54 protein-coding genes are annotated in these 52,496 nt (G+C 71.4%); 25 read left to right on the forward strand and 29 right to left on the reverse strand.

From position 1 onward, the window contains the following. Positions 1-19: 19 nt before the first annotated feature. A complete protein-coding gene (locus AC1DQF_RS06865; protein WP_477524466.1) occupies positions 20-289 on the reverse strand; it encodes a hypothetical protein in 270 nt (89 codons plus the stop codon). A gap of 141 nt (positions 290-430) precedes the next feature. Between AC1DQF_RS06865 and AC1DQF_RS06870 the strand changes: the two genes are divergently transcribed. After that, a complete protein-coding gene (locus AC1DQF_RS06870) occupies positions 431-1,669 on the forward strand; it encodes an MFS transporter (RefSeq protein WP_477524467.1) in 1,239 nt (412 codons plus the stop codon). 5 nt (positions 1,670-1,674) lie between these two features. On the opposite strand, the gene AC1DQF_RS06875 is transcribed toward AC1DQF_RS06870, so the two are convergent. The 5 genes from AC1DQF_RS06875 to AC1DQF_RS06895 all read right to left on the reverse strand — a co-directional run bounded on the left by AC1DQF_RS06875 (position 1,675) and on the right by AC1DQF_RS06895 (position 5,064). Further along, the gene (locus AC1DQF_RS06875; RefSeq protein WP_477524468.1) at positions 1,675-2,517 is read right to left on the reverse strand and encodes a hypothetical protein; all 843 of its coding nucleotides are present in this window, start codon (positions 2,515-2,517) and stop codon (positions 1,675-1,677) included. A gap of 13 nt (positions 2,518-2,530) precedes the next feature. Beyond that, complete coding sequence (locus tag AC1DQF_RS06880) at positions 2,531-2,854, reverse strand: glutaredoxin domain-containing protein (RefSeq protein WP_477524469.1); 324 nt, start codon at positions 2,852-2,854, stop codon at positions 2,531-2,533. A 63-nt stretch (positions 2,855-2,917) separates the two neighbouring features. Next, the gene (locus AC1DQF_RS06885) at positions 2,918-3,148 is read right to left on the reverse strand and encodes a hypothetical protein (RefSeq protein WP_477524470.1); all 231 of its coding nucleotides are present in this window, start codon (positions 3,146-3,148) and stop codon (positions 2,918-2,920) included. After that, positions 3,145-3,654, reverse strand: a complete 510-nt coding sequence (locus tag AC1DQF_RS06890; protein ID WP_477524471.1) for a GNAT family N-acetyltransferase — start codon at positions 3,652-3,654, stop codon at positions 3,145-3,147. The genes AC1DQF_RS06885 and AC1DQF_RS06890 overlap by 4 nt, the downstream gene beginning before the upstream one ends. A 39-nt stretch (positions 3,655-3,693) precedes the next feature. After that, a complete protein-coding gene (locus AC1DQF_RS06895; RefSeq protein ID WP_477524472.1) occupies positions 3,694-5,064 on the reverse strand; it encodes a wax ester/triacylglycerol synthase family O-acyltransferase in 1,371 nt (456 codons plus the stop codon). Positions 5,065-5,183: 119 nt separating this feature from the next. Between AC1DQF_RS06895 and AC1DQF_RS06900 the strand changes: the two genes are divergently transcribed. Together AC1DQF_RS06900 and AC1DQF_RS06905 are read left to right on the forward strand one after the other, a co-directional pair. Next, the gene (locus tag AC1DQF_RS06900) at positions 5,184-6,419 is read left to right on the forward strand and encodes an aminotransferase class I/II-fold pyridoxal phosphate-dependent enzyme (RefSeq protein WP_477524473.1); all 1,236 of its coding nucleotides are present in this window, start codon (positions 5,184-5,186) and stop codon (positions 6,417-6,419) included. After that, positions 6,416-6,835 (forward strand): Rid family hydrolase, encoded by a 420-nt coding sequence (locus AC1DQF_RS06905; protein ID WP_477524474.1) that lies wholly within the window; start codon positions 6,416-6,418, stop codon positions 6,833-6,835. Before AC1DQF_RS06900 ends, AC1DQF_RS06905 begins: the two co-directional genes overlap by 4 nt. Here AC1DQF_RS06905 and AC1DQF_RS06910 read toward each other — a convergent pair. The 12 genes from AC1DQF_RS06910 to AC1DQF_RS06965 form a co-directional block, all read right to left on the reverse strand. Continuing rightward, complete coding sequence (locus AC1DQF_RS06910; protein ID WP_477524475.1) at positions 6,811-7,470, reverse strand: GntR family transcriptional regulator; 660 nt, start codon at positions 7,468-7,470, stop codon at positions 6,811-6,813. The genes AC1DQF_RS06905 and AC1DQF_RS06910 overlap by 25 nt on opposite strands. After that, positions 7,467-8,330 carry a DUF4438 family protein gene (locus AC1DQF_RS06915; RefSeq protein ID WP_477524476.1) on the reverse strand — a complete coding sequence of 288 codons (864 nt, stop codon included), beginning with the start codon at positions 8,328-8,330 and terminating at the stop codon, positions 7,467-7,469. The genes AC1DQF_RS06910 and AC1DQF_RS06915 overlap by 4 nt, the downstream gene beginning before the upstream one ends. Continuing rightward, positions 8,327-9,196 (reverse strand): DUF4438 family protein, encoded by an 870-nt coding sequence (locus AC1DQF_RS06920; protein ID WP_477524478.1) that lies wholly within the window; start codon positions 9,194-9,196, stop codon positions 8,327-8,329. The genes AC1DQF_RS06915 and AC1DQF_RS06920 overlap by 4 nt, the downstream gene beginning before the upstream one ends. A gap of 21 nt (positions 9,197-9,217) precedes the next feature. Next, positions 9,218-10,591, reverse strand: coding sequence for a TldD/PmbA family protein (locus tag AC1DQF_RS06925; protein ID WP_477524479.1), 1,374 nt, complete (start codon positions 10,589-10,591; stop codon positions 9,218-9,220). Position 10,592: 1 nt separating this feature from the next. After that, complete coding sequence (locus AC1DQF_RS06930; protein ID WP_477524480.1) at positions 10,593-12,062, reverse strand: TldD/PmbA family protein; 1,470 nt, start codon at positions 12,060-12,062, stop codon at positions 10,593-10,595. Next, the gene (locus tag AC1DQF_RS06935) at positions 12,059-13,189 is read right to left on the reverse strand and encodes a Gfo/Idh/MocA family protein (RefSeq protein WP_477524481.1); all 1,131 of its coding nucleotides are present in this window, start codon (positions 13,187-13,189) and stop codon (positions 12,059-12,061) included. Before AC1DQF_RS06935 ends, AC1DQF_RS06930 begins: the two co-directional genes overlap by 4 nt. Before the next feature lie 23 nt (positions 13,190-13,212). Further along, a complete protein-coding gene (locus tag AC1DQF_RS06940) occupies positions 13,213-14,139 on the reverse strand; it encodes an ABC transporter permease (RefSeq protein ID WP_477524482.1) in 927 nt (308 codons plus the stop codon). 3 nt (positions 14,140-14,142) lie between these two features. After that, positions 14,143-15,057 carry an ABC transporter permease gene (locus AC1DQF_RS06945; protein WP_477524483.1) on the reverse strand — a complete coding sequence of 305 codons (915 nt, stop codon included), beginning with the start codon at positions 15,055-15,057 and terminating at the stop codon, positions 14,143-14,145. Continuing rightward, entirely contained in the window at positions 15,054-16,073 is a 1,020-nt protein-coding gene (locus tag AC1DQF_RS06950) for an ABC transporter ATP-binding protein (protein ID WP_477524484.1), read from the reverse strand. Before AC1DQF_RS06950 ends, AC1DQF_RS06945 begins: the two co-directional genes overlap by 4 nt. Further along, positions 16,070-17,137, reverse strand: a complete 1,068-nt coding sequence (locus AC1DQF_RS06955; RefSeq protein WP_477524485.1) for an ABC transporter ATP-binding protein — start codon at positions 17,135-17,137, stop codon at positions 16,070-16,072. Before AC1DQF_RS06955 ends, AC1DQF_RS06950 begins: the two co-directional genes overlap by 4 nt. Before the next feature lie 73 nt (positions 17,138-17,210). Continuing rightward, complete coding sequence (locus AC1DQF_RS06960) at positions 17,211-18,851, reverse strand: ABC transporter substrate-binding protein (protein WP_477524486.1); 1,641 nt, start codon at positions 18,849-18,851, stop codon at positions 17,211-17,213. A gap of 54 nt (positions 18,852-18,905) precedes the next feature. After that, positions 18,906-19,937: a D-2-hydroxyacid dehydrogenase gene (locus AC1DQF_RS06965; protein ID WP_477524487.1), complete on the reverse strand. Its 1,032-nt coding sequence runs from the start codon at positions 19,935-19,937 to the stop codon at positions 18,906-18,908. A 214-nt stretch (positions 19,938-20,151) separates the two neighbouring features. Between AC1DQF_RS06965 and AC1DQF_RS06970 the strand changes: the two genes are divergently transcribed. Then, positions 20,152-22,260 carry an MMPL family transporter gene (locus AC1DQF_RS06970; protein WP_477524488.1) on the forward strand — a complete coding sequence of 703 codons (2,109 nt, stop codon included), beginning with the start codon at positions 20,152-20,154 and terminating at the stop codon, positions 22,258-22,260. Here AC1DQF_RS06970 and ychF read toward each other — a convergent pair. Continuing rightward, positions 22,250-23,326 carry a redox-regulated ATPase YchF gene (ychF, locus tag AC1DQF_RS06975; protein WP_477524489.1) on the reverse strand — a complete coding sequence of 359 codons (1,077 nt, stop codon included), beginning with the start codon at positions 23,324-23,326 and terminating at the stop codon, positions 22,250-22,252. The two genes, AC1DQF_RS06970 and ychF, sit on opposite strands and share 11 nt — an antisense overlap. A 153-nt stretch (positions 23,327-23,479) precedes the next feature. Here ychF and AC1DQF_RS06980 point away from each other — a divergent pair, with 153 nt between their 5' ends. The 3 genes from AC1DQF_RS06980 to AC1DQF_RS06990 all read left to right on the forward strand — a co-directional run bounded on the left by AC1DQF_RS06980 (position 23,480) and on the right by AC1DQF_RS06990 (position 27,203). Beyond that, entirely contained in the window at positions 23,480-25,081 is a 1,602-nt protein-coding gene (locus tag AC1DQF_RS06980; RefSeq protein WP_477524490.1) for an FG-GAP-like repeat-containing protein, read from the forward strand. A gap of 65 nt (positions 25,082-25,146) precedes the next feature. Next, the gene (locus AC1DQF_RS06985; protein WP_477524491.1) at positions 25,147-25,677 is read left to right on the forward strand and encodes a PH domain-containing protein; all 531 of its coding nucleotides are present in this window, start codon (positions 25,147-25,149) and stop codon (positions 25,675-25,677) included. Continuing rightward, positions 25,674-27,203, forward strand: a complete 1,530-nt coding sequence (locus tag AC1DQF_RS06990; RefSeq protein WP_477524492.1) for a PH domain-containing protein — start codon at positions 25,674-25,676, stop codon at positions 27,201-27,203. Before AC1DQF_RS06985 ends, AC1DQF_RS06990 begins: the two co-directional genes overlap by 4 nt. A 71-nt stretch (positions 27,204-27,274) precedes the next feature. Here the strand turns inward: AC1DQF_RS06990 and AC1DQF_RS06995 are convergent, their stop codons facing one another. The 3 genes from AC1DQF_RS06995 to AC1DQF_RS07005 form a co-directional block, all read right to left on the reverse strand. Continuing rightward, the gene (locus AC1DQF_RS06995) at positions 27,275-28,099 is read right to left on the reverse strand and encodes a M57 family metalloprotease (RefSeq protein ID WP_477524493.1); all 825 of its coding nucleotides are present in this window, start codon (positions 28,097-28,099) and stop codon (positions 27,275-27,277) included. Positions 28,100-28,269: 170 nt separating this feature from the next. Continuing rightward, entirely contained in the window at positions 28,270-29,328 is a 1,059-nt protein-coding gene (locus tag AC1DQF_RS07000) for a 2-keto-3-deoxygluconate permease (RefSeq protein WP_477524494.1), read from the reverse strand. Positions 29,329-29,398: 70 nt separating this feature from the next. Then, complete coding sequence (locus tag AC1DQF_RS07005; RefSeq protein WP_477524495.1) at positions 29,399-30,181, reverse strand: 1,6-dihydroxycyclohexa-2,4-diene-1-carboxylate dehydrogenase; 783 nt, start codon at positions 30,179-30,181, stop codon at positions 29,399-29,401. Positions 30,182-30,364: 183 nt separating this feature from the next. Here AC1DQF_RS07005 and AC1DQF_RS07010 point away from each other — a divergent pair, with 183 nt between their 5' ends. Together AC1DQF_RS07010 and AC1DQF_RS07015 are read left to right on the forward strand one after the other, a co-directional pair. Beyond that, a complete protein-coding gene (locus AC1DQF_RS07010; RefSeq protein ID WP_477524496.1) occupies positions 30,365-31,144 on the forward strand; it encodes an exodeoxyribonuclease III in 780 nt (259 codons plus the stop codon). A gap of 49 nt (positions 31,145-31,193) precedes the next feature. Next, positions 31,194-32,420 (forward strand): DNA recombination protein RmuC, encoded by a 1,227-nt coding sequence (locus tag AC1DQF_RS07015; protein WP_477524497.1) that lies wholly within the window; start codon positions 31,194-31,196, stop codon positions 32,418-32,420. Between the two features lie 21 nt (positions 32,421-32,441). Here AC1DQF_RS07015 and AC1DQF_RS07020 read toward each other — a convergent pair whose 3' ends face one another. Further along, the gene (locus AC1DQF_RS07020; RefSeq protein WP_477524498.1) at positions 32,442-33,119 is read right to left on the reverse strand and encodes a hypothetical protein; all 678 of its coding nucleotides are present in this window, start codon (positions 33,117-33,119) and stop codon (positions 32,442-32,444) included. Positions 33,120-33,196: 77 nt separating this feature from the next. On the opposite strand from AC1DQF_RS07020, the gene AC1DQF_RS07025 reads away from it, so the two are divergent. From AC1DQF_RS07025 to AC1DQF_RS07035, 3 genes are read left to right on the forward strand one after another with little or no spacing between them, the layout of a single operon-like run. Further along, entirely contained in the window at positions 33,197-33,391 is a 195-nt protein-coding gene (locus AC1DQF_RS07025; RefSeq protein WP_477524499.1) for a hypothetical protein, read from the forward strand. A 51-nt stretch (positions 33,392-33,442) separates the two neighbouring features. Further along, positions 33,443-33,871, forward strand: coding sequence for a DUF6542 domain-containing protein (locus AC1DQF_RS07030; protein WP_477524500.1), 429 nt, complete (start codon positions 33,443-33,445; stop codon positions 33,869-33,871). A 34-nt stretch (positions 33,872-33,905) separates the two neighbouring features. Further along, positions 33,906-35,795 (forward strand): penicillin-binding transpeptidase domain-containing protein, encoded by a 1,890-nt coding sequence (locus AC1DQF_RS07035; RefSeq protein ID WP_477524501.1) that lies wholly within the window; start codon positions 33,906-33,908, stop codon positions 35,793-35,795. A gap of 289 nt (positions 35,796-36,084) precedes the next feature. On the opposite strand, the gene AC1DQF_RS07040 is transcribed toward AC1DQF_RS07035, so the two are convergent. Together AC1DQF_RS07040 and AC1DQF_RS07045 are read right to left on the reverse strand one after the other, a co-directional pair. Further along, positions 36,085-36,708, reverse strand: coding sequence for an L-threonylcarbamoyladenylate synthase (locus tag AC1DQF_RS07040; protein ID WP_477524502.1), 624 nt, complete (start codon positions 36,706-36,708; stop codon positions 36,085-36,087). A gap of 19 nt (positions 36,709-36,727) precedes the next feature. Beyond that, a complete protein-coding gene (locus AC1DQF_RS07045; protein ID WP_477524503.1) occupies positions 36,728-37,729 on the reverse strand; it encodes a 4-hydroxy-3-methylbut-2-enyl diphosphate reductase in 1,002 nt (333 codons plus the stop codon). A 70-nt stretch (positions 37,730-37,799) separates the two neighbouring features. On the opposite strand from AC1DQF_RS07045, the gene xseA reads away from it, so the two are divergent. Continuing rightward, positions 37,800-39,077: an exodeoxyribonuclease VII large subunit gene (xseA, locus tag AC1DQF_RS07050; protein WP_477524504.1), complete on the forward strand. Its 1,278-nt coding sequence runs from the start codon at positions 37,800-37,802 to the stop codon at positions 39,075-39,077. Further along, positions 39,074-39,307 carry an exodeoxyribonuclease VII small subunit gene (locus tag AC1DQF_RS07055; protein ID WP_477524505.1) on the forward strand — a complete coding sequence of 78 codons (234 nt, stop codon included), beginning with the start codon at positions 39,074-39,076 and terminating at the stop codon, positions 39,305-39,307. Before xseA ends, AC1DQF_RS07055 begins: the two co-directional genes overlap by 4 nt. Positions 39,308-39,319: 12 nt before the next feature. Here the strand turns inward: AC1DQF_RS07055 and AC1DQF_RS07060 are convergent, their stop codons facing one another. Then, positions 39,320-39,865, reverse strand: a complete 546-nt coding sequence (locus AC1DQF_RS07060) for a DUF4245 domain-containing protein (RefSeq protein WP_477524506.1) — start codon at positions 39,863-39,865, stop codon at positions 39,320-39,322. Positions 39,866-39,977: 112 nt separating this feature from the next. On the opposite strand from AC1DQF_RS07060, the gene AC1DQF_RS07065 reads away from it, so the two are divergent. Genes AC1DQF_RS07065 through glpX form a run of 6 tightly spaced genes read left to right on the forward strand, consistent with a single transcriptional unit; the run spans position 39,978 to position 44,767 of the window. Next, the gene (locus AC1DQF_RS07065; RefSeq protein WP_477524507.1) at positions 39,978-40,379 is read left to right on the forward strand and encodes a TOBE domain-containing protein; all 402 of its coding nucleotides are present in this window, start codon (positions 39,978-39,980) and stop codon (positions 40,377-40,379) included. Next, complete coding sequence (locus AC1DQF_RS07070) at positions 40,376-41,152, forward strand: molybdate ABC transporter substrate-binding protein (RefSeq protein WP_477524508.1); 777 nt, start codon at positions 40,376-40,378, stop codon at positions 41,150-41,152. The genes AC1DQF_RS07065 and AC1DQF_RS07070 overlap by 4 nt, the downstream gene beginning before the upstream one ends. A 32-nt stretch (positions 41,153-41,184) precedes the next feature. Continuing rightward, on the forward strand, positions 41,185-41,973 hold the full coding sequence (gene modA / locus AC1DQF_RS07075) for a molybdate ABC transporter substrate-binding protein (RefSeq protein ID WP_477524509.1): 789 nt from the start codon (positions 41,185-41,187) through the stop codon (positions 41,971-41,973). Next, on the forward strand, positions 41,970-42,764 hold the full coding sequence (locus AC1DQF_RS07080) for an ABC transporter permease (RefSeq protein ID WP_477524510.1): 795 nt from the start codon (positions 41,970-41,972) through the stop codon (positions 42,762-42,764). Before modA ends, AC1DQF_RS07080 begins: the two co-directional genes overlap by 4 nt. Then, positions 42,761-43,747, forward strand: coding sequence for a sulfate/molybdate ABC transporter ATP-binding protein (locus AC1DQF_RS07085; protein ID WP_477524511.1), 987 nt, complete (start codon positions 42,761-42,763; stop codon positions 43,745-43,747). Before AC1DQF_RS07080 ends, AC1DQF_RS07085 begins: the two co-directional genes overlap by 4 nt. A 9-nt stretch (positions 43,748-43,756) precedes the next feature. Then, a complete protein-coding gene (glpX, locus tag AC1DQF_RS07090) occupies positions 43,757-44,767 on the forward strand; it encodes a class II fructose-bisphosphatase (RefSeq protein ID WP_477524512.1) in 1,011 nt (336 codons plus the stop codon). Here the strand turns inward: glpX and AC1DQF_RS07095 are convergent. Then, positions 44,732-45,559: an alpha/beta hydrolase gene (locus AC1DQF_RS07095; RefSeq protein WP_477524513.1), complete on the reverse strand. Its 828-nt coding sequence runs from the start codon at positions 45,557-45,559 to the stop codon at positions 44,732-44,734. The two genes, glpX and AC1DQF_RS07095, sit on opposite strands and share 36 nt — an antisense overlap. Before the next feature lie 111 nt (positions 45,560-45,670). Here AC1DQF_RS07095 and AC1DQF_RS07100 point away from each other — a divergent pair, with 111 nt between their 5' ends. From AC1DQF_RS07100 to AC1DQF_RS07120, 5 genes are all read left to right on the forward strand, one after another. Beyond that, the gene (locus AC1DQF_RS07100) at positions 45,671-46,609 is read left to right on the forward strand and encodes an alpha/beta fold hydrolase (protein WP_477524514.1); all 939 of its coding nucleotides are present in this window, start codon (positions 45,671-45,673) and stop codon (positions 46,607-46,609) included. Between the two features lie 155 nt (positions 46,610-46,764). Continuing rightward, entirely contained in the window at positions 46,765-48,003 is a 1,239-nt protein-coding gene (locus tag AC1DQF_RS07105; RefSeq protein ID WP_477524515.1) for a sugar ABC transporter substrate-binding protein, read from the forward strand. Next, positions 48,000-48,947, forward strand: coding sequence for a carbohydrate ABC transporter permease (locus AC1DQF_RS07110; RefSeq protein ID WP_477524516.1), 948 nt, complete (start codon positions 48,000-48,002; stop codon positions 48,945-48,947). Before AC1DQF_RS07105 ends, AC1DQF_RS07110 begins: the two co-directional genes overlap by 4 nt. Further along, positions 48,947-49,780, forward strand: coding sequence for a carbohydrate ABC transporter permease (locus tag AC1DQF_RS07115; protein WP_477524517.1), 834 nt, complete (start codon positions 48,947-48,949; stop codon positions 49,778-49,780). Before AC1DQF_RS07110 ends, AC1DQF_RS07115 begins: the two co-directional genes overlap by 1 nt. 6 nt (positions 49,781-49,786) lie before the next feature. Further along, on the forward strand, positions 49,787-51,046 hold the full coding sequence (locus AC1DQF_RS07120) for an ABC transporter ATP-binding protein (RefSeq protein WP_477524518.1): 1,260 nt from the start codon (positions 49,787-49,789) through the stop codon (positions 51,044-51,046). Between the two features lie 66 nt (positions 51,047-51,112). Here AC1DQF_RS07120 and AC1DQF_RS07125 read toward each other — a convergent pair whose 3' ends face one another. Together AC1DQF_RS07125 and AC1DQF_RS07130 are read right to left on the reverse strand one after the other, a co-directional pair. Beyond that, a complete protein-coding gene (locus AC1DQF_RS07125) occupies positions 51,113-51,760 on the reverse strand; it encodes a DUF1707 SHOCT-like domain-containing protein (RefSeq protein WP_477524519.1) in 648 nt (215 codons plus the stop codon). Between the two features lie 9 nt (positions 51,761-51,769). Then, the coding region (locus tag AC1DQF_RS07130; RefSeq protein WP_477524520.1) for a M15 family metallopeptidase at positions 51,770-52,496 on the reverse strand (727 nt) is incomplete at its 5' end.

The raw sequence follows: 52,496 nt of genomic DNA on the forward strand, positions 1-52,496 counted from the left end.
CGGACCGCTCAGGCGGTGCTCAGGCGGCGCGCAGCGCGCCGACGCGCTGGACGAGGCGGCGCAGCGGGGTGTCGCGCTGGACGGACACGCGGCCGCCGTCGGCGTCGAGGCCGAACAGCGGGAGCAGGTCCTGGCGCCCCTCGCGCTCGGCCATGAGCAGGATCGCGTCCCGGTCGTAGTCGGCGGCCAGGTCGGCAGCGGTGGTGACGTCGTCGTGGGCGACGGCGGCGTTGATCGCGTCGACGTACGACGCGTGCAGGGCGTTGAGATCGTCGATCAGGCGGGTCATCTGTGGTCCTCTTCTCGTGGTCGTCCTTCCAGTGTGGCCAGCGGATTGGATCGATCCAAGTCCTGGGCCGTGTGACCTTGGACGCCTCCGGCGGTGCGCGACTTGGACTCACCGTGCGCCTGCGCACAGACTCGCGGGGTCATGTCCTCCCCCGTCGCCTCCACGCCGCCCGCCACCGTGCACGAGGGGCACCTCCCCGGCTCGCCCGGCTACCGGCGCGTGGTGGTCGCGCTCTTCGCGGCCGGTCTGGCGACCTTCGAGCTGCTCTACAGCACGCAGGCGATCCTCCCCGCCCTGGCGAGCCGGTTCGACGTGTCCTCGACCGAGGCGACGCTGACCCTGTCGCTGGCCACGGTGTCGCTCGGGGTGGCGCTCCTGGTCGTGGGGCCGCTGTCGGACGTGGTCGGCCGGACCCGGCTCATCCACCTCTCCATGCTGCTCTCGACCCTGTGCGCGGTCGGCTGCGCGCTGGCACCGTCCTGGACCGCCCTCCTGGTGATGCGCTGCCTGATGGGCGCGGCCCTGGCCGGGCTGCCCGCGGTCGCGACGGCGTACCTCCGCGAAGAGCTGCACGCCTCGACGCACGCGCGGGCCGCCGGTCTCTACATCGGCGGCACGGCCCTCGGCGGGATGACCGGACGGCTCCTGACCGGCTACACCGCCGAGCTCGCCGGCTGGCGCTGGTCGCTCGCCGCCGCCGCCCTGCTGGCCGCTCTCTGCGCCCTCGTCGTACGACGCCTGCTGCCGCCCTCGCAGCGCTTCGTCGCGGCGCCCACCGGGGTGCGGGCGATGGCCGCGATGGCCCGCCGCGCGGTCGGCGACCGGGCGCTGGTCGGGCTCTACGTCATCGGCGGTTGCTCGGCCGGCGCCATGATCGGCATGCTCAATGTCGTCGGCTTCCGCCTCGAGGGGCCCGCGTTCGGTCTCGGCCTCGGCGCGGCGAGCCTGGTGTTCCTGGTCTACCCGCTGGGCAGCGTGAGCGCCGCCTCCTTCGGGCGGCTGGCCGACCGGTTCGGCCGCCGGGCGGTGCTGCCGATCGGTGCCGTGGTGGCGATCGCCGGCGCACTCCTGACGCTGTCCTCCTCGCTCGTGGTCGTCGTGGCCGGCCTGGCCCTGCTCGTCGTCGGCTTCTTCGCCGTGCACGGCATCGCCACCGGGTGGGTCCCGGCCCGGGCCCACGCGGGCGGCGTCAGCGCCGGGCAGGCCGCGTCGCTCTACACGGTCACCTACTACCTCGGGTCCTCCGTCTTCGGGAGCCTCAGCGCGCAGGCATGGACCGGGTCCGGCTGGCCCGGGGTCGTGGCCCTCACCGTGCTGCTGCTCGTGGTCACCGGCGCGCTCGCGCTGCGTCTGCGGGCGACCCGCTCACTGCTGGCCTGAGGCGGTCACGGTCCCGCCGGGTTGACCGCGGGCACCGGCGCTTGGCTCGGCCCCGAGGTCACTCCGGTGCCCCCCGGCCGCCGCACGGTCACGTCATCGCGCACATCGAAGGCCCATCCCTCGTCGCCTCGGGTCCCCACGACCAGGCCGCTCGCCGGCCAGCCGCCGTACGGCGTCAAGGACACGGCGCCGGACCCGCTCCACCGCAGGGTGGAGGCGCTGCGACGGAAGCCGGACGACGTGCAGAAGGCGATGGCCTCGTCACTGCGGGCGACGACCTGGCCACTGCGGTCGGCGACCTCGAGACACGCCCGCCCGAAGCCGTCCTCGACCCCGAGGCGGTAGACGGCCCGGGCCCGGTGCCTCCGGTCCGGCGCGGACGTCCACCTCCCCTCCCAGGAGTACTCCAACCCGCGAGCCAGGACGTGGTCGCGGCAGCGCTCGAACTGGGTCGGCTCCCACCCCCGATGCCGCGCCAGCTCCAGCACGGCGGTGTGCACGACCTCGAGGGCAAGTCGAGCCGCGTCCGTCGCGTCGAGCAACCCCGTCCCGGTCGTCAGGCCCACGAAGCCGTTCTCGCAGGGCAGGTCGTGCGGCTCCGCCGACCAGACCGTGACGGTCACCCCGCGGTTGCCGGGGTCGGCGACCTGCTCGCCCGGGGACAGCCGGAGTGTCGCCCGTGGCCCCTCGACACCCAGCTCGACCAAGGCCTCCGAGTAGAGCTCCGCCACCGACCTGCTCGAGCGCAGGAACGCATCCGTCAGCGGGTGTCCGCCCCCCTCCGTCCCCACCAAGCGGTCCGGGAAGCTGGTCTCGGGGTAGCAGGACACCGTCGCGAATCGAGCCACGGACCGCATGCTGTCAGCAGGCACCCTCATCGGGAAGCGATTCGTCCGAGGACAGCGCGGCGACCACCGCGCGCGGCGACGGGTTGGTGTGCGCGACCCCGTCGATGACCACCGTCGGCACGGTCTCGTCGCCGTCGTTGACGCTCCGGACGTACGCCGCCCCGTCCGGGTCGGCCCAGATGTCGACCCACACGGCGTCCGCGCCCCGCCGGCCGAGCACGAGCCGGAGCCGCTGGGTGAACGGGCAGCCCTTGCGCCAGTAGATGACGACCTTGCCCTCGGCGGCCGCACGCGCGCCCTCCGCGGCCGGGACGGAGACGGGCCTGTGACCGAGCATGTCCCCGAGTATGTGCGTCGTGCCCGCGGTCCGCCATGGACTTCTGCGTCGGGTCGTGGAAGCTCAGGGCACCCGACCGACCAGGGTGACCTCGGTGCCGAGGTTGTAGACCGCCACCCCGTCGCCGTCCCCGACGCAGTCGACGACTTGGCGCTCGCCCTCGTCGTCGTACGCCTCGGGATCGAAGGCGTCGCGATCGGAGAAGCCCCGCGGGCGACCCGCTCGCTGCTGACCTGAGGGCGCGAGGCTCCTGCGGGCCGCCGCGTGCACCGTCTCGCCGGGCCCCACCCTCATGCGAGGCCGGGAGCGCCACGTCCGTAGATCACGACGGGGACACCCCGGACCTCGGTCTCGCGCTCGACCTCGAGGCCGATCTTCTCGGCGACACGTCGCGACGCGGTGTTGGCCGGGTCGATGATGGCGACCACGCGCGTCTGGCCCAGCGACCCGGTCGCGAGCTCGAGGCAGGCCCGGGCCGCCTCGCTCGCGTATCCCCGGCGCTGCAGCGTCGTGACGGTGTGGTAGCCCACCTCAAGGACCAAGCGCCCCCCGACCGGCTGCCACGTGAGCCCGCAGTCGCCCACGAACTGACCGTCGTGGGTCTCGACGATCCAGAGTCCGTGGCCCTCCTCGGCGTAGCCGCGCCGGTTCCACCGGATCCACTCGAGCGCCTCGTCCCGGGTCTTGACCCGGGGGTAGTGGCGCATGACCTCGGGGTCGCCGAGCAGACCCGCCATCCGGTCGAGGTCCGCGTCGACCATCTCCCGGAAGCGGAGGCGTTCGGTGGGGGCCGGGATCACCCGGCGACGGTACCCAGTTCTGCCCGCGCCACGATGGAACTACCGGCGTGCGGCCACCTCGAGCCCCTGGCAGAGGTCGGCGACCTCCGCGTGGAAGGCGTCGAGGATGCGGTGCGGGTCCGGGATCACCGTGGTGTCGGTCTTGAAGCCGACCCGCACCGTCCCGGCGTACGTGAAGATGCAGGTGCCGAGCGTCTGGTCCGCCGACCCGGGGACCCAGCCGAGCAGGCTGGTGATCCGGGTGCCCGCGAGGTAGCGGGGCTCGCGAGGGCCGGGAACGTTGGTGGTGACGCCGCTGGCCTTGCCCGCGAAGAAGGTCACCAGGGCGCGGCTCAGACGCCGGCCCAGCCGGCCGATCCCCTGGATCATCGCGAAGGTGATCACCGGCTCCGGCGAGCGCTTGATCCGGTCCATCCGACGCTTGGTCTCGGCCAGCCTCCCGGCCGCGGTGGTCAGCCCGGAGGGAAGCAGGAGGACGACCAGTGCGAAGCGGTTGCCGAGCTCACGGGGCAGGGGCAGGTGCATCGGGCGCAGGTTGACCGGGACCATCGTCGGGATGTCGACGGTGGCCCCGCCGTGCTCGAGCTGGTAGCGCTCGAGGGCGCCGGCGAGCGCCGAGACCAGGACGTCGTTGACCGTGGCGTCCGAGGCCTTGGCGATGTCCTTGATCACCTGGAGGTCGATCGGGTCGGACCAGACCGCCCGCTTGTGCGATCCCGCGGCCCCGGCCAGGGGCGACGGGGGGTTGCGCGTCAGCAGCAGCTTGCTGAGGACACCGGCCCCACTGACCCCGGTACGGATCGCCGCGGCGACGCCCGAACGGACCCGGGCAGGGCGCAGGGCGCTCGTCACCTCGGGGGCGGCGCGGCGGGCGGCCTCGATGAGGTCGCCGACGCCGTGGTGCCGCGCGCCTCCCCCGTCCGAGCCGGTGTCGTCCGCGGCGGCCGTGGCGTCGGTCAGCGACAGCAGGACCTGGGTGAGCGCGATGCCGTCGGCCAGCGCGTGGTGCAGCCGGACGTAGATCGCGGACCCCTCGCTGAGTCCCTCGACGAGGTGGATGTCCCAGAGCGGACGATCACGCGGCAGCGGCGTGGCGAGGAAGCTGCCGACGTACTCCTGCAGGGCGGCGTCGTCCCCGGGGGCCGGGAGGCGCACCTCACGGACGTGGTCGGTGAAGTCGAAGTCGGGGACGTCGCGCCAGCGCGCCCTGGCCCAGCGGTGCCGGGGGACGGTGGGGCGCCGGGAGAACACCGGATAGGCATCGATGAGCCGGCGTTGCACCACGCGGTCGAACCTGGCCCGGTCGACCGGCCCATCGAGGAACATGACGCACTCGATGACCATCAGGTTCYGGACCCGGTCCATGTTTAGCCAGATGGCGTCGACGGGGTTGACGCGGTGCTCTCTCACCGCGCGAGCCTGTCACGAGCGGCAAGAACCCGGACGCCGAGGGCGAATCCATTGACCATCGCCATCTCGTGTCCTAACCTCAAGAGCGATTGTTAACAATCAACAGTTGAGGTGGAGCCATGACCGGAGAAGTCGTCGACGCGGGTGGTCTTCCGACCGCCGAGAGCCATCGAGTCCGACGCATGCACATGTCCGCCCGGCGAGACGTCCTCGGCATGAGCGTGCGGGAGGCCGACCTCGCCCTGCAGCTGGACGGCGGCGGAAAGGGCCTGCTCGACACCACGCACTTCGACACCGTGCGCTTCCCTCCCCCGGACTGGGCCGGGGAGACCATCGGGTCGGCCATGCAGGACGGGGCGAACGCCTACACCCCGTACCGGGGCAGCCCGAGGGTCCTCGAGACAGTCGCGGGCTCCGTGTCGCAGTTCCTCGGAACCGAGGTCGGAGAGCGCAACCTCCTCCTGACGCCCGGCACCCAGGGCGGCCTCTTCACGCTGCTGTCCGCGCTCGTGGACGAGGGCGATCTCGTGATGCTGGCGGATCCCGAGTACCTCTTCGTCGAGCGCATGCTCGCCTTCCTGGGCGCTCGGGTGGAGCGCATCCCGGTGCTGCACGACCGCGACGAGGCGACCCTCGACTTCGACGCCATCGAGCGGCTGCTCCCCCAGCAGCCGCGATTGCTGCTCTTCTCGCACCCGAGCAACCCCACCGGCGCGACCTACGGCGACGATGTCATCACCCGCGTCGCAGAGCTCGCGCAGCGCTCAGGCTTCCGGGTCCTCGTCGACGAGCTCTACTCGCGGCTGGTCTACGGCGATCGCCCCTTCAGCCATCTGGCCGCCAAGGCCGGGATGGCCGACCGGTGCATCACGATGCTCGGCCCGTCCAAGACCGAGTCCCTCAGTGGGTTCCGCCTCGGTGTGGTGGTCGCTCCTCCGGACGTGGTGGCGGCCGGCGAGCAGACGCTCGCCATCACGGCACTGCGCGCGCCCGCGTACGCCCAGCACCTCCTGACCCGCTGGCTGCGCGACGACCACGACTTCCTCGCGGAGCGGGTCAAGGACCTGCAGGCGCTGCGCGACATGACCGCGGACGCGTTGCGACAGGTGCCGGGGCTGCAGCTCCAGGTCCACGAAGGCACCGCCTACCTCTTCCCCGACGTGTCTGCTCTCGGGCGGACCGACCTGGAGGTCGCCGGCGCCCTGCGCCGGGAGGCCGGCGTGATCGTCTCGCCCGGCTACCAGTTCGGCGAGCGCGGCACCGGGCACTTCCGGGTCTGCTACGCCCGTGACGAGGTCGAGTGGGCCGCCGCCCTCGACCGGATGGTCGACTGCCTGCGGGGCCTGGCCCGGTGAGCGCACCAGGTCGGCGCGCGGTGCGCACCGACGCCGCCCCATCACCTGCCGGCCCGTACAGCCAGGCGATCGTGTCGGGGGGCATGGTGTTCCTGGCCGGGCAGACCCCTCGCACCCCGGACGGGGAGCGGCTCCTGGACCGCCCGCTCCCCGACCAGGTGCGACGGACCATGGACAACCTCCAGGCGGTGGCCGAGGCAGCCGGGTGTTCGCTCCACGACGCCGTCAAGGTCAACGTCTTCGTCCGCCCCGGCGTGGACATGTCGGTCGTGAACGCCATCTACGCCGAGTACTTCACCGACCCGCTCCCCGCGCGCACGACCACGGTCTCGGACCTGGCCGTCGGCGCGATCGAGGTGGACGCCATCCTGGCGCCGGCCGGTCCGTCGCCTCAGGGGGCCGGCGTACGGAGGTAGTGCCCGTAGAGCGCCTCGGCCATCGCGGCTCGGTCCGCGCTGCGGATCACCTCGGCCAGCTCGCGGTGGCGCTCCACCGCCTCCGGGAGCCCGATGTGCTGGTCCTCCATGGAGGAGCGCATGAGGGCGCCCATCTGACCGTCGAGCGTGGACCAGAGTCCGGCGAGCCGCTGCTTCTGGGAGACCTCGACGATGCAGCCGTGGTAGGCGGTGTCGAGGTCCACGACGGCAGCCAGGTCACCGGTCCGTGCGGCCTCCTCCATCGACTCGGTGACCCGGCACAGCTGGTCGGCGAGCGCGGTCAGCCGGTCCGACGGGATGGCTCGCATCGCTCCCTCCTCCAGGACGTAGCGGGCGTAGCAGGCATCCTCGATGTCTGCGTACGACATGCGCGTCACCACGCTGTGACGGCGAGGAGCGATGTCGACCAACCCCTCCGTGGACAGCTGGCGCAGCGCGACGCGGACGGTGCCGCGGCTCACCCCGAGCTCCTCGGCGAGGTTCGCCTCCACCAGGCGCGTCCCCGCGCCGAGCTCGTTGTTGAGGATCCGTCGGCGCAGCGTGTGGTGGACCGAGTCGGTCAGCGACAGGTGCACCAGACCCGGCGCGTCGGTGTCCACGGGGTTGCTCGTCACGGGTTCAACCCTAGGAGATCAGCCGTCAAGCCGGAGTGATGCATGGCATCGAGATGGAGATCGAACGCATCACGGGGCCCGCACAGCATCGGCATCAGACCCGGCCCGTGTCCGGGCAGTGGACTGCCGCCGTGCACGACGACACCGACGGTGACCCACCCGCGGCGGTAGCCGATGTTGTGGCGGACGTCGAGGTCCTCCACCGCGACGAGGTCACCGAGCAGGAGCTGCGGAGTCCAGGTCGTGAGGCTCTCCGCGTCGACCGTGAGGTCCACGTCCCACATGTCGGCCGGACGGCCGATGCCGTTGCCCACCACGCGGGAGGGCAGGCAGGCCCGCACCGGAAGGGCCACGCGGTCACCCACCTGGACCCCGAGAGGTGTGAGCAGGCGCGCGTCGGTGTTGAGCATCTGCACGCGCAGGGCGTGCAGGTCCGGAGACTGCGTGCCCTGCCCGATCGCTCGCACCATGACAGCGTCTCCCGGGGCCAGCCCAGCGAGCACGTCGTCGCCGAAGCCCACGATCACCCGGCCGGCCTCTCCGCGCTTGCCGATCACGCGCCCGACGGCTCCGGCCATGACCCCGTCTCGTACGACGGCCTCGTTGCCCAGGCAGGCGAAGCTCGTCAGGCCGTGTCGTGCTGCCTGGTCGGGGTGCACGAGGGTGACGCCGGGCGCAGCGTGGTCGGCGTCGTGGGCGAACACGCCGTCCCCCAGACGGACGCCGAGCACCACGCCGCAGTCCCCGACCGGGACGTAGGGCGCTCCGTCGGCGTCGATGAGGTAGGGGTGGTCGCCCATCTCGGGAGTCTCGACGTACCCGAGCAGGTTGACTCCTACCGGGGTCAGCACGCTGTTCACCTGGTCAGCTCCTCTGTTGCGAAGTACGTCGCGAGGTTGGCATCCGTGTCGGTCACGATGTCGAAGGCGTCGGCCGGACCGCTCAGGATGGTGGAGGGACCGGGTCCGTGACCGAACAGTCGGCAGTGGCCGGTGCTGATCACTCCGACGGTCACGAAGCCGGGGCGGAAGCCGCGACCGAATCGGTGGTCCTGGTCCTCCAGGACGACGAGGTCACCGATCCGCAGGTCCTCGAGGCCGAGGGAGAGGTCCTCGCCCTGTCCGGCGTAGGCACCCATGAGGTCGGTGTTGGCGAACTCCGACACCATGCCGGCGCCGGCACCGACCGCGGTGGCGGGTACCCGGGCGGCCACGGGCACCCGCAACCGCCCGTCGGGGAGGGTCTCCCAGCTCAGCGAGTCGGCGAGGTCGGGGTCGAGGTTCTTGACGGTCACGTCGGGGTGGTCGAGCAGCTTCAGCCCCTGCCCGCGGGCCGTGAGGAGCACCTGGTCGCCGGTGCACACGTCGCTCATGTCGTCGCCGTGCATGTCGACGAGCACGTAGGCGTGCTGGCCGATGACGCGGCCTACTGCGCCGGCCGCCGGACCGGACCGGACCGTGACCACGTTCCCGACGCACGCCAGGAACTGGAGCGCCATGTTCGCCCGTGCGTCCCGGTGCCGCACGGAGAGCCCTGGCTCGAGGTGGTCGCTGGCGTAGCCGGTCGCCGGGTCTCCGCAGTGCACGCCCAGGGTGACGCCGCCCATGCCGGGGAGCAGGAAGGGGGTGCCGTCGGCGTCGACCCGGTATCCGTTCCGGTCCCCCAGAGGGGGCCAGACCTCACCGGTGAGGGTCTGGGTGACCAGCCGGTCTCTGTTGGTTCGCACGCTCACCGTTCGTCTCACTTCCTAGGGTCGGCTTCCGAAACGGAAGCCGTGGCCGCGGATCGCGGGCGCGCTGACGCATCCGTTCCACACGTTCATGACCGGCTGGGACCGGACGGTGTCGGCGACGCCGTCGACGGTCTCGAGAAGACCGAGGACCGACTGGGTGAAGCGGCCGGTGTCGACGGGGCGGGTCAGCCGGCCGTCCTCGATCATGAAGCACGCGTCACGACTGACGCCCGTGATGGTGCTGGCGCTCTCGTCGACGAGGCGGGTGTACCAGAATCGTTCGACGTACACGCCGCGCTCGACACCGGCCACCAGCTCGGCCTCCGTCTGGTGGCCCGGCCGCATCACGACATTCGACGCCACCGGCGCCGGCACCTCCTCGCGGGCGATGTGCGCGTGGCCGGTGGAGGACCGACCGAGCATGGCGGCGGTCGCCAGGTCGGTCACCGGCTCACCCACCACGCCCCGGGTGAGGAGCGGCACCGTCTTCTTGACGGTGCCCTCGAAGTCGAACGGCATCGGCAGCCCGACGCCGGCCAGCGCGTCGTCCGCGACGGTGACCAGCTCGGAGGCACGTCGAGCTCCCGGCTCGCGCGCACACACGCCGACCCCGGCGGCGGCCAGCGAACCGGTGAACCCGAAGTCGCCCAGGAACCCGACCAGCTCCCCCGCCGCCTCGGGCCCCAGCACGACCGTGAACTCACCGTCGGGCATCGGCACGCGACCACGACTGGCGACGGCCCGCCGCACCGCGGACTCGATGTTGTCACCGGTCTCCAGGGCGTCGGCCGACCGGTGCAGGTCGATCCAGTGCGCGGTGCCGTCGTCGACGGTCACCGTCAGGGCGCCGCTGGCCTCGGTCGCCCGCGCGTGCTGGAGCACGCCGGCGCTGTTGCCGACCGCGACCTGGGTGATGGCGCGGCCGAACATGCCGGTGCTGCGACCGTCGACGGCCCGGGCGGCCGTCATGGCCCGGCCGGCGAGGTCGACCCRCGAGCCCGCGTCGAAGGCCAGGGTGTCCTCGTGCCAGAGGTGGAGGTCCGGCACGGCCTCGGGCTCGGCGAGCAGCGTGTGTCCCGAGCCGGTGGCCGCCTTCGCACGCTGGGCGGCCAGCCGACCGGCCAGCCGGGCCGTGTCGCCGATCCGCGCGATGCTGCTGGTGGACGCTCGCGCCGCGTGCCCGTCGACGACGGCCTTGATGCTGACCGTGAGCTCGGTGATGTCCTGCGGCTGGTGGATGCGGTCCCCGGCGAAGCGGGTGTACTCAGCGGTCCGGCTCAGCAGGGTGACCTCGACGGCGTCGGCGGGGCAGCTCGTGAGAGCGGCGCTGACCGTCTCCAGGGCCCGCTCGGCGGTCAGGGCTGACGTGAACGTGGTGTCGTCGCGCATCTCAGGCCACCCCTATCCTCAGGTCACGAACAAGCATGGGTGCGGCGGCATGGCTCAGGAAGCCCCACTGCTTGGGCTCGCCCTTGCCGCAGGGGTACCCGAAGATCCGGAGCTCCTCAGGTCCGGCGACGGCTTCGACCGAGCCCCAGAACTCGGGGGTGATGCCGCCGTAGGAGAAGTTCTTCAGCAGTCGGCCGCGTCGACCGTTGCGCACCTCGTAGGCGACCTCCGCGCCGAACTGGAAGTTCCAGCGGCGGTTGTCGATGGACCAGCTCCGGTTGTCGTCGATGTAGTAGCCGTCGCCCATGCGCTCGAGCAGCTCCTCCGTGGTCCCCTCGCCCGGCTCCAGGTAGACGTGGGTGGCGAAGCACACCGGCAGGTACGCCCATCCGTCGGATCGCGCCGCGCCCGTGAGCTGCTGGCCGCTGCGTGCGGAGGAGTCCCGGTTCGACAGGGTGGCGCGCACCACCCCCTCCTCGACCAGCCGTACGCGCTGGGCCGCCGTTCCTTCGTCGTCGAAGGCGAAGCTGCCGCGGGTCCCGGGCATCGTGGGGTCGGAGGTGATGTTCACCGCGGACGACCCGTACTGCAGCGTGCCGATGTCGCCCGGCTGGATGAACGAGGTCCCGGCGAAGTTCGCCTCGTCGCCGAGGATCCGGTCGAGCTCGAGGGCATGCCCGGCGGACTCGTGGATCTGCAGCGACACCTGCTGCGCGCCGATGACCACGTCGGCGGTCCCCGACGGGGCGGCGGGCGCGCTGAGCAGCTCCACCGCCTCCTCGCCGACCCGTGTGGCGTGGTCCGCCAGCCCGAGCGTCGCGACGTACTCCCAGCCGGCGCCGGCGGTGTTGCCGTGGAAGGAGTTCGGGTAGCTGCGTCGCTGGACGTCGTGCTCGTCGGCGGCGTTGACCATCAGGCCGGCGCCGGTCTCCACGAAGTGCTGGTGCTGCCTGGATCCCTCCGTGCTGGAGAAGTGCCTGTGCTGCCTCTTGGCGTTGATGACCGCCTGTCCCGACACCACCTTCGCGGGCCTGCCTGCATTGGCCAGCATCATCTCGAGGAGCTCCTGACGCTCCTGCGCCGGGACCGCGAACGGGTCCTGCTCGACCACCGTCTCGTAGCGGCCGCTGAGCCCGGGGCGCTCGGGCATCGTCACCGGGGCGGTGGTGCCGAACGACGCGCGGGCGGTCGCCATCGCCTGGCGGGCCGCAGCGGCCGGATCACCGTTCCCCACCAGCGGTCGCGACGCGAAGCCCCAGCACCCGTCGACCAGCGCCCGGACACCGATGCCGAGGTTGTGCTCGACCCTTTCGTCGGCGTCCGCACCGAGCTGGGCGTAGAGCCGCATCTCCTCGCACTCGATGAGCCGTACGTCGGCGTACTGGACGCCGCCGAGCTCGGCCAGTGCCTCCTCCATCAGCGCGGCGGCGTCGGCGTCGGCGGCCATCGAGCCCCACGCGTGGGCGCTCAACGAGCCGCACCGTCGAGGGGGAAGTCCACCCAGGCGCGGTCGGCGAAGGACTTCTCGAACGCGTTGATGGTCTCCTGGACCAGGGCGCCCTGCCCGAAGTCCCCCTGGTTGGCATCCGAGCCGGACAGGATCTCCGTGGCGAAGTCGGAGCAGAGCTTGGAGTAGAAGAGGAAGTCCCAGTCCTCCCGCGAGGTGCCGCCCTCGGGGAAGAACTCCTCCGGGATCTCCCGCTCGACGAACTCGACCTCGTCCTTGGTCGCGGTCCTGATCGTCTGGCAGATGCCGCACTCCTCGACCAGCCGCACGATGATGGCCCCCTCGGAACCGAAGATGCGGGCCTCGATGCCCGGGAAGTTCCCCACGGTCACGTAGGAGGACTGGATCGAGGCGATCACGTCGTTGTCGAACTCGCACACCCACATGTCGCCGTCGTCGATGTTGAGGCGCTGCAGGTCTCCGGTGCTCGCAACGACGCGCTTCGGCACGAAGTTGCGCATCGTGCCGACCACCGAGGACAGCTGGCCACCGACCCAGTCGTGCATGATGTCGATGATGGGCGCGCCGTACCCCTCGATGGACGAGGTGGCAATCGTGGCCGGGTCGGCGTTCGGGTCGACCTGCCGCATGGGGGTCTGGGGGTCGATCCACTGGCTGTTCTGCTCGTAGCCGTTGAAGATGTACGGCGTACCCACGAAGCCGGCGTCGATGAGGTGCCTGGCGTACTGCACGGCCGGGGCGTACCGGAAGGTGAAGCCGAGCTTCGTCTTCAGTCCGTGCTGCCGGGCCAGGTCGGACAGCCGCTGGGTCTCGTGGAAGTCATGGTGGACAGGCTTCTCGCACAAGACGTGCTTGCCTGYCCGGAGCGCCGCCTCGGAGACCTCGAAGTGCGCCTGGTTGGCCGTCGCCACGTCGATCACGTCGATCGAGTCGTCGGTGAGCAGCTCGCGGTAGTCGGCGACCAGCCGGTCGACACCGAACGTCCGGCCGGCCTCAGCGAGGATCGCGGGGTCGGTGTCGCTCAGGGCCACCACCTCGACCCGGGGGTCACGCTGCCATCCGGGGATGTGGGCGCGCTGCGCCCAGCGGCCTGCGCCGACCACGGCCACGCGGAGCTTGTCGTTCGTCATTTGGATTTCCTTTCGAGGGGGATTCAGAGCCGTACTCGCGGATCGATCGCCGCGTAGGCGAGGTCGACGACGAGGTTCATGAGGACGATGAAGAACGCGGCGAACAGGACGGCGCCGGTGATCATCGGGATGTCGAGGGTGCCGATGGCGTCGAAGGTGAGCTTGCCGACGCCGGGCAGGCCGAAGACCGTCTCGATGACGACCACGCCTCCGAGGAAGTAGCCCAGGTCCATGCCCAGGAGGGTCAGCAGCGGCGTGAGCACGTTGCGCAAGGCGTGGCGACGGATGATCGCGGCCTCGGACAGGCCCTTGGCCCGCGCCATCTGGATGTACGGCGAGCGCAGGACCTCGAGCATCGTGGTCCTGGTGAGCCGGGCGTACCAGGCGGCGCCACCGACACCCAGGGCGAACGTCGGCAGGATCAGGTAGTCGATCGCCGGCGTGCCCCACCCGCTGAGCGGGAAGAGGTTGCCCTTGAAGGCCAGGTAGTACAGCAGGAGCAGTCCCAGCCAGAACGGGGGTGCCGACAGGCCGAGCAGCGCTCCGAGCATGGTGACCCGGTCCATGACGCCACGGGGGCGCAGCGCAGCGATGATCCCGATCGGCACGCCGAGCAGGACCTCCCACAGCACGGCGCCGAGCGCGACCATCGCGCTGACCGGGAGCGCTGCGATCAGCTGGTCGGCGACCGGCGTGTTCTGCTGCGCGAAGCTGGTGCCGAGGTCTCCGTGGAGCAGGTCGCCCAGGTAGTCGAGGTACTGCTTCAGCAGGGGTTCGTCCAGGCCGAGCTGGTGATGGATGGAGGCGACGGCCTCCGGTGACGCGTTGGCGCCCGCGATGAGCCGGGCGGGGTCACCCGGGACCACGTGCGTCATGAAGAACGCCATGGTGATGACGCCGAGCAGCACCAGCAAGGTCTGCGGGATCCTTCGGAGCAGGTAACGGCCCATGACTCAGCGCCTTTCCTGAGCGGTGGGGTCGAGCAGGTCCCGCAGCCAGTCGCCGGCGAGGTTGAACGTGAGCACGGTGAGGACCAGGCACGCGCCGGGCGCGAACAGGAGCCAGGGAGCGGTCCGGAAGTAGAGGCGGCCCTGGTCGATCATCTGTCCCCACGACGGATCGGGGACGGGGACACCGATGCCGAGGAAGGACAGGGACGCCTCGATCAGGATGGACGAGGCGACGCCCAGGGTGGCGTAGACGATGATGGCCGGCAGCATGTGCGGGAGGATGTGCCGCCACATGATGCGCGTGTGGGACAGACCCAGGGTGCGCGCCGCCGAGATGAACTCCCGTTCCTTCAGCGAGAGCACCAGACCGCGCACGATCCGGGCCAGCGCCGTCCAGTAGATCAGGGCGATGACGATGATGACGTTGCGCTCGCTCGGACCGGTGACGGAGATCAGGGCGATGCAGAAGAGCAGGATGGGGAAGGACATGACGACGTCGGTGACGCGCATGAGGACGGTCTCGACCCAGCCGCCGAGGTAGCCGGCCACCGTCCCGACCCCGACCCCCAGCACGGTGGCGAGGCCGTTGGCGACGATGCCGATGACGAGGGAGACGCGCGCCCCGTACAGCAGGCGGGAGAGGACGTCGCGGCCGTTGGGATCGGTCCCCAGGGGGAACTTGTCCGACGGTCCGAGCGGCGCGCCCTGGTCGCTGATCCCGTCGCTGAACGTGGTGAGCGGGTCGTGTGGTGCGAGGTACGGCGCCAGGAGGGCCGCGAGGGCCAGCAGCACGAGCAGGACGAGGGAGATGAGCGCCGGGAGGTCGTGCCGCAGGCTCGAGGCGGCGCGGCGCAGGAAGACGCGCGTGTCCGGCGCGTCGGCCGTCGGGAGCTCTGCCTGACTCAACGGGATGGTCATCGTGCCTCCGCGACTGCATCGGTCCGGCTCTGGGAGGAGGCCGGGATGGGGAAGTGACACGCGACCTGCTGGCCGCCCGGAGCCGTGGCGAGCTCCGGCTGGACCTGACGACAGATGTCCTGCGCCGCTGGGCAGCGTGGGCTGAAGGGACACCCTGGGGGTGGGGAGCTGTGGCTGGGTGGCTCGCCCTGGAGTCGGGAGCGGACCCGGGCACGCGGTGCGCCCGGCTCGGGGATGGCGGTGATCAATGCCTGCGTGTAGTGGTGGGCGGGGTTGCCGAACACCTGCTCACGCGTGCCGACCTCGACCATCCGCCCGAAGTACATGATCCCGACGTCCTCGGCGATGAACCGCAGGGTGGACAGGTCGTGGGAGATGAACAGGTAGGTGAGGTCGTCCTGCTCCTGCAGGTCCTTGAGCAGGTTGAGGATCTGGGCCCGCACCGAGACGTCGAGCGCCGAGACCGCCTCGTCGCAGACGACGACGCGTGGCTCGACGGCCAGCGCACGCGCGATGGACACCCGCTGCCGCTGGCCACCGGAGAGCTGGTGCGGGTACCGGGTGGTGAAGGACGGCGGCAGTCCGACCCGCGAGAACAGGTCTCGGGTCGCCGACCTCTGGTCCGGTCGGCTGAGGCCGCGGAGCGTGAGCGCCTCGGCGACGGAGTCGCCGACCGTGACGCGGGGGTTCAGCGAGTCGTACGGATCCTGGAAGACCATCTGCATCTCGCGTCGGAACTGACGGAGGGACCGTCCGCCGAGCGCCGTGATCTCGCGTCCGCCGACGCGGAGGCTGCCGGCCTGTGGATCGGTGATCCGCATCAGGGCCCGCGCGACCGTGCTCTTGCCCGACCCGGACTCCCCCGCGATCCCGAGGGTGCGGCCCCGTCGGATGGTGAAGGACACGTCGTCGACGGCGACCACGGTCGGTCGGCCGCTGAAGCGGGGCGGCTTGAAGCGCACGGTCAGGCCGCTCACCTCCACCATCGGTCCGACGGTCTCGACGTGTCCGGTCATCGGGCCACCTCCAGGGGCTCTGCGGCGTCGGCACCCAGCGGGTGGAAGCAGGCGAAGGCGAATGGTGCCTCTGCCAGCGCGGGGGCCGCCCCGCCGTCGGGTGCGTACGCCGGGCTCAGCGCCGGGCTCAGCGCCGGCGTGGTGGGGGTCATGGTCGGCATGGCGACCAGGCACTCCTGCGTGGCTCGCGGGCACCTGGCCGCGAACGGGCATCCGTCCACGTCCTGCGCGCCGTGGGGCGGGGCACCGGGGATGCCGGGCAGCCGGTGCGGCAGGTCCTGGTCCATGCGGGGGATCGAGTCCAGCAGGGCCCGCGTGTAGGGGTGCTGGGGGGCGCGGACCACGCGCTCGGTGGGCCCCTGCTCCACGATCTGGCCGGCGTACATGATGAGGATGCGGTCGCAGAAGCTCGACACGACGCCGAGGTCGTGGCTGATGAGGATGGCCGCCGTGCCGTGGTCGTCGGTCAGCTTGTCGAGCAGGTCGAGGACCTGGCCCTGGACGGTGACGTCGAGGGCTGTGGTCGGCTCGTCGGCGATGATGAGCTGGGGTGCGCAGCTGGCGGCGATCGCGATGCAGACCCGCTGGCGCATGCCACCGCTGAAGGCGTGGGGATAGTCACGCAGCCGCGCCTCCGCGTCCGCGATGCCCACGGTGCGCAGCAGGCGGATCGCCTCGTCGCGTGCTTGGGAGCGGCCCAGGCCCCGGTGACGTCGCAGCGTCTCGGTGATCTGCTGCCCGATCCGCATCAAGGGGTTCAGGCTGGACATCGGGTCCTGGAAGATCATGGCGATCTCGGCGCCGCGCAGGCGGGTCAACCGCTTGCGGTCGTAGCCCAGGATGTCCTCGCCGTTGAAGCGGACGGATCCGGAGACGTCGGCKGTCGACGGCAGCAGGCGCATGATCGCCTGAGCGGTGACCGACTTGCCCGAGCCCGACTCACCGACGATGCCGATGCGTTCGCCCGCAGCCACGTCGAAGGAGACTCCGCGGACGGCGGGAGCGACCTCCTCGCCGGAGGCGAAGGACACTGCGAGGTCCTTGATGTCGAGTATGGCGTTCATGGGGTCCCTTGGTCGGGCCCGCGAGGTGCCACCACGCCCGGAGCAGGGGGTGGCGTGATGGCACCTCGACGGATCAGTTGGCGGCCCGGGCCTCGGAGCCGTCGTTCTTCCAGTAGTTGGTCATGTCCCAACCCCAGATGGGCTGCGAGTGGTAGTTGCCCACGTTGGCGCCGAAGACCTCCGTCTTCGTGCCGTAGTACAGCGGGACGACCGGGTTGTCGGCGAGCATCGTGGTGCCGGCCTCGTCGTAGAGGCGGGTCACCTCGTCCGGGTCCTCGGTGGCGAGCGCCTCGAGCACCGTGTCGTCCATCTCCTTGTTGCAGTAGAAGGAGTAGTTCTGGCCGCCGGGGATGGCTGCCGCGCAGGACATGAGCGCCTGGAAGAAGTTGCTGCCGTCGGGGAAGTCCGCCACCCAGAAGGTGAGGGTCATCGGCGCCTTGTCGGGCGTGGCGGCGAGCTCGAAGAACGCGCTGGGCTCCAGGGGCCGGAAGTCGGCGTCGATGCCGATCTTCTTCAGGTCCTGCTGGATCTGCGGGCCCAGGGTGGTCCACGGGTCGTCGTTCCAGGTGTAGAGCGTGGTCTTCAGCCCGTCGGGGAAGCCGGCATCGCTGAGGAGCTGCTTGGCCTTCTCGATGTCCTGGTCGTTGACCATCTCGGTGTCGCTGTAGCCGGCGATGCCGGGCGGCAGGAACTGGTTGGCCTCCTGGCCCTGCCCGTTGACGAGCTTGACCAGGAAGGAGCGGTCGATGGCGTACGAGACGGCCTCCCTGACCTTGGGGTCGTCGAACGGGGCCATCTGGGTGTTGAGCGTGAGGAAGTAGGTGCTGGGCTTGGTGATGGTCGTCGTCTGGTCCTCGAGGGCCGGGTCGTTGACGACCTCGAGGTACTTGGCGGGCGGCATCGGGTCGCCCATGAGGTCTACCTGCCCCTTCTGCACCTGGAGCAGCTGCACCGACGGGTCGACGTTGATCTTCTGGTCGACGGCATCCACGTACGGCTTGCCCTCCTCCCAGTAGTCCTCGTTGCGGGTGAGCTTGATCTCGCGCCCGGGCTCGTAGCTGTCGAAGACGAACGGGCCCGACCCGATGGGGTCGGTGGCCTGCTGGTCGCCCGTGCCCTCGGGGATCACCGAGGAGTGCGGCATCGCCAGCACGTACTTGAAGGCCGAGTTGGGGGCCGTGAGCGTGATCTGCAGCTCGTTGTCAGAGACCGCCTTGATGCCGGACACCACGCCCTGGGGGTTCTCGGAGTACTCCTTGGCGCCCTCCACTCCCTGCCAGAAGCTCTGGACCGGCGACTTGGTGGCGGGATCGAGGATGCGCGAGTAGGAGTACGCGAAGTCCTGCGCACGCACGGGGTCGCCGTTCGAGAACGTCATCCCCTCACGGATCTTCATCGTGTACGTGAGCCCGTCCTCGGAGACCTCGGGTGCCGCCTCGGCGGCCTGCGGCGCGAGTTCCATGGTGTCGCCCACGTAGTCGTAGAGGCGGTCGAAGATCATCCGCATGTTGTTCCAGCACGTGGCGTCGTAGCAGACCGCGGGATCGAACGTGTTCGGGTTGCTCGAGTAGGCGACGGTCATCGTGCCGCCGTACCTCGGATCGGACCCGCTGTCGTTCGAGGCTGTGTCGTTGGTGGTGCTGCCGGTGCACGCGCTGGCGGCCAGGGTGAGGGCACCGATCGCCGTGACCAGACGCAGTCGTTTCCGTTGCATGGACGTGCTCCTTTGATGATTCGTTGGTGCGCCCGACGCCCGGGTGCGGTGAGGTCAGTAGCCGAGGTCTCGGCGGTAGAGGTTGATCAGTGGCCTGTCCTCGAGCCAGCGGCGCAGGTTCTCGATGAACAGCGCTGCGAGGAGACCGTTCTCTCCGGCCACGGTGGAGGCCGAGTGCGGCGAGACGATGACGTTGTCCAGCCGCCACAGGGGGGACTCCTGCGGCAGCGGCTCGGTGGTGAACACGTCCAGGCACGCCCCCCGGAGGGATCCGGACTCCAAAGCCGCGATGAGGGCGTCCTCGTCGACGACCTGCCCGCGGGAGATGTTGACGAGCACCGCGTGCGAGGGGAGTGCGGCCAGCTCGGCAACCCCGACGAGGCCGTGGGTCTGCTCGGTGAGAGCGCAGCACAGGACGAGCACATCGGTGCGGGGCAGGACCGCGTCGAGCCGACGGGTGTCGATGACCTCGACGTCCTCGGGGAGGTCGTAGCTGCCTCCGGGTCGCCCGACCGCGACGACATCGGTGCCCATCGCCCGGAACGATCGGACGACCTGCTGGCCGATCTTCCCGAGGCCGACGACGGTGACGGTCTGCCCGGCGAGCTGCTCCGTGGTGTAGCGCTCCCAGTGTCGAGCCTGCTTGCAACGCTCGAGGTGGCCGAAGCCCTTGGTGAAGTGCAGGACGCCGCCGAGTGCGAACTCCGCGAGCGGGACGGCGTGGATGCCTGCGGCCGTGGTCGCGACCAAGGAGGTGTCGCACAGACCGGTACGGGTCATGAAGGCGCCGATGCCGGCGCTGGTGGCCTGGACCCAGCGGAGCTTCGGGGCACGGTCGACGAGTCGCGCCGGGTCCTGCCAGTCGAAGTCGAAGGCGACGTCCGCCCGCTGGAGCATCTCGTCCCAACGCTCCTGCTGCTCGGCGGTCAGCTCGTGAGGCGCTCCCCCGTGGTCTCCGGGGTAGCGGGGTGCCGGCACCAGCTCGGGGTCGTACATGACCTCGATGTCCGGGAAGGCGGACTCGATGGCCCTCACGTGCTGTCGCTCGAGGTGGGTCGAGATCAACACCGTGGGGAGAGCCGACATGCAACACCTCGCTGAGATCGCTGATTGTTAACAATCAGCATTAAAGTGTGAGCGGGCTCACCTTGTCAAGGGTCTTCCGTCGCTCGCACATGGAGCCCGCGGGATGGCCGCCGACGCGGCCCGTCCACTCGTTGACGCGTCGAGGACGCTCTCAGTACCGTCGACCGAACAGTCCGCTCCCGGGCGGGCTGCCCTCTGTGGCCAGGAGTCCCCCGTGGAGCGTCTCGCTCGGCTCGTCATGCGGCACCGGCTGATCGTCAGCCTCTTCTGGCTGACCACCTTCATCCTCGGTGGCGTCGCCGCCGGTCAGCTGAGCGACCGGCTGACCATCGACTTCTCGCTCCCGGGCCAGCCCGGCGACGACGCCGAGAAGCAGCTCGTCGCGAGCTACGGAGTGAGCTCGTTCGACACGTACGTCGCCGTGGTGACCGTCCCCGAGGGACAGTCCGTGACGTCCGACATCGATGCGGTCAACGGGGTGTTCGAGGCGACCGCCGCGGCCTCGCCCGGTGTCCTGGTGACCGACTTCGCGACCACCGGCGACGACAGCTTCATCGCCCCGGACGGGCTCACGACCTATGCACTGATCCAGGGGCCGCCACCGACCTCGTTCGGGCCGGGCATCGAGGCACAGCTCGAGCCCGCGCTGGCCGCGGCGTCCGACCAGGCGGGTTTGACGGCCGGGCTGACGTCCTACGGCCTGCTGTCCGCGGGCGGCGACACCGAGGGGCCGAGCGTGCTGGCAGAGACGTTGCTCGGCGCGGCGGGGGCACTCCTGGTGCTCCTGTTCGTCTTCGCGTCGTTCCTGGCGCTCCTGCCGCTGCTGATCGCCGCGGTCTCGATCCTCACGACGTTCCTGCTGGTGCTGGGGCTGACCACCTTCAGCGAGGTGAGCTTCGTCGTGCAGTTCCTGATCTCCCTCATCGGGCTCGGCGTCGCCATCGACTACTCACTGCTGCTGGTGTCGAGGTGGCGTGAGGAGCGCGCCCATGGCCGTACCAACGAGGACGCCGTGGTGGTCGCCATGCAGACCGCGGGGCACGCGGTCCTCGCCTCCGGTGTCACGGTCGCCATCAGCCTCGTGGCCCTGGTCGTGGTGCCGGTTCCGTTCCTGCGCAGCATGGGGATCGGGGGCATGCTCATCCCGCTCGTGAGCGTCGCGGTCGTGCTGACCCTGCTGCCGGCGCTGCTCTCCAAGGTCGGCCCGCGCATCGACTACCCGCGGATCCGCAAGGAGGCCACCGCCTCCCGGGGGTGGACGGCGTGGGCACGCGGCATCGTCCACCACAAGTGGCTCGCCACCGGCGCGGCGCTCGTGCTCCTGGGACTGCTGATCTACCCGGTGTCCAACCTCAAGATCGGTACCGCCAGCGTCGACTCGCTGGCCCRCAGCGGAGCGCCGTACGACGCCCTCCACACGCTGCAGACAGCCGGCGTGGGCACCGGCGTGCTGACCCCGATCGTCGTGCTCGTCGACCGCGACCAGGCCGACGCAGCGGCCGAGGCCGCCGGCCGCGTCGACGGCATCCAGGTCGCCGCGGTGTCGTCCGACCAGGCCGACCAGGCGGTGATCCAGGTCGTGCCCGTCACGGAGACGGTGGACAGCACCAGCAACGAGGTGGTGGACGCGGTGCGGACCTCCGTCCAGGACGCCGTGGACGGAGAGGTGCTGGTGACCGGCGCCGGCGCGACCGTCGAGGACTACTTCACCGCGGTCTACGACAAGTTCCCCTACGTGCTCCTCCTGATCGCGCTGATCACCTTCGTGCTCCTGATGCGGACGTTCCGCTCGATCCTGCTGCCGGTCAAGGCCGTGGCGCTCAACCTGGTGTCCCTGACCGCGGTCTTCGGCGCGGTCGTGTTCTTCTGGCAGGAGGGCCACGGTTCCGACCTGATCTTCAACGTGTCGGCGACCGGCGCCATCACGTTCTGGCTGCCGGTGGTGATCTTCGCGTTCCTGTTCGGGCTCTCGATGGACTACGAGGTCTTCATCCTGGCCCGGATGCGCGAGGAGTACGACGACACCGGCGACACCGACGAGGCCGTCATCACCGGCCTCGGGCGCACCGGCCGGCTGGTGACGTCCGCCGCGCTCATCCTGTTCTTCGCCTTCGCGGCCCTCGCGTCGGCACCAGGCACGGACATCAAGGTGCTCGGCACCGCCCTGGGGGTCGGCATCCTGATCGACGCCACCATCGTGCGCGCGCTGCTCGTGCCGGCGCTCGTCACCCTGCTGGGCCGGTCGAACTGGTGGCTGCCTGCCGGCGTGGCCAAGGTGCTCCGGGTCGAGCCGTCGCCGTTGACGCGTCGGGTCAGACGTTGAAGCGGAACTCCACGACGTCGCCGTCGACCATGACGTAGTCCTTGCCCTCCATGCGCACCTTGCCGGCCTCCTTGGCCTTCTGCATGGTGCCGAGGGCCATCAGGTCGTCGAAGGAGACGATCTCGGCCTTGATGAAGCCCTTCTGGAAGTCGGTGTGGATGACACCGGCGGCCTCGGGAGCCGTCGCGCCCTTCCTGATCGTCCAGGCCCGCGTCTCCTTGGGACCGGCGGTCAGGTAGGTCTGCAGGCCGAGGGTGTCGAAGCCGACGCGGGCGAGCACGTCCAGGCCGGGCTCCTCGACGCCCATCTCGGCGAGCATCTCGCGCGCCTCCTCGTCGGAGCCGAGCTCGACGAGCTCGGACTCGAACTTGGCGTCGAGGAAGATCGCCTCGGACGGCGCGACGATCTCCTGCATACGGGCCTTCAGGTCGTCGTCGCCCAGCTCGTCGGCGTCGCAGTTGAAGACGTAGATGAAGGGCTTGGCGGTCAGCAGGGAGAGCTCGCGCAACAGGTCGCGGTCGATCTTCGTGTCGATGACCGGGGTGCCGCCCTCGAGGGCCGTCAGCGCTTCGCGTGCGGCGTCGAGGACGGGGGCCTTCGACTTGTCGCCGCGGGCCTCCTTCTCCAGCCGCGGGATGGCCTTCTCCACGGTCTGGATGTCGGCCAGGATCAGCTCGGTCTGGATCGTCGAGATGTCGGACGACGGGTTGACCTCGCCGTCGACGTGGGTGACGTCCTCGTCGCGGAAGACCCGGGTGACCTGGCAGATGGCCGCGGACTCGCGGATGTGGGAGAGGAACTTGTTGCCGAGGCCCTCACCCTCCGAGGCGCCGCGGACGATGCCGGCGATGTCGACGAACTCCACCGTCGCGGGCAGGATCTTGGCCGAGCCGTGGACCTCCGCGAGCTTCGGAAGACGGTCGTCGGGGACCCCGACGACTCCGACGTTGGGCTCGATCGTGGCGAACGGGTAGTTCGCCGCCAGCACGTCGTTCTTGGTCAGGGCGTTGAAGAGCGTGGACTTGCCCGCGTTGGGGAGTCCGACGATGCCGATGGTGAGAGCCACGGGCCGGGAGTCTACGGGCGCGACCGCCGAATGCCCTGATCCRGGCGGCCGGTTTGGCCGGGCCACCACCTGCCCTGTTCAATCGACACAGTCGATCGACTCCGTCCACCGATTCCGTCGATCGACGTCCTTTCTCCTGCCCTCGAAGGACCCATGCCCTCCTGGCTTCTCGAGCTGCTCGTCGCGCTGCAGTTCCTCAGCCCGACCATGCCCCCCGTGCCGGACCTCGTGGTGCCGGAGACGCCGCTCGTCTCGGCCCCGCCCGTGGCGGGCCCGGTGGAGGTCTACAACGACGGCTTCGACGCGCCGTACGCCGAGCGCTGGTCGCACGTCTCGACGTCCAACGCCGACCGGATCACCCAGACGACGTACGACGGTCGCACGGTGCTCGAGATGCGCCCCGAGGCCCACCTGGGGTCGCTGGCCTCCGTCCCCTTCGAGGTCGGCACCACCTATCGCGTCTCGGCGACGCTCAAGATGCCGAAGGAGACCGGGGTGCACCCGGCCTTCTGGCTGCGCACGGACGACACCCAGCGGGTCGGCGAGATCGACGTCGTGGAGAGCTGGGGCGGCAAGCCGCGCTGCGGGCGGGTGCTCGCGGCGTACTACTGGCGCTACTCCCCGCCGATCGGCGACAAGGCCTGCCTGGGTGACTCCTACCCCCGGGACATGGACCAGTGGCACGAGTACTCGGTGGAGTTCACCTACATGGGTCCCGGACAGGACGCCGCCACCGTCTCCCCCGTGCCCACGCGGTTCTTCGTCGACGGCGTCGAGACGTGGTCCACCGACCACGCGCCGGTGGCCCCCGAGCACATGCGCCTCCAGGTCAAGCGGAACTGCGCCGACGAGGAGCAGCCCACCTGCGGAGAGACCTCGTCCTCACCCTCGATGTACGTCGACCAGGTGCGCGTGGAGCAGGTCGGCCGGCAGACCACGGGCACCCCGGCGGACCTGGTGGCGATCCGGGAGCCCGCCACCGGCGGCGTCGAGGCCCACGTGCTCGACGCGGCGTCGGGCTACGCGGCGTACTCCAACCAGACGGGCCTGCCCCTCACCGAGCAGGGCTGGAGCTACGCGACCGGCGACTTCGACGGCGACCGCGCCACCGACGTCTACGCCGTGCTGCCCGAGGGAGCCGGGACGGCCCAGGTCAAGGTGCTCGACGGGAGCGAGTACCTCCACTCCTTCCTCAGCCACGCGACCATCCTCCAGCGCGACACGCGGCTCGGGCGCGCGGAGTTCGTCGCGGGCGACTACGACGGCGACGGCCGCGACGACCTGTGGGTGGTCGACCTCGACGAGGACGGTCGACTGGCCGTCAGCGTGCTCGACGCCTCCACGGGCTTCCAGACCGAGCTGTCCCACGCCGCCACGGCCGCCCCGGCGCTGGACCCGGACCGCTGGCAGGTCACCGCCGGCGACTACGACTTCGACGGGCGCGACGACCTCTACCTCGTCGACCTGCAGTCCGACGGCCGCACGGCGGTGCACGTGCTCGACGCGAAGACCGGTTTCACCACCTTCCTCGCGCAGACCTACACCGCGGCACCCGCGGTGGACCCGGGGACCTGGTCGGTCAGCGCCGCCGACCCGAACGGCGACGGCCGTGACGACCTGCTGATGGTCAACAAGGCGGGCGCGACGACCGAGGTGCACGCGCTGGACGCGGCGACCGGCTTCTCGACGTACCTCCTGCAGACCGCGACGGCCCTGGGGCCGACCGCCGACGACACGTGGACCGTCCGGGGCTGACGTCCTCGTCCGTCCCGGCGCGTCGGGCCGTGCCCGCAGTTCCACGGTCGTGGAAAACTCGGGCCATGACCCAGGCACCGGCCCCGGCCACCCCGTCCTCCCCCGGACTGCGCGAGCCCGCGCACCAGGTGTCCCCCCGCGCCGTCGGCTTCTGGCGCGTCGCGGCCATGATCCCGTCCGTGGTCCTCGCCCTGGTCCTCGTCGCCGCGTACGTCGCGTGGTGGCTGTCGGCGGGCACGCCGCCGTGGTGGTCCCTGGCGCTCGGCGTGCTCGCCCTCGTCGCCCTGGCGACGTACCCCGCCGTGATGCCGCCGGTGCGCTACCGGGTGCACCGCTGGGAGGTCACCGACACCGCGATCCACACACGCTCGGGGTGGGTGACCATCAGCTCACGGATCGCCCCGCTCAGCCGGGTGCAGACCGTCGACTCCCGCCAGGGGGCGTTGATGCGGGTGTTCGGCCTCGCCTCCCTGACCGTCACCACCGCCTCGGCCGCCGGGCCCATCACGATCGACTGCCTCGACGCCGAGCAGGCACGCGAGCTGGTGGCGACCCTGACCGCCATCACCGGCGCCAGCGAGGGCGACGCCACGTGAGTCCGGAGGTGGACCCCGACTCCGGCGGGTGGCAGCGGCTCGACCCGCGCAACCTCCTGCTCGACCCGGTCAAGACGGTCGGCCAGTTCCTGGTGCCGGCGCTGATCGCCTTCGTCGGCCTCAGCTCGCGCCGCGACGACGGGATGCCGTGGTGGTCGGTGCCGCTGCTGGTGCTCGGTGCGGTCGCCCTCGGGGTGCTGCCCTGGCTGACCACGTCCTGGCGGGTCACAGGGACCCAGTTCCAGAAGCGCACCGGCCTGCTCACCAAGACCACCTCCACCGCGCCGCTCGACCGGGTCCGCAGCGTCGACCTGGAGTCCTCGCTCCTGCACCGGGTCCTCGGGCTGGCCAAGGTGCAGATCGGGACCGGGGTCGACGACGACCGGATCACCCTCGACGCCATCTCCCGAGAGCGGGCCGCCGAGCTCCGCGCCCACCTGCTGGCCCGGCGGCAGGGCGGCGTACCGGTGGCGGCGGAGGCGTACGCCGACCCCACGACCCCCGTCGTCGCGCCTGCTCCCGTCGAGTCGCTGCTGGCCGCCATCGACTGGTCGTGGCTGCGCTTCGCCCCGTTCAGCCTGGCGAGACTCGTCCTGATCGCTGGCCTCGTGGGCCTGTTCGCCCAGTTCGCCGACGACCTCCCCTTCCTGGACCAGGAGCACCTCAGCAGCGGCTGGCAGTGGGTGACGTCCTTTGCCGTCTGGCTCGTCGTCCTGCTGGTGCTCGCGATCGGCCTCGTGGGCTGGGTCGCGGTCGCGGTCACGGGCTACGTCGTCCAGTGGTGGGACATGCGCCTGACCCGCGGGCAGGGGTCGCTGCACCTGACGGCCGGTCTCTTCACCACCCGCTCGATCAGCGTCGAGGAGACGCGGGTGCGGGGCGTGGAGATGCGCGAGCCGTTGCTGCTGCGCGCCGTCGGGGGCGGCGAGCTGTCCACCCTCGCGACCGGCRTCGGCAGCGAGGGCGTCACCCGGATCCTGCCGCCCTGCCCCCGCGAGGTGTGCGTCCACGTCGGCGACGACGTGCTGGCCGAGCCCGGCCGCCTCACGACCCCGCTCGTCGCCCACGGCCCGGCCGCGCGACGTCGCAGCCACGTGCGTGAGGCCCGCGGCGTGCTCGTGCTCGCCGCCCTGGCCGTGCTCCCCGTCGTGCTCACCGACGTCGGCTTGCTCGGCTGGTGGCTGCCGGTGGCGGTGCTCGTCATCGGGCTCCCGGCGAGCGTCGCGGTCGCCGAGGCGTCGTACCGGCACCTGGGCCACGTCCTCGTCCGCGAGCCCGGCGCGGCGTCACACCTCGTCGTGGGCCACGCCGAGGCGGCCCGCGTGCGCACCGTGCTCGAGACCGACGGGATCATCGGCTGGGTGGTCAACGAGACGTGGTTCCAGCGCCGGGTCGGGCTCGCCGACCTGGTCGCGACCACCGCGGCGGGCGCGGAGCGGGTCCTCGTGCGCGACGTCCCCCGGGAGCGTGCGATCGCGCTCGCCGACGCTGCGACGCCGGATGTGCTCACCGCCTGGACCCTCTGAACGGCCGGATCCCGGACGCACGAACGCCCCTCGAGCTCGGGACAGGAGGGGCGTTCGCGGTTCGGTGCGGATCAGGCGCCGTAGAGCGCCACGATCCCCTGGCGGTCGGTGGCCGTCATGCTCAGGTTGCTGCTCGTGCCGTTGCACTGGGGGTAGTGCATGATCGAGGAGGAGTCGTACGGCGTCAGCGGGCGCCAGTTGTTGTCCTCGAAGCAGGTGCCGGCCTCGGGGCGGGTGTGCTCGTGACGGAAGCCGAGCGCATGGCCGAGCTCGTGGGCCAGGATGTTGGACGGGGTCCAGGAGCCCGAGTTCTGCAGCGAGGTGGCGTTGACCAGCACGTTGCGCGAGCGGTCGGCCGTGCTCGGGAAGAACGCCCGGGCGATGTACTGCGTGGTGCTGGTCGGCTCGACCGAGAAGAGCACCGCGTTGTTGCGGGTCGTGCAGCTGGCGTCGTTGGCCGGCAGGTAGGTGAAGTTGACCTTGGACGAGGCCGCCTCCCACTGGCCCGATCCGGCGGCCATGGCGTTGACGACGGCGGCGTACTGGCTGCCGAACTTGGTGCTCACGCAGTAGGTGAGGTTCATCGCCTGCGTGGCGGTCCACTTGTCGTCACGACCGCTGACGGTGTTGACCACGAGGCCGTTCTCGGTGGTCTTCTTGGAGCTGCCGACCATCGACTCGTAGAACGTCTTGAGGTCGCTGGTGGTGGAGACGGGCTCGTCACCGTTGACGATGTACTGGTTGTCGACGTCCTTGAAGGTCTGCGAGTGGAACTCGGAGAAGGTGGGGATGTCGCTGTCCGTGGCCGCCAGCGCCGGTGTGGCGACCGACGTGAGAGTGGCGGCCAGGACGGCTGCGGAGGCGAGGGCGAGCTGCCCGAGACGGCTGCGCTGCATGGTGGAGCTCCTCAGGGATGGTGGATGTAGGCACACTCAGCCCGGGGGTCCAGCAGTGGCACCTGTTTCCCGAGAACAGTGCGTGGGGAGAACCTTGCGCACCACGATTGCCCGTGTAAAGGGCTACCTGTGGAAAATTCTGCCGAAGGGGGCCCGAGCCCCCACCGGTCTCAGACGGTGGCCCGAGCCTCCGCGGGCACGCTGTCGACCTCGACACCGACCTCGGCCGGTGCCTCGTAGAGCGCCTCCTCGTTCTCCGGGGTCACGCCACGCCGGCGCTGCCACGACGCCACGTAGGCCACCAGGAAGGGTGCCGTGAACGCCGTCGTCACCACGGCCGCCGCGACCTGTGCCGTGGCGACCTCCTGGACCGCGAGGAAGGTCGGGTCGACGGATGCGACGGCCACCGGGGTCGCGATCGCGTTGCCGGCCGTGCTGGCCTCGCTCACGCCTGCGACCAGGTTGCGGGTGGGTCGGGGGTGACGCCGCACGACGTGCCAGCCGTAGAGGGCCAGCACGGCCGCGCCGCCGGAGAGCACCACCGTGGCCAGCCCCAGCAGGACGCCGATCGCTCCTGAGGTGGCGAGCACCGAGAAGTCGATGCCGGCACCGAGGGCGAAGGCCGCGAACGGGATGATGAGCTTCTCGCCGGGGGCCAGGAACTCACGCGCGATGGTGCTCGTGTTCCCGAGCACGAAGCCGAGGGCCATCGGCAGGATCGCGGCGGCCAGAGCCATGATCGGGAAGTCGGCCAGGCCGGCAGCCCCGAGGGCGACCAGGGTGAGGAACGGGCCGTCGTTGATGGACAGCATCGAGATGGCGCCCTTGTCGGTCTTGTTGCCGAACTGGCTGGTCAGGGCGACGTACAGGGAGCCGTTGGAGTTGGACATGGCCGCGATGACCGCCAGCGGCACGAGCCCCCACAGGTTGCCGTCCGGGGTCAGGAACGCGACGACCAGTCCCGCGACCACCGCCACGCCGTACTTGGCGAGCAGGAGCACGAGCCCCTTCTCGATCGAGGGCAGGGCCGCGCGCAGCTGGATCTGCGCCCCGACGGAGAGGAAGAAGAGGCCGATCAGCACCGGGGCGCCCTCCTTGAACAGGGCGGTGGTGAAGCTGCCGATCATCAGCAGGTCGGGGGCAAGGGTGTTGACGAGCGCGCCGAGGAACAGCGGCACGATCATCAGGGCGCCCGGGATGCGGCCGATGGCGCGAAGCAGTGAGTCCATGAGAGTCCTTCCGGTGCGGGCGCGGGGGTGCCGCGTCCCAGGGGTGAGGTGGGGATGGGGACCGGGCGTGTCAGCCCTGGTCACCACCGCCGACCGGCAGGACGCTGCCGGTGACGTAGGAGGCCTCGTCGGAGGCGAGGAAGAGGATCGGCGCGGCCTGCTCGGCGAGGGTGCCGTAGCGACCCAGGTGCGTGCTGGCGACCGTCTGGGCGACGATCTCGTCGTACCAGGCTCCGTCCTCGGCACCCAGCTCGGCGTCGTTGCGGGGCACCCGCCTGGCCGGCGCCTCGGTGCCTCCGGGCGCGGTGGCCACGACCCGCACGCCCTTGCTCGCCGCCTCGAAGGCGAGGGAGGCGGTCAGGGCGTTCACGCCGCCCTTGGCCGCGGCGTACGGCACGCGGTTGACGCTGCGGGTGGCGATCGAGGAGACGTTGACGATCGTGCCGCGGCCACGGTCCACCATGTGCGGCAGCACGGCGCGACAGCACCACAGCGTGGGGAACAGCGACCGGGTGATCTCCTGCTCGATCGCGGCGACGTCGTAGTGCTCGAACGGACGGGTCCAGATGGTGCCGCCGACGTTGTTGATCCACACGTCCACCCGGCCGTGCTCGGCCAGCGCCCGCGACACGAGTGCCTCGGCGCCGTCGTAGCGCTCGAGGTCGCACTCGTGCGCCACGGCGGTCGCGCCCTCGGCACGGATCGACGCGGCCACCTCCTCGACCAGGGGCGACCGGTCCCCCAGCACGACGGCACCTCCCTCGGCGGCCACCCGCTGGGCCACGGCGGCCCCGATGCCCTGGGCCGAGCCCGTCACCACCACGACCCTGTCGTCGAACCTGCCTGGGAACACCACGGGACCTCCTGGACGATGCGGGGGTGACGGTCGTCACGCGAGGCGAATCTGGCACGGACATTGATCGGAGGGGAAAGACCAATCCGCACTCAATCGACTGCTCGCGTCTATCGACCGAGGTCAGAGCGCCGCGGCCGCCTCCCCTGCCTGCAGTCAAGGGCTCTCTCCTAGGCTGGTGCGGTGCGCATCGCCACCTGGAACGTCAACTCCCTCCGCTCCCGCATCGACCGAGTCGAGGCCTTCCTCCAGCGTCACGAGGTCGACGTCCTGGCCCTGCAGGAGACCAAGGCGCGCGAGGACCAGCTCCCGCTGATGGGCCTGCAGGCCCTGGGGTACGAGGTGGCGGTCGCCGGCACCAACCAGTGGAACGGCGTCGCGATCGTCTCTCGCGTCGGCCTCGAGGACGTCCGGGTGGGCTTCGAGGCGATGCCGGGGTACGGCGACCCGCTGGCCCCCGAGTCGCGTGCGATCGCGGCCCGGTGCGGCGGCGTGGACATCTGGTCGCTGTACGTCCCTAACGGCCGCAAGCCCGACGACCCGCACTACGCCTACAAGCTCGACTGGCTGGCGCGGCTGCGCGAGGCCGCCGGGTCGTGGCTCGACGGGGACACGGCGCTGGTCGGCGACTGGAACATCTGCCCCACCGACGACGACGTCTTCGACCCCGCGCAGTTCCTGAAGTCCACCCACGTGACTCCCCCGGAGCGGGCCGCCTTCCAGGGCTTCCTCGACGACGGGTACGTCGAGGTCACCCGCGCGCACGACCCCGGGTACACCTACTGGGACTACTACCGGCAGCGCTTCGAGCGCGACCGGGGGCTCAAGATCGACTTCGTGGTCGCCTCGCCGTCGCTCGCCGGGCGGGTGAGCGGAGCCTTCATCGACCGCGACGAACGCGACCCCGCCCAAGGCACCGGGTCGCCCTCGGACCACGCCCCGGTCGTCGTCGACGTCGACTGAGCCGTCCGGGGTCCACCGCGTTGTCGGTGGCCTGGTCCATGCTCGCCCCATGGACCTCCTGACCACTTCCCTGACCCTGCTCGTCGGTCTGGCGCTCGGCGGGCTGATCGGCCTGCTCTGGGCCCGGTCCCGCCCGCAGGACAGCGGGATCGTCGCCGCCCTCGAGGCGCGCGAGCGCCGCGAGACGACCGACCAGGCACTGGTGCGCGACGGGTTGATGCGCCTGCACGACCAGCTCCGCGACATCGACCAGACGCGCGCCTCGTGGCAGGGCCAGCTGAGCCAGCAGGTCACCGACATGCGGCTCACGGCGGAGTCGCTGCGTCGCGAGACCTCGTCGCTGGCCACGGCCCTGCGCAAGCCCCAGGTGCGGGGCCGGTGGGGCGAGATGCACCTGCGGCGGGCCGTCGAGCTGGCCGGGCTGGTCGACCGCTGCGACTTCACCGAGCAGGTCCAGCTCGCCGACGGCGTGCTGCGCCCGGACCTCGTCGTGCGGCTGGCCGGCGGCAAGGCGGTGGTCGTCGACGCCAAGGTGCCCCTCGACGCCTTCCTGGACGCGACCGGTGCGGAGGACGACGAGGAGCGGGACGCCCACCTGCGCCGCCACGTGTCCCAGCTGCGCAGGCACGTCGACCAGCTCGGGGCCAAGGCCTACTGGCGCGCGCTCGACGAGACCCCCGAGTTCGTGGTGATGTTCGTGCCCGCCGAGGCCTTCCTGGCCGCCGCGCTGGAGACCCAGGGCGACCTCCTGGAGTATGCCGCCGCCCGCCAGGTCGTGCTCGCCACCCCGACCACCCTCATCGCCCTGCTGCGCACCGTCGCGCACGGCTGGTCGCACGAGACACTGGCCAGCCAGGCGGCGGAGGTTCAGCGCCTCGGTCGCGAGCTGCACGAGCGGCTCGGCACCCTCGGCGGGCACCTCGACCGGATCGGTCGGTCGCTGGGCACCGCCGTCTCCTCCTACAACGCCGCCGTCGGCTCGCTGGAGGGGCGGGTCCTCGTCACCGCCCGCCGGTTCGGCGAGATGGGCGTCACCAACGACGACCTGCCCTCACCGCGCCAGGTGGAGGAGGCACCGCGGTCGCTGTCGGCGCCGGAGCTCGAGGTGCCCGACGAGGGGCTCCACCCCGGGCCACGCGACCTCGAGGCACGAGACTTCGACGCGCTGGGCGACGTCGCCCGACCGGGGCGGGTCGAGACGCTCTTCGACGGATCCTTCGGCCCGGTGTCCCCTGCTCCGGTCGACGACCGGGACGACCGGGCCCGGGGGGCCTGAGAGGTGGTCGGGCCCGTCGCCTCAGCGCCAACGGTGCCGGCTGCTCGGCGTCGGGTGGCCGGCAGGCACGTCGCCGACCTCGATCTCCGCGCCGTACGTCCAGGGGTCGAGCAGCGGCAGGTAGCTCCCGCTCCAGAAGGTCCCGGGGTCGAACCACTGTGCCTTCCGGTCGTCCGCCACCAGGCCCATCTCCTGCATCGTCAGGGCGACGACCTCGGCACAGAAGGCCGCCTCCGGGCGCACCTGCTGACCACGCTTGCGCCGCGCGACGTAGGCGTCCCGACCCCGCAGCCAGCGACCGGCGAGCCGGGTCGTCGTGGGGAACGAGACCCCGTCGAGCCGGGCCACCGCGCGCAGCAGGGCGTCCTCCTCCACCCGCCCCACCTCCGGGCTGACCTGTCGCATCCAGGCCTGCTGCCCGTACTTCTCCTGCCACTGGCCGACGGCGGCCCGCAGGTCGTGGAGCTGGACGCCGCGGTGGTTCTCGCCCGACCACACGTCCGGCAGCGACCGGCCCAGCTCGGCGTGCCACATGAGGGGCGGCAGGTCGTCGATGACCACGGCCATCCCGACGTGGTTGACCGGCGCGTTGGTCAGCGTCTGGATGGCTCGGTCGGCCGCGGTGCGGCCGCGGAAGAGCCACAGGTCCCCGGTCCGGGTGAGGTCGGCCGCCGCGTCCAGGGTGAGGTGCTCGGGCATGGCGGACAGTCTGGACCACGCTCGGCCACGGCCGCAGGATCCGCGTCGCCGACGTCGGGTCGCACTAGCCTTCCGCCATGGCACACGCATGGTGGAAGTGGCTGGGGCTGGCCGGCGTCGTGGGCGTCGCCGCCACCGGAGCGGCGATGGCCCGCCAGGAGCGGGTGCGTCGCGCCTACACCCCCGACGAGGTCCGCGACCGGCTGCACGCCCGCCACGCCGCCGCCGAGGCCGCGGCGGCAGGCGACGGCGACGACTCCCCGCCCGCTTGACCTCCGGCGCGGCTCCACCGCGAGTGGACGCGCCCGGCCTACGGTGGCCCCGTGAGCCAGACGAGGGCCCAGTCGGGCTCGTTGTGGACCGACGGTGTCGAGCCGGGCCGACAGGCCGTGGCGCTCGGCGTGGCCGTCGCGCTCACCGTCGTGGTCATCAACCTGGTCCTGGTCGGTGAGCTCAGCCTCTTCTTCGACCTGTGCTTCGTCGTGCTCTGCCTGGGGCTGGCCCTCGTGGTGACACCGCACGACTTCTTCGCCGTCGGGGTGCTGCCTCCGCTCATCATGGTCGCGATCTTCACCCTCCTCGGATCCGTCGCGCCGGCGACGGTCGCCGATGCCGGCGACGGGGTCCCGCAGGCGGTGCTCTCCGGGCTCGCGCACCACAGCACCGCGCTCGTCGCCGGGTACGTCCTGTGCCTCGGCACCCTGGCCCTGCGCCGGCGCACCCTCGCGCGCGACGCGCTGACCGAGGACTGACCGGCCGGTTCGCGCCGCCCGACCGATCATGACCATGCGCCGACCCCTTCTGCGCCGACCCCTGCGCCGACCCCTTCTGCGTCGACCCGCCCTCGCCGGCGTCCTGCTCCTGCTGCCGCTCACGGCCTGCCGGTCCGGCGAGCCGCCGGACGCGACCTTCGACGACCTGGCCTCGGCCCTCGCCGCCCGCGAGCTCGCCGGCGTGGCCGTCGACGACCCGGCGGCCGGTGAGCAGCTGGCCGCGATCTGGGCCGCGGTCCCCGAGGACCAGCAGGTGGCCGTGGACGCCGGGGCGGTCACGACGCAGGACGACACCGCCACCGCGACCCTTGACTGGACCTGGACCCTCGACGGCACCGAGTGGACGTACGAGACACCGGTCGAGGCGACCCGGGTCGACGACGCGTGGCAGGTCGCGTGGACCCCCGCGATCGTCGCCCCCGACCTCGCCCCGGGCGAGAGCCTGGTCCTCAGCGGCCTGCCCGCCTCCCGCGGAGAGGTCCTCGGGGCCGGGGACAGCACGATCGTCGGCCCGCGGCCGGTGGTGCGCCTCGGGCTGGACAAGACCCAGGCCCGGCCCGACCAGTGGACGTCCTCGGCCCGGGCCATCGCCCGGGCGCTCGACCTCGGGGTCTCCGACTACGTGGCGCAGGTGGGCGCGGCCGGCGAGAAGGCATTCGTCGAGGCGCTCGTCCTGCGCGCCGAGGACGCTGCCACCACGCTCACCCCGGCGTACGCCGACATCCCCGGCGCCGCCCGGTTCGAGGACGAGGTGCCACTCGCCCCGACCCGTGAGTTCGCGGCTCCCCTGCTCGGCGTGGTCGGCGACGCGACCGCCGAGGCCGTCGAGGCCTCGGGCGGTGCCATCGCAGCCGGGGACGTGGTCGGGCTCTCCGGGCTCCAGGCGCGATACGACGAGCAGCTGCGTGGGACGCCGGGCCTCCGGGTCAGCGCCACCGGCGGCGAGGCGGACCGCACGCTCTTCGAGCAGGCACCGGTCCCCGGCCAGCCCCTGCGGCTCACCCTCGACCCCGCCCTGCAGCAGAAGGCCGAGCAGGCCCTCGCCGGCACCGGTCCGGTGAGCGCCCTGGTGGCCATCCGCCCGTCGAGCGGCGACATCCTGGCCGCGGCCAACGGCCCCGGCAACGATGGGCTCAACGCCGCCACCTTCGGCCAGTACGCGCCCGGCTCCACGTTCAAGGTGGTCAGCTCGCTGGCGCTGCTCCGCGCCGGGATCGGCCCCGACAGCCCGGTGGCGTGCGACGCCACCACGGTGGTCGACGGCAAGACGTTCAAGAACTACGACGACTACCCCGCCTCCGGCATCGGTCGGATCACGCTGCGCCAGGCGGTCGCCAACTCGTGCAACACCGCGTTCATCTCCCAGCGCGACCGCCTCGACGACACCGCCCTGACCGCGGCCGCCGGCTCGCTCGGGCTGGGGATCGACCGGGACCTCGGCTTCCCGGCGTACTTCGGTCAGGTCCCTACGCCCCAGGGCGAGACGGAGAAGGCGGCGGACCTCATCGGCCAGGGCACGGTCCTGGCCTCACCGATGGCCATGGCGACCGTCGCCGCGTCGGTCAGCGCCGGCACGACGGTCACACCGCGTCTCGTCCTCGACCACGAGGTCCCGGCCGCCGCCGGCCCGACCCCGCTCACGGCCGCGGAGGCCGCGCAGCTGCGTGGCCTGATGCGCGCCGTGGTCACCGAGGGGTCGGGCGGCTTCCTGGCCGGCCTGCCCGGGGAGGTCGGCGCCAAGACCGGCACCGCCGAGTACGGCAGCCCCGACGGTTCCGGCGCCCTGCCGACGCACACGTGGATGATCGCCACCCAGGGCGACCTGGCCGTCGCGGTGTTCGTCGAGACCGGCGTCTCCGGCTCCCAGACGGCCGGGCCGCTCCTGGAGCAGTTCCTGCGCTGATCCGGCGGTGCGCACGTGCGCACGAATGGCGCGTGGTCGTCAGCGGAGGTCGCGCACCTGCGCGACCGTCCGGCTACTCCAGTCGTCATTTCCCTCGCGCCAAGCCACGGGCGCCCACTCCGGCGGCCATGTGCGGCGCACCCGCGCAGGTATGACGACCTACCTCTCCTCGCGCTCGCGCACCTGCACGACCTCGGCGAAGCCCGAGGGCCCATTCCCGCGCACCTGGGCGACCGCCCGGCCACTCCAGTCGCCATTCCGACGCACCCGCGCGACCGTCCCCTGCGGCTCAGGCCTCGAAGCGTGAGGCGTCGCCGGCGCCGTACCGCACGACCTCCGGAGCATCGCCCGACCAGTCGATGACAGTGGTCGGCTGCGCGGACGTCTCGCCGGCCTCGATCACGATGTCGACGACGTGGTCGAGCTCCTCCTTGATCTCCCAGCCCATCGTGCGGGCCTCCTCCTCGCCGGGGAGGATCAGCGTGCTGGTGAGGATCGGCTCCCCGAGCTCCTCGAGGATCGCGCAGACCAGCACGTGGTCCGGGATCCGCACGCCGACCGTGCGCTTCTTGGGGTGCATCAGCCGCTTCGGCACCTCGCCGGTGGCGGGCAGGATGAAGGTGTAGGGACCCGGCGTCGCCGCCTTGATCGCCCGGAACGCCGCGTTGTCCACGTGCACGAACTGCCCGAGCTGGGCGAAGTCCCTGCACATCAGGGTGAAGTGGTGACGGTCGTCGAGGTCGCGGATGCGCAGGATCCGGTCGCGCCCCTCGCGGTTGCCCAGCCGGGCGCCGAGCGCGTAGCCCGAGTCGGTCGGGTAGGCGATCAGCTGGTCGTCCCGCAGGGCCTCGACCACCTGGGCGACCAGGCGCGGCTGTGGGTTGTCGGGGTGGATGTCGAGGTATCGGGCCATGTCCGACCAGTCCTCTCGGTCAGCCCCGGGCCTGGGCGGCGCGGATGTCGCGACGCAGCTCCGGCGGCAGGGCGAAGATGAGCGACTCCTCGGCCGTGTGGACGGCCCGCGCCTCGGGGTAGCCGCGCTCGGCCAGGTAGGCCAGGACGCCGTCGACCAGGTCCTCGGGCACCGAGGCCCCCGACGTCACCGAGACGGTGTCCACGCCCTCGAGCCAGGCCTCGTCGATCTCCGAGGCGTCGTCCACGCGGTACGACGCCTTGGCGCCGGCCTCGAGGGCGACCTCCACGAGGCGCACGGAGTTGGAGGAGTTGCCGGAGCCGACCACGATCAGCAGGTCGGCGCCCTCGGCGATCTCCTTGACCGCGAGCTGCCGGTTCTGGGTGGCGTAGCAGATGTCGTCGCTCGGCGGGTCCAGCAGCAGCGGGAACCGCTCACGGATCGCGGCCACCGTCTCGAGGGTCTCGTCCACCGAGAGCGTGGTCTGCGACAGCCACGCGACCCGCGCCGGGTCGCGCACCACGATGCCGGCCACGTCCGCCGGGGACTGCACGAGCTGGATGTGCTCGGGCGCCTCGCCGGCGGTGCCCTCGACCTCCTCGTGGCCCTCGTGACCGATGAGCAGGATGTCGTAGTCGTCGCTGGCGAACCGCTTGGCCTCGTGGTGGACCTTGGTCACCAGGGGGCAGGTCGCGTCGATGGTCTTGAGCCCGCGCTCCTCGGCCTCGGCGTGCACCGCCGGGGAGACGCCGTGGGCGGAGAACACCACGGTCCGGCCCTCGGGGACCTCGGTGAGCTCCTCGACGAAGATCGCGCCGCGGGCCTCCAGGTCGGCCACGACGTGCTTGTTGTGCACGATCTGCTTGCGCACGTAGACCGGGGCGCCGTACAGGTCCAGCGCCTTCTCCACGGTGATCACCGCGCGGTCGACGCCGGCGCAGTAGCCGCGCGGTGCCGCCAGCAGGACGTTCTTGGCGGCTTCGGGGTCGAGGACCGGGGGCAGGCCGAGGTCGGTGGTCATGGGCCGAGTCTAGGAGGTCGCGCCCCGCCGCTGCCGGGTGCCGTCGGTGCCGTCCCCTACCCTCGCCTGCGTGGCCACCCTCCGCGACGCGACGCTCGAGTCACCGGCACCGGTGCGCGCGGTGGCCAACGCCGTCAGCCAGTGGATCGACCGGCTCGGCGCCGTCTGGGTCGAGGGCCAGATCGCGCAGGTCAACCGGCGCCCCGGCGTCGGCACCGTCTTCATGACGCTGCGGGACCCGATCGCCGACATCTCGGTGACGCTGACCTGCCAGCGGACGCTCTTCGACTCCCTCAACCCGCCGCTCGTCGAGGGCGCCAGCGTCGTCGTGCACGCGCGGCCGTCCTTCTACGCCAACCGCGGCAGCTTCTCCCTCTACGCCCGCGACATCCGGATGGTGGGCCTCGGCGAGCTGCTGGCCCGCATCGAGCGTCGACGCCAGCTGCTGGCCGCCGAGGGCCTCTTCGCCCCCGAGCTCAAGCGCGACCTCCCCTTCCTGCCCGGTCGGGTGGGCCTGGTGACCGCGCCCGGCAGCGCCGCCGAGCGCGACGTCGTCGACAACGCGCGCCGACGCTGGGCGGCCGTCGACGTCGTCACGGCGTACGCCGCGATGCAGGGTCCGCGCTCGGCGAGCGAGGTCATCGAGGCGCTCGAGCGCCTGGACGCCGACCCGAGCGTGGACGTGATCGTCATCGCGCGCGGCGGCGGCTCCGTCGAGGACCTGCTGCCGTTCTCCGACGAGGCCCTGCTCCGGGCGGTGCACCGTGCCCGCACCCCCGTCGTGTCGGCCATCGGCCACGAGCAGGACGCCCCCTTGCTCGACCTCGCCGCCGACGTCCGGGCCTCGACACCCACCGACGCCGCCAAGCTGGTGGTGCCCGACATGGCCGAGGAGCTCGCCGGGGTCACCTGGGCCCGCGACCGCGTCCGCTCAGTCATGGCACGGATCGTCGACCGTGAGCAGGAGCGCCTCGACCAGCTGCGCTCCCGGCCGGTGATGGCCGACCCCCGGACCCTGCTGGCCGCCCGCTCGGACGAGGTCGACCTGCTCCTGGAGCGGGCCCGCCGCACCCTGGGCCACCGGCTCGACCGGGCGGCCGACGACATCGGCCACCACCGGGCGCGCGCCCGCGCCCTCTCGCCCCTGGCCACCCTGCAGCGCGGCTACGCGGTGCTGCAGGACGCCGACGGGCACGTCGTCACCTCGGTCGACGCCGTGAGCGTGGGTGCCGAGGTGAGCGTCCGGGTGGCCGACGGCCGGGTGGTCGCCACCACCGTCCGCACCGAGGCAGAACCCACCGACACCGCCGATGACACCGACCCTCCGACCCGAAGGACGACGCGATGAGCGGCTCCCCCGCCGAGCAGGACACCCCGACGTACGAAGCCGCCCGCGAGGAGCTCATCGAGGTGGTGCGCACCCTCGAGGCCGGCGGCACCACGCTCGAGGAGTCGTTGGCCCTGTGGGAGCGCGGCGAGCTCCTCGCCCAGGTCTGCCAGTCGTGGCTCGACGGCGCGCGCAAGCGGCTCGACGCGGTGATCGAGGGCGCCGACGGGAGCGACGGGAGCGACGACTGACGCGACGGCCGCTCAGCGCTGCAGCAGCGCGACGATCTCGGTGAGGTCCTCGCGCGGGGCCGAGCCGTACACGAGCACCGTCTGGTCCCCGAGCTCGGCGGCGTAGCCCGTGTCCCCGCCCTCGTCGGTCCAGGTGGTCCACGTGCCGGCGACCTCGCTGTCGAGGCGCACCTCGTCGCCCTCCACGGCGTCCTTGTCGATCGCGACGGCCGCCATGTCGTCGGCCGACTCCTCCTCCTGGCGGATCCCGACGAAGCGGCCCTCGTCGGTCAGCATCCCCATCGCCCAGGCAGGTGACTCGTCCCGGGACAGGTCGACGCTCGTGGCCCGCCAGCCGTCCGGCAGCTCGCGGGGATGCACGAGCGCCAGGCCGGAGTCCGCGGCCGCCGTCACGGCGTCCTGGTAGTCCACGGACGCCACCTCGACCTCGGCCTGGTCGCGGGTGAAGCCGCGCAGCGCCACGAAGCCGCCGATGACCAGCAGGGTGATGATCATGGCGCCGACCATGCCGGCGGCGGAGCGCTGGTGGCGTGAGGGCTTGCCGCTGGGTCCGCTCACGGTGGGAGGGTTGACGCCGCTGTCGCTCACGTTCCGATTGTCCCGTACGGCCCCAGCGCACCGTCGGCACCCGTCGCCTCGGGGCGGGCGGCGCATGGGAGACAATCCCCGGATGACGACCTACCGCCTCGCCGAGGCCGCCGACGTGCTGGGTGTCAGCGACGACACCGTACGGCGCTGGGTCGACGCCGGACGGCTGCCCGCCGTGCCGGGTGACGGCCGCTCCCCGACGACGATCCGCGGCGCCGACCTCGCCGCGCTGGCCGAGTCCCTGCTCGACGAGCCGGACCGCGAGCAGACGAGGGCGAGCGCGGTCAGCGCCCGCAACCGGCTCGGCGGCATCGTGACGCGCGTCAAGAAGGACCACGTCATGGCCCAGGTCGAGATGGTGTGCGGGTCGCACCGGATGGTGTCCCTGATGAGCGCCGACGCAGCCGACGAGCTCGGTCTCGAGCCGGGCGTGCGCGCCGTCGCGTCGGTCAAGTCGACGCACGTCGTGGTGGAGGTCCCGTGACGCGACCGCCCCGCGCGGTCCTCGTGGTGGCCGCGCTGCTCGTCACGCTGCTCGTCGTCGCCACCGTCGTGCGCTCGTGCGCCGGGCCCTCGACGACGATCCAGGTCTACGCCGACTCCTCGCTCCGCCACGCCTTCACCGACCTCGGCCGGGCGTTCGAGGAGGAGCAGGACGTCGCGATCGACCTCACCGTGGACTCCTCCGGCAACCTGGTGCGTGACCTGACCGCCGGGGACTCCCCCGACGTCTTCGCCGCCGCAGACCCGGTCGGGCTCGTCCAGGTCAACGGCGTCGTGGCGGGCGAACCTGCTGTGATCGCCGAGGACCGGCTCGTCATCGCCGTGCCGAAGGGCAACCCCGGCGACGTCGAGCGGGTCGCGGACCTCGACGGCGACGAGGTGGCCGTGTGCTACATCAACGAGTCGTGCGGCCGGCTGGCCCAGCTCGCGCTGGACTCCGCCGGCATCGAGGTCCAGCAGGTGGTCGGGGCCGACTCGGCCGAGACCGTCGCCGAGGTCGTCGACGGCCGTGTGGAGGCCGGGCTCGTGCTCGCCTCGGAGGCCGCCGACGCCGGGGACTCCGTGGAGACCATCGAGCTGCCGTGGGCGAGCGACCGGGTCGCCTTCCCGTCCATCTCCCTGATCGACGGCGGCCCCCACCCGGACGAGGGCCAGGAGTTCATCGACTTCGTCCTCGGTGAGACCGGCCAGGCGATCCTCACCGACCACGGGTTCGCCCTCCCCGCCGAACCGCACGTGCAGACCGAAGACTGACATTCGTTCCGCAGATGCGGCACACTCCCTCCATGCATGCTCACCGATCTGCGCTCCTGACCGCTGTCGCGCTGGCCGTCACCCTGACCGCCTGCGGGAGTGACGGTGCCGCCGACACCGCCGCCGACGGCTCGGACGGCACCGACACCCGGGCGATCACCGTGCTCGCGGCCGCGTCCCTGACCGATGTCTTCACCGAGCTGGCCCAGCAGTTCGAGACCGACGAGGGCGCCACGGTGACCTTCAGCTTCGGCAGCAGCACCGACCTGGCCGAGCAGGCGGCCGACGGTGCCCCCGGCGAGGTGCTGGCGACCGCGGACACGACGTCGATGGGCCTCGCCGAGGACGCCGGGGTGACCGGTGACGTCGACGAGTTCGCCACCAACGTGCTCGTCCTGGTGACCCAGCCGGGCAACCCGTTGGGCATCGAGTCGCTCGACGACCTGGAGGGCACGAGCTGGGTGCGCTGCGCCGACGAGGTGCCGTGCGGCCGGGTCGCCCTGGAGGTCCTGGACCGGGCCGGCACGACCTCCGAGCCGGTCAGCCTCGAGGACGACGTGCGCTCCGCGCTCGACAAGGTGACCTCGGGCGAGGTCGACGCCGGCCTCGTCTACGCCACCGACGCGGTGGCCGCGGGCGACAGCGTGAGCACCGTGGAGATCCCCGAGGCGGCCGACGTGGTGACGACCTATGCCGTCGCGACCCTCGAGCAGGCGGGCGACGCCGACCTGGCCCAGGCCTGGGTGGACCTGCTGCTCTCCGACGCCGGTCGCTCCGCGCTGGAGGACSCCGGCTTCGGCGTCCCGGACTCCCAGCAGTGAGCCGGGACCCGCTGGGGCGTCCGCCGGCGGTGCTGCTGCTGCCGGCGGCCCTCGCGGTCCTGGTCCTCGTCGTCCCCCTGGTCGCGATGGTCGCAGCCACCGACTGGGCCGCGCTGCCCGCCGAGCTCACCTCCGAGCCCCTGCGCCAGGCCCTGCGGCTCAGTGTCGTGACGTCGACGGCGGCCATGGTGGTCTGCCTCGTGCTGGGCCTGCCGGTGGCGTGGCTGCTGGCCCGCGTCACCTTCCGCGGCCGCGGGCTGCTCCGCGCCCTGGTCACCGTCCCGCTCGTGCTCCCCCCGGTGGTCGCCGGCATCGCCCTGCGCAACGCGTTCGGTCGGACCGGGGTGATCGGTGCGCCGCTGCTCGAGCTGACGGGCTTCGCGTTCCCCTTCACCACCTGGGGGGTCGTGCTCGCCCACGTCTTCGTCTCCCTGCCCTTCGTCGTGATCGCGATCGAGGGCGCGCTGCGCTCCGCCGACCCGGTGTACGACGCCGCTGCCGCGACGCTGGGCGCCACCCGGTGGACGACCTTCCGCCGCGTGACCGTCCCGCTCGCGATGCCCGGGATCCTGGCCGGGATGGTGCTCGGCTGGTCGCGGTCGCTGGGCGAGTTCGGTGCCACGATCACCTTCAACGGCAACTACCCGGGCACGACCCAGACGATGCCGATCCTCATCTACGTCAGCCGGCAGTCCGACCAGGACGCCGCACAGGCCCTGAGCCTGGTCATGCTGGTCTTCTCCCTGGCCGTGCTCCTGCTGCTGCGCGACCGCTGGCTGGGGACCCCGTGAGCGGCGGGGCGACCGGGCTCGACGTCGACCTCGAGGTGCCGGGCAGGGTGCGGGCCGCCTTCACCGGCCGGCCCGGCCAGGTGATCGCGCTCATCGGTCCCAACGGTGCGGGCAAGAGCAGCCTTGTCCACGCCCTCGCCGGGCTCGTGCGGGCCGAGGGGCGGGCGCACCTCGACGGGGAGGACCTGCTGCCCCGCTCGGCGCCCGAGCGGGAGGTGGGGCTGGTCTTCCAGGACCGCGCGCTCTTCCCTCACCTGTCCGCCCGCGACAACGTCGCGTTCGGGCCCCGCTCCCGGGGCGTCTCCCGTCGCGAGGCGCGGCAGCGGGCGGAGCAGTGGCTGGCCCGGATGGGGCTCGCCGACCTCGCCGACCGCCGCCCCGGCCAGCTCTCGGGCGGCCAGGCCCAGCGGGTGGCCATCGCCCGCGCCCTGGCCACCGAGCCACGGTTGCTGCTCCTCGACGAGCCGATGGCCGGCCTCGACGTGACCGTGGCGATGGCGCTGCGGGTCGAGCTGGCGCGGCACCTGCGCGACTACGGCGGCGTGACCGTCATCGTCACCCACGACGCCCTCGACGCGCTGGCCCTGGCCGACCACGTGGTCGTGCTCGACGGTGGCGTGGTCGCCCAGCAGGGCACCCCCGACGACGTGGCGGCCCACCCCCGCACCTCCCACGTGGCCCGGCTGGTCGGCCTCAACGTCCTGCGCGACGACGACGGGTTCACCTCGTTCCGGCCCCAGGACGTCACCGTGAGCCTGCACCGGCCCGACGGCTCGGCCCGGCTGGCGTGGTCCGGCCCGGTGGCGAGCGCCCAGCGGCACGGCGACGCCGTACGCCTGCTCGTCGAGACCGACCCGCCCCTGCTCGCCGACGTGACCCCCCAGGCCACCACCGAGCTCGGCCTGTCGCCGGGTCGTGAGGTGTGGCTGTCGGTCAAGGCGACGGCCGTGCGCCGGTACGGTCACGTCGGCGAGGGCGGCTAGCATGCGCCCATGACGCCGAGCGACGCCGTGCCGAAGCCCGACCGCAACCTCGCCCTGGAGCTGGTGCGGGTCACCGAGGCGGCCGCCATGGCGGCCGGACGCTGGGTCGGGCGCGGTGACAAGAACGACGCCGACGGCGTGGCCGTCAACGCCATGCGGGTGATGATCTCGACCATCGGCATGCGCGGGACCGTGGTGATCGGCGAGGGCGAGAAGGACAACGCCCCGATGCTCTACAACGGCGAGCAGGTCGGCGACGGCACCGGTCCCGAGTGCGACGTCGCGGTCGACCCGATCGACGGCACCACCCTGACCGCCAAGGGCATGAACAACGCGATCGCGGTGCTGGCGGTGGCCCCCCGCGGCTCGATGTACGACCCGTCGGCGGTCTTCTACATGGAGAAGCTGGTCACCGGCCCCGAGGCCGCGGACGTCGTGGACATCCGCCTGCCCGTCGCCGAGAACATCCAGCGGGTGGCCAAGGCCAAGGGCAGCTCCGTCCACGACGTCACGGTCGTGCTGCTCGACCGCCCCCGGCACGCCGGGCTCGTCGACGAGATCCGTCAGACCGGGGCCCGCATCAAGTTCATCGAGGACGGCGACGTGGCCGGCGCGATCATGGCCGCGCGTCCCGACACCGGCATCGACCTGCTCCTCGGCATCGGCGGCACCCCCGAGGGGATCATCGCGGCCTGCGCGATGAAGAGCCTCGGCGGGGTCATCCAGGGCCGCTTGTGGCCCCAGGACGACGACGAGCGCCAGAAGGCCCTCGACGCCGGCCACGACCTCGACCCCGATTTCGTGCTCGACACCGACCTGCTGGTCACCGGCGACGACTGCTTCTTCGTCGCCACCGGCATCACCGACGGCGAGCTGATGCGGGGCGTGCGCTACCGCGCGGACGGGGCGACGACCGACTCGCTGGTCATGCGCTCGCGCAGCGGGACGATCCGCCGGATCAGCTCCGAGCACCAGCTCTCGAAGCTACGCGATTTCTCCGCGATCGACTTCGACAACTGACGTCCCGGGGCGCAGCGCCCGCACGACCTCGGCCATGACCCGCGGGTCGACCGCCATGCCCAGGTGCGAGGCCCTCACCTCCACGGCGAGCGCGGCCGGGTCGATGCAGGCTCGCCAGTCGACGATGCCGTCCCGACGGCTGTAGATCGCGGTGAAGTCGACGTCCTCGGGCAGTGCGGCGCGCCCGTCGTCGAAGCTCCGACGCGCGCACGCGCCGGCGACGCAGTCCTGCGACATCAGCCCCGGCACCCCGGCCCGACTGAGCCGCACGAGGAGCGCCACGCTGGCCGACAGGCTCACGTGGTGGGCCCCGGGGGCCAGGACCGGGCTCCCCATGGTCACGAGGCCGGAGACGAGGTCGGGACGCCGGGCGGCGACGCCGCGTGCGAGCATCCCGCCGAGGCTGTGACCGACGATGCGCACCCGCGACCCGCGCCGCTGGGCGATCGACTCCAGCCTCGCCTCGAGCAGCGCCGAGGCGTCGACCGTGCACCCGACGTTGGCGTGGATCTGCGAGCGGTAGGCCCTGAAGCCCTGCTGCACCAGCGCCCGGCGCATCAGGCCCAGTGACCCGTCCCCGGCCATGAAGCCCGGCACCAGCAGCACGGGATCGTCGTTGCGGGGCAGCGTCCGCGCCGAGTAGGCCGTCCCCCGCCGTCCTCGGTGGCCCACCGCCGCCAGGGCGTAGCGACCCGCCTCGCCGACGACCCGCCCCTCGCCCAGCACCGCCCGGGCCAGAGGGCGGTCGAAGCCCTCCGGGCGCAGGAAGTCGGCGAGTGTGGTCGGAGTCACATCAACAAACGTAGCGTCGCGCTCCCCCGACACCGGGGATGCAGCACGCAAATCGCCCACGTGGGGGTGGACGACCGTCCACGCCACCACGCCCTGATGTTGACTGGTGGCATGTCCACCGTCCGACCCTCCCACCCCGACCAGCCCCCGGCGGAGGTGCGCGTGTCCGAGGAGCTCTTCGCCCCGGTCAGTCCCGGCATCGAGCTGTGCTACCAGACCTTCGGCTCCCCCGACGACGATCCCCTCCTGCTCGTGATGGGCCTGGGCGGTCCGATGACGTGGTGGGACGTCGACTTCTGCGAGCGACTGGCCCGGGCAGGGTTCTTCGTCATCCGCTACGACAACCGCGACGCCGGCCGCTCCACCAAGGTGCGGGCCCGCGTGGGGCGCACCCAGCTCGTCCGGGCGTTCACCACCGGCCGGGCGCGGGCGCCGTACACGCTCGACGACCTCGCCGGGGACGGTCTCGCCCTGCTCGACCACCTGGGCATCGCGGCCGCGCACGTGGTCGGCGTCTCCATGGGCGGCATGATCGTCCAGACGATGGCCGTCATGGCTCCCGGACGCGTGCTSTCCATGTCGAGCATCATGTCCACGACCGGGCGGCGCACCGTCGGCTGGCAGAGCCCGCAGCTGCTGCCGATGCTCGTCGCGCCCCGCAAGCCGGGCCGCGAGGCCTACGTGCAGTCCAGCTCGGCCATGTGGAAGGTCATCGGCTCCCCCGGCTTCCCCACCGACGCCGACACGCGACGCCGGCGCGCGGAGGAGACCTTCGACCGCGGGTTCGACGCCAGCGGGGTGATGCGTCAGATGCTGGCCATCGTCACCCAGCCCAATCGCACCGTGGCGTTGCGCTCGCTGGGGATCCCCGCGCTCGTGATCCACGGACTCGCGGACAAGATGGTGCACGTCTCCGGCGGTCGCGCCACGGCCTCTGCGGTGCCCGGCACCGAGCTGCTGCTCATCGAGGGGATGGGGCACGACGTGCCCGAGCAGCTGTTCGACACCTTCGTCGAGGCGATCCGGCGTACGGCCGACCGCGCGCGCTGAATCCCTTACCACGTGGGGGATTGCGTCCCGTACAGGTGATGTCGCCTTGCCAAATGGCGCCACAAGGACTAGACGTGACCTACACCACAACAGGGGAGGAACGCATGCACCGTCCCTCACGGCGCCGTCCGAGGCGTCGCGCATCACGAAAGGTCGTGGCAACCGCTGCCGCGATCGTCTGCACCGCGTCTCTTGCCGCCTGCTCGGGCRACGGTGACGGGAAGCCCGAGCTCATCTGGTACACCAACCCCGACGCCGGCGGGCAGGCGGCTGTCGCCGAGGCCTGCTCCACCGACGACTACACAATCTCGGTCCAGGTCCTTCCCCAGGACTCCAGCCAGCAGCGCATCCAGCTCGCCCGCCGTCTCGCCGCGGGTGACCCGGAGATCGACCTGATGAGCCTCGACCCGCCGTTCACTGCCGAGTTCGCCAACGCCGGGTACCTGGCGAAGATCCCGCAGGACATGCAGGACGCCTTCCGCGCGCAGGCCTTCGACAGTGCGACGAAAGCGGCGACGTGGGAGGACCAGCTCGTGGTTGCCCCCTTCTGGTCCAACACGCAGGTGCTCTGGTACCGCAAGTCCTTCGTGGACAAGGCGGGCATCGACATGGAGCAGCCGGTCACCTGGGACCAGATCATCGACGCCGCCAGCGACAACGGCGGCAAGATCGGGGTCCAGGCCAACAAGTACGAGGGCTACTCCGTGTGGATCAACGCCCTGATCTCCGGAGCGGGAGGTGAGATCGCCTCCGAGACCGAGAAGGGAGTCGACGCCCAGATCGACATCGCGTCGGACGCCGGGGTGGAGGCCGCCCGGGTGATCCAGAAGCTGGCCGATTCGGAGGCGGCGCCGGCCGACCTCTCGGTGTCCAACGAGGGCACCGCCGGCACCACGTTCGGCGGGGACGAGGGCTCGTTCCTGGTGAACTGGACCTACATCTGGGGCAACTACGGCGACGACCGGCTCGGTGACGACATCGGCTTCGCCCGCTACCCCCAGACCGTCGAGGGCAAGGAGTCGCGACCGCCGTACGGGGGGATCGGGATCGGCGTCAGCTCGACCTCGGACAACCAGGAGGAGGGCATCCAGGCACTCAAGTGCCTCACCAGCCCCGAGAACCAGGCCCTCAACGCCAAGCTGACCGGCAACATGCCGTCCAGCAAGGCCGGCTACGACGACAAGGCGGTCAAGGGGCTGTTCCCGCCCGAGCTCGTCGCGCTGTTCCAGCAGTCTCTCGAGACCGCCGCGCCCCGCACGGTGTCGCCGTACTGGAGTGACATCTCCAGCGGCATCCAAAGCACCTGGCACCCGCCGTCGGGCGTCAACCAGGACACCCCGGAGCAGTCCAAGACCTTCATCGAGGAAATCCTGCAGGGAGAGTCGTTGCTATGAGCACTGCCGTCGTACCTGACTCCAAACGGGACACCCGCCGCGCCACCAAGGCCTCCGTCAGCGATCGTTCGTCCGCCGAGAACCGGCTCGGGCTGCGCCTCGTGGCCCCCGCCGTCATCATGATGCTCCTGGTGACCGCATGGCCGATGCTCCAGGCCCTCTACCTCTCGCTCTTCCGCTACCGGCTCACCACGCCGGACGACCGCGAGTTCGTGGGCCTCAGCAACTACACGACCATCCTGGTCGACCCGCTGTTCTGGCAGGACACCTGGAACACCGTGCTCATCATGGTGGCGACCGTCGCGGTCGAGCTGGTCATCGGCTTCGCCTTTGCGATGGTGATGCACAAGATCGTCTTCGCCCGGGGCGCGATCCGTACGTCGATCCTGATCCCCTACGGCATCATCACCGTGGTCTCGGCCTACGCGTGGCAGTTCGCGTTCTCGCTGAACAACGGCTTCGTCAACTCGTGGCTGCCGTTCGTGCCCGATGACTTCAACTGGTTCGGCTCACACTGGCCGGCGATGTTCGCGATCATGGTCTCCGAGATCTGGAAGACGACGCCGTTCATGGCTCTCCTGCTGCTCGCGGGGCTCTCACAGGTCTCCGAGGACATGCTGGAGGCCGCCCAGGTCGACGGGGCCACCTGGTGGCAGCGGCTCTGGAAGGTGATCCTCCCCAACATGCGGGCGGCGATCATGGTCGCGGTGCTCTTCCGTGCCCTCGACGCCTACCGCATCTTCGACAACATCTTCGTGATGACCCGCGGCGCCCAGGACACCGAGTCGATCTCGTTCCTGACCTATCGCCAGGTGATCGAGCAGATGCAGCTCGGGATGGGCTCGGCGCTCTCGGTGCTGCTGTTCCTCTCCGTGCTGCTCCTGGCATTCGGGATCGTCAAGCTGTTCAAGGTGGACCTGGCTCAGGCAAGAGGTGAGGGCTGATGAAGAACCGTCAGAACAAGTTCGGCACCTGGGTGGGCTTCCTGTTCATCCTCGTGTGGTGCCTCCTACCGGTGGCGTGGATCATCTCGCTGTCGTTCAAGGGCGCGACCGAGACCGCGAGCGGCAGCCCGCAGTTCCTGCCCATCAACCCGACGTTCGAGAACTACGGCGACATCCTGGACAACCCGGACTTCCAGGCGTCGCTCGTCAACTCGTTCGGCATCTCGGCCATCTCGACGTTCCTGTCGGTGATCCTGGCGACGCTGGCGGCGTACGCCATCGCCCGCCTCGAGTTCAAGGGCAAGCGGGTCGTCCTCTCGCTCGCGCTCGCGATCGCGATGTTCCCGGTGGTGGCGCTGGTGGGCCCGCTGTTCGACCTGTGGCGCACCATCGGCATCTTCAACACCTGGCTCGGCCTGATCATCCCGTACATGTCGTTCACGCTGCCGTTGGCGATCTGGACCCTGTCGGCCTTCTTCCGCGAGATCCCGTGGGAGATGGAGCAGGCCGCCCAGGTCGACGGCGCCACCTCGTGGCAGGCGTTCCGCAAGGTGATCGTCCCGCTCGCGGCTCCCGGCGTCTTCACGGCCGCGATCCTGACGTTCTTCTTCGCCTGGAACGAGTTCGTGCTGGCCATCTCGCTGACGTCCACCACGGCGTCACGCACCGTGCCCGCGCAGCTGTCCTTCTTCGTCGGACCCGACCCGTTCAACCCGCCGTACGGGCAACTGGCCACCGCCTCCGTGGTGGTCACGATCCCCATCATCATCATCGTCCTGCTGTTCCAGCGAAAGATCGTCGCCGGTCTCACCTCCGGCGCAGTGAAGGGTTGATCTCACATGGCTTCCATTGACATCAAGAACATCGTCAAGAAGTACGGCGACGGATTCCCGGCCGTCAACGACATCAGCATCGACGTCGCCGACGGGGAGTTCATGATCCTCGTCGGGCCGTCGGGCTGCGGGAAGTCGACCCTGCTGCGGATGATCGTGGGCCTCGAGGACATCACCTCGGGCGACATGATGATCGGCGACAAGAAGGTCAACGACCTGGCCCCACGTGACCGGAACCTCGCGATGGTCTTCCAGAACTACGCGCTCTACCCGCACCTGACCGTCTACGAGAACATCGCGTTCCCGCTGCGGCTGGCCGGGGCGTCCGACGACGAGGTGGACAAGAAGGTCCGCACCGCGTCCAGCACGCTGGAGCTCGACGAGCACCTCGATCGCAAGCCCGGCAACCTGTCGGGTGGTCAGCGCCAGCGGGTGGCGATGGGTCGCGCGATCGTGCGCGACGCGGACGCCTTCCTCTTCGACGAGCCGCTGTCCAACCTCGACGCCAAGCTGCGTGGCCAGATGCGCACGGAGATCTCGCGGCTGCAGAAGCGGCTGGGGATCACCACGGTCTACGTGACCCACGACCAGACCGAGGCCATGACCCTGGGCGACCGGGTGGCCGTGCTCAAGCGGGGCGTGCTCCAACAGCTCGCCACGCCGCGCGAGCTCTACACCAACCCCGGGAACCTGTTCGTCGCCGGCTTCATCGGCTCCCCGCCGATGAACTTCCTGCCTGCGGAGGTGGACGGTACGACGGTCAAGCTGCCGTTCGGCACGGTGGAGATCCCCCGGGAACGGGCCGAGCGGGCCCAGGGCAAGGGGCTCCTCATCGCGGGCATCCGGCCCGAGCACTTCGAGGACGCGTCGGTCAAGGACGATGCGGACGCGGCCTCGACGTTCCGGGCGACCGTGGACGTCGTCGAGTGGCTCGGCAACGAGTCCTACGCCTACATCCCGTTCGAGGCCCCGCCGGAGGTCCAGCAGCAGCTCACCCAGCTGGAGAAGGACCTCGACGGCGACCAGATGCGCACTCAGCTCGTGGTGTCCCTCGACGGCGCCAGCACCATCGCCGAGGGCGACGAGGCCGAGATCTGGGTGGACGCCACCAAGATCCACCTCTTCGACCCCGCCACCGGCGAGAGCCTCACCGTCGACGAGTCCCGGGCCGGCAGGATCCCCGAGCGCGAGGACCCCAAGGCGATGGCCCAGGCCGAGAAGATGGCCGACCAGGGCGAGGAGATCCACTCGGCCGAGGAGGTCTGAGCGCTCCACCGCGTACGACGAGGCCCGCCCCCGCATCTCGGGGGGCGGGCCTCGTCGTACGTCGCCTCAGTAGTGGCCGAGCATCTTGCGCGGGGTGCCCGGCGGCGGCAGCCGGACCACCTGGACCGAGCCCATCAGGGCCAGGCCGCGGACCCGGACGGTCGGCGAGTCGGGGCCGAGCTCGGCGGCGACCTTGTCCTTGCCCTGGCCGTAGTCACCCATGATCGGGGTGCCCTCCACGACGGCGTGCATGTGCGCGGGGATCAGGATCTTGACCTCGCCCATGATGGCGCTGGCGTTGATCGTGACCTCCCGGGTGGCCAGGACCGCCTGCCGCAGGTCGAGGGTGATGTTGCCCATCAGCGTGAACGCCGCGTGGTGGGCCGGGACGAGCCACACGCCGCGGCGCTTGCACTCGCCCATGATCGCGGTCGAGGACGCGTGGCCGACCGCCGGGACGCCTCCCGCGTGCGGCACCGGCGGAGCGGGCTGAGCGACGGGGTGCACGACGTGGAGGTCGGCCGTGATCGGCACCAGGTCGGCGTACGTCTTGGCGCCGAAGGTCAGCTCGAGGCGTTCGTCGAGCTCGTCCAGGTCGAGCCGGCCCTCCCCCGCCGCCTCGCGCAGCACCTCGGCCACCCGGTGCCTGTCGGCGTCCGAGATGCGCATCCGGCTCGGGTCCCCCGGGACGTTCGTCCCCTCCAGCTCGCCCATGGCGCCAGCCTACCGAGCGTCGCGGGCGGCACCCGACCGATCGTCGCCTGCCGCACCCCACCGATAGTCGCCTGCGGCGACGTGCTGGAAGTCCTGGGACGACACCCATGTGCCGCCCCACTCCCAACCGAGCCGCGTGAACGCGGCCACCACGACGTCGTCGGCCCGGATCACCCCCGGGTCGGCGGGGGCGGTGCTCGCGCGGTCGACGCGGGCGTACCTGCGTCCGGCCGGCGGATCGATCGAGCCCGGACGGACGTACGGGTTCTGGACCGGGTTGAGGTCGATGGCGGCGCCGTACGCGTGCGCGGACCACGCGGACTGCCCCGCGACCCGGCGGCAGTTGAAGCCCGAGGTGTTGTCGGCGGCCATGGACCGGTCGTCGTCCCCGCCGTAGTCGTCGACGAGCCGCATCCGGGCGATCGGCCACCCCGCGTCGTACAGCCGTCCGAAGGCGCGTGCCACCCCGGTCGCGAAGCGGCGGTGCACCACCATCTCGCCCGTCTGCGCCCGGCCGTCGAAGTCGCGGTAGGTCAGGCGCAGGTGGCGCAGGTCGCGCAGCGGCACCGGGCAGCCCGGTCGGTGGCTGGTGCGCATCCGCTCGGCCAGCGCCGTGCCGATGCGGCGCACCGACGAGGCGTACGCCGGGTCCCCGGCCTGGTCCGTCCCGCGCTCCGCCGCCAGGCCGGTGCAACGCCGGAGGTCGGTCCAGCGGGAGACGGCCGCCCCGCGGGCC

Source organism: Nocardioides sp. P4_G4 (assembly GCF_056401085.1).

Coding starts and splice junctions, on each gene's coding strand:
- AC1DQF_RS06865 (WP_477524466.1), bottom strand. CDS start 289: ATGACCCGCCTGATCGACGATCTCAACGCCCTGCACGCGTCGTACGTC.
- AC1DQF_RS06870 (WP_477524467.1), top strand. CDS start 431: ATGTCCTCCCCCGTCGCCTCCACGCCGCCCGCCACCGTGCACGAGGGG.
- AC1DQF_RS06880 (WP_477524469.1), bottom strand. CDS start 2,854: ATGCTCGGTCACAGGCCCGTCTCCGTCCCGGCCGCGGAGGGCGCGCGT.
- AC1DQF_RS06885 (WP_477524470.1), bottom strand. CDS start 3,148: ATGAGGGTGGGGCCCGGCGAGACGGTGCACGCGGCGGCCCGCAGGAGC.
- AC1DQF_RS06900 (WP_477524473.1), top strand. CDS start 5,184: ATGACCGGAGAAGTCGTCGACGCGGGTGGTCTTCCGACCGCCGAGAGC.
- AC1DQF_RS06940 (WP_477524482.1), bottom strand. CDS start 14,139: ATGGGCCGTTACCTGCTCCGAAGGATCCCGCAGACCTTGCTGGTGCTG.
- AC1DQF_RS06945 (WP_477524483.1), bottom strand. CDS start 15,057: ATGACCATCCCGTTGAGTCAGGCAGAGCTCCCGACGGCCGACGCGCCG.
- AC1DQF_RS06950 (WP_477524484.1), bottom strand. CDS start 16,073: ATGACCGGACACGTCGAGACCGTCGGACCGATGGTGGAGGTGAGCGGC.
- AC1DQF_RS06960 (WP_477524486.1), bottom strand. CDS start 18,851: ATGCAACGGAAACGACTGCGTCTGGTCACGGCGATCGGTGCCCTCACC.
- AC1DQF_RS06965 (WP_477524487.1), bottom strand. CDS start 19,937: ATGTCGGCTCTCCCCACGGTGTTGATCTCGACCCACCTCGAGCGACAG.
- AC1DQF_RS06980 (WP_477524490.1), top strand. CDS start 23,480: ATGCCCTCCTGGCTTCTCGAGCTGCTCGTCGCGCTGCAGTTCCTCAGC.
- AC1DQF_RS06985 (WP_477524491.1), top strand. CDS start 25,147: ATGACCCAGGCACCGGCCCCGGCCACCCCGTCCTCCCCCGGACTGCGC.
- AC1DQF_RS06995 (WP_477524493.1), bottom strand. CDS start 28,099: ATGCAGCGCAGCCGTCTCGGGCAGCTCGCCCTCGCCTCCGCAGCCGTC.
- AC1DQF_RS07000 (WP_477524494.1), bottom strand. CDS start 29,328: ATGGACTCACTGCTTCGCGCCATCGGCCGCATCCCGGGCGCCCTGATG.
- AC1DQF_RS07015 (WP_477524497.1), top strand. CDS start 31,194: ATGGACCTCCTGACCACTTCCCTGACCCTGCTCGTCGGTCTGGCGCTC.
- AC1DQF_RS07020 (WP_477524498.1), bottom strand. CDS start 33,119: ATGCCCGAGCACCTCACCCTGGACGCGGCGGCCGACCTCACCCGGACC.
- AC1DQF_RS07025 (WP_477524499.1), top strand. CDS start 33,197: ATGGCACACGCATGGTGGAAGTGGCTGGGGCTGGCCGGCGTCGTGGGC.
- AC1DQF_RS07035 (WP_477524501.1), top strand. CDS start 33,906: ATGCGCCGACCCCTTCTGCGCCGACCCCTGCGCCGACCCCTTCTGCGT.
- AC1DQF_RS07040 (WP_477524502.1), bottom strand. CDS start 36,708: ATGGCCCGATACCTCGACATCCACCCCGACAACCCACAGCCGCGCCTG.
- AC1DQF_RS07045 (WP_477524503.1), bottom strand. CDS start 37,729: ATGACCACCGACCTCGGCCTGCCCCCGGTCCTCGACCCCGAAGCCGCC.
- AC1DQF_RS07055 (WP_477524505.1), top strand. CDS start 39,074: ATGAGCGGCTCCCCCGCCGAGCAGGACACCCCGACGTACGAAGCCGCC.
- AC1DQF_RS07065 (WP_477524507.1), top strand. CDS start 39,978: ATGACGACCTACCGCCTCGCCGAGGCCGCCGACGTGCTGGGTGTCAGC.
- glpX (WP_477524512.1), top strand. CDS start 43,757: ATGACGCCGAGCGACGCCGTGCCGAAGCCCGACCGCAACCTCGCCCTG.
- AC1DQF_RS07110 (WP_477524516.1), top strand. CDS start 48,000: ATGAGCACTGCCGTCGTACCTGACTCCAAACGGGACACCCGCCGCGCC.
- AC1DQF_RS07115 (WP_477524517.1), top strand. CDS start 48,947: ATGAAGAACCGTCAGAACAAGTTCGGCACCTGGGTGGGCTTCCTGTTC.
- AC1DQF_RS07120 (WP_477524518.1), top strand. CDS start 49,787: ATGGCTTCCATTGACATCAAGAACATCGTCAAGAAGTACGGCGACGGA.
- AC1DQF_RS07125 (WP_477524519.1), bottom strand. CDS start 51,760: ATGGGCGAGCTGGAGGGGACGAACGTCCCGGGGGACCCGAGCCGGATG.